This is a genomic window from Paraburkholderia aspalathi (genome assembly GCF_900116445.1).
GTDB classification, from domain to species: Bacteria; Pseudomonadota; Gammaproteobacteria; order Burkholderiales; family Burkholderiaceae; genus Paraburkholderia; species Paraburkholderia aspalathi.
On record NZ_FPBH01000024.1, the window covers coordinates 114,094 to 160,931 of the forward strand.

At 57.9% G+C, this 46,838-nt stretch carries 45 protein-coding genes and 3 pseudogenes (1 of these 48 running past the window's edge); 24 read left to right on the forward strand and 24 right to left on the reverse strand.

Features of this window, described 5'->3' with window-relative positions:
* Positions 1-228, forward strand: a pseudogene (phoU, locus tag BM438_RS30575) (phosphate signaling complex protein PhoU); it begins 421 nt to the left of the window's first position.
* Between the two features lie 50 nt (positions 229-278).
* Here the strand turns inward: phoU and BM438_RS30580 are convergent.
* The 4 genes from BM438_RS30580 to BM438_RS30600 all read right to left on the reverse strand — a co-directional run bounded on the left by BM438_RS30580 (position 279) and on the right by BM438_RS30600 (position 5,198).
* A complete protein-coding gene (locus BM438_RS30580; RefSeq protein WP_093642413.1) occupies positions 279-488 on the reverse strand; it encodes a hypothetical protein in 210 nt (69 codons plus the stop codon).
* Between the two features lie 1,617 nt (positions 489-2,105).
* A complete protein-coding gene (gene pstS, locus BM438_RS30590; protein WP_093642420.1) occupies positions 2,106-3,137 on the reverse strand; it encodes a phosphate ABC transporter substrate-binding protein PstS in 1,032 nt (343 codons plus the stop codon).
* 612 nt (positions 3,138-3,749) lie between these two features.
* A complete protein-coding gene (locus tag BM438_RS30595) occupies positions 3,750-4,493 on the reverse strand; it encodes a M15 family metallopeptidase (RefSeq protein WP_167378492.1) in 744 nt (247 codons plus the stop codon).
* Between the two features lie 375 nt (positions 4,494-4,868).
* On the reverse strand, positions 4,869-5,198 hold the full coding sequence (locus BM438_RS30600; RefSeq protein ID WP_093642424.1) for a DUF1840 domain-containing protein: 330 nt from the start codon (positions 5,196-5,198) through the stop codon (positions 4,869-4,871).
* A 467-nt stretch (positions 5,199-5,665) separates the two neighbouring features.
* Here BM438_RS30600 and BM438_RS30605 point away from each other — a divergent pair, with 467 nt between their 5' ends.
* Positions 5,666-6,415 (forward strand): DUF4336 domain-containing protein, encoded by a 750-nt coding sequence (locus tag BM438_RS30605; protein WP_093642427.1) that lies wholly within the window; start codon positions 5,666-5,668, stop codon positions 6,413-6,415.
* Positions 6,416-6,503: 88 nt separating this feature from the next.
* Here BM438_RS30605 and BM438_RS30610 read toward each other — a convergent pair whose 3' ends face one another.
* The 7 genes from BM438_RS30610 to BM438_RS30640 form a co-directional block, all read right to left on the reverse strand.
* Positions 6,504-7,274 carry an ABC transporter ATP-binding protein gene (locus tag BM438_RS30610; protein WP_093642430.1) on the reverse strand — a complete coding sequence of 257 codons (771 nt, stop codon included), beginning with the start codon at positions 7,272-7,274 and terminating at the stop codon, positions 6,504-6,506.
* Positions 7,271-8,020 (reverse strand): ABC transporter ATP-binding protein, encoded by a 750-nt coding sequence (locus BM438_RS30615; protein WP_093642433.1) that lies wholly within the window; start codon positions 8,018-8,020, stop codon positions 7,271-7,273. The genes BM438_RS30610 and BM438_RS30615 overlap by 4 nt, the downstream gene beginning before the upstream one ends.
* Positions 8,017-8,910 carry a branched-chain amino acid ABC transporter permease gene (locus tag BM438_RS30620; RefSeq protein WP_093642560.1) on the reverse strand — a complete coding sequence of 298 codons (894 nt, stop codon included), beginning with the start codon at positions 8,908-8,910 and terminating at the stop codon, positions 8,017-8,019. Before BM438_RS30620 ends, BM438_RS30615 begins: the two co-directional genes overlap by 4 nt.
* A gap of 56 nt (positions 8,911-8,966) precedes the next feature.
* Positions 8,967-9,836 (reverse strand): branched-chain amino acid ABC transporter permease, encoded by an 870-nt coding sequence (locus BM438_RS30625; RefSeq protein WP_093642436.1) that lies wholly within the window; start codon positions 9,834-9,836, stop codon positions 8,967-8,969.
* Positions 9,837-10,005: 169 nt separating this feature from the next.
* A complete protein-coding gene (locus BM438_RS30630; protein ID WP_093642439.1) occupies positions 10,006-11,262 on the reverse strand; it encodes an ABC transporter substrate-binding protein in 1,257 nt (418 codons plus the stop codon).
* Positions 11,263-11,652: 390 nt separating this feature from the next.
* Complete coding sequence (gene petA, locus BM438_RS30635; protein ID WP_093642442.1) at positions 11,653-12,273, reverse strand: ubiquinol-cytochrome c reductase iron-sulfur subunit; 621 nt, start codon at positions 12,271-12,273, stop codon at positions 11,653-11,655.
* A 273-nt stretch (positions 12,274-12,546) separates the two neighbouring features.
* Complete coding sequence (locus BM438_RS30640) at positions 12,547-12,858, reverse strand: hypothetical protein (RefSeq protein ID WP_093642445.1); 312 nt, start codon at positions 12,856-12,858, stop codon at positions 12,547-12,549.
* Between the two features lie 261 nt (positions 12,859-13,119).
* Between BM438_RS30640 and BM438_RS30645 the strand changes: the two genes are divergently transcribed.
* Positions 13,120-13,545, forward strand: coding sequence for a MarR family winged helix-turn-helix transcriptional regulator (locus BM438_RS30645; RefSeq protein ID WP_093642448.1), 426 nt, complete (start codon positions 13,120-13,122; stop codon positions 13,543-13,545).
* Positions 13,546-14,003: 458 nt separating this feature from the next.
* On the opposite strand, the gene BM438_RS30650 is transcribed toward BM438_RS30645, so the two are convergent.
* Both BM438_RS30650 and BM438_RS30655 read right to left on the reverse strand, forming a co-directional pair.
* Complete coding sequence (locus tag BM438_RS30650; RefSeq protein WP_093642451.1) at positions 14,004-14,435, reverse strand: peptidase associated/transthyretin-like domain-containing protein; 432 nt, start codon at positions 14,433-14,435, stop codon at positions 14,004-14,006.
* A 54-nt stretch (positions 14,436-14,489) separates the two neighbouring features.
* A complete protein-coding gene (locus BM438_RS30655) occupies positions 14,490-15,752 on the reverse strand; it encodes a trypsin-like peptidase domain-containing protein (protein WP_093642454.1) in 1,263 nt (420 codons plus the stop codon).
* Positions 15,753-16,384: 632 nt separating this feature from the next.
* Between BM438_RS30655 and BM438_RS30660 the strand changes: the two genes are divergently transcribed.
* The 3 genes from BM438_RS30660 to BM438_RS30670 all read left to right on the forward strand — a co-directional run bounded on the left by BM438_RS30660 (position 16,385) and on the right by BM438_RS30670 (position 20,286).
* Positions 16,385-17,983, forward strand: a complete 1,599-nt coding sequence (locus BM438_RS30660; RefSeq protein WP_093642457.1) for an APC family permease — start codon at positions 16,385-16,387, stop codon at positions 17,981-17,983.
* A 162-nt stretch (positions 17,984-18,145) separates the two neighbouring features.
* A complete protein-coding gene (locus BM438_RS30665; RefSeq protein ID WP_093642460.1) occupies positions 18,146-20,011 on the forward strand; it encodes a chloride channel protein in 1,866 nt (621 codons plus the stop codon).
* A 35-nt stretch (positions 20,012-20,046) separates the two neighbouring features.
* Complete coding sequence (locus BM438_RS30670) at positions 20,047-20,286, forward strand: hypothetical protein (RefSeq protein WP_093642463.1); 240 nt, start codon at positions 20,047-20,049, stop codon at positions 20,284-20,286.
* A 97-nt stretch (positions 20,287-20,383) separates the two neighbouring features.
* Here BM438_RS30670 and pal read toward each other — a convergent pair whose 3' ends face one another.
* Together pal and BM438_RS30680 are read right to left on the reverse strand one after the other, a co-directional pair.
* Complete coding sequence (gene pal / locus BM438_RS30675) at positions 20,384-20,887, reverse strand: peptidoglycan-associated lipoprotein Pal (protein ID WP_425270753.1); 504 nt, start codon at positions 20,885-20,887, stop codon at positions 20,384-20,386.
* Between the two features lie 321 nt (positions 20,888-21,208).
* Positions 21,209-21,589, reverse strand: a complete 381-nt coding sequence (locus tag BM438_RS30680) for a hypothetical protein (RefSeq protein WP_093642467.1) — start codon at positions 21,587-21,589, stop codon at positions 21,209-21,211.
* A 663-nt stretch (positions 21,590-22,252) separates the two neighbouring features.
* On the opposite strand from BM438_RS30680, the gene BM438_RS30685 reads away from it, so the two are divergent.
* Positions 22,253-22,588, forward strand: a complete 336-nt coding sequence (locus tag BM438_RS30685; protein ID WP_093642470.1) for an HdeA/HdeB family chaperone — start codon at positions 22,253-22,255, stop codon at positions 22,586-22,588.
* 738 nt (positions 22,589-23,326) lie between these two features.
* On the opposite strand, the gene BM438_RS30690 is transcribed toward BM438_RS30685, so the two are convergent.
* Positions 23,327-23,611, reverse strand: coding sequence for a hypothetical protein (locus tag BM438_RS30690; protein ID WP_143131788.1), 285 nt, complete (start codon positions 23,609-23,611; stop codon positions 23,327-23,329).
* A gap of 317 nt (positions 23,612-23,928) precedes the next feature.
* Here BM438_RS30690 and BM438_RS45020 point away from each other — a divergent pair, with 317 nt between their 5' ends.
* On the forward strand, positions 23,929-24,255 hold the full coding sequence (locus tag BM438_RS45020) for a hypothetical protein (protein WP_143131789.1): 327 nt from the start codon (positions 23,929-23,931) through the stop codon (positions 24,253-24,255).
* A 177-nt stretch (positions 24,256-24,432) separates the two neighbouring features.
* On the opposite strand, the gene BM438_RS30700 is transcribed toward BM438_RS45020, so the two are convergent.
* Positions 24,433-24,744 (reverse strand): high-potential iron-sulfur protein, encoded by a 312-nt coding sequence (locus tag BM438_RS30700; protein WP_093642479.1) that lies wholly within the window; start codon positions 24,742-24,744, stop codon positions 24,433-24,435.
* 667 nt (positions 24,745-25,411) lie between these two features.
* Between BM438_RS30700 and BM438_RS47075 the strand changes: the two are divergent.
* Both BM438_RS47075 and BM438_RS30715 read left to right on the forward strand, forming a co-directional pair.
* Positions 25,412-25,744 (forward strand): annotated as a pseudogene (locus BM438_RS47075) (DUF1840 domain-containing protein).
* Between the two features lie 518 nt (positions 25,745-26,262).
* The gene (locus BM438_RS30715; protein ID WP_143131790.1) at positions 26,263-26,697 is read left to right on the forward strand and encodes a hypothetical protein; all 435 of its coding nucleotides are present in this window, start codon (positions 26,263-26,265) and stop codon (positions 26,695-26,697) included.
* Between the two features lie 39 nt (positions 26,698-26,736).
* Here the strand turns inward: BM438_RS30715 and BM438_RS30720 are convergent, their stop codons facing one another.
* The 4 genes from BM438_RS30720 to BM438_RS30735 all read right to left on the reverse strand — a co-directional run bounded on the left by BM438_RS30720 (position 26,737) and on the right by BM438_RS30735 (position 31,359).
* Positions 26,737-27,171: a universal stress protein gene (locus tag BM438_RS30720; protein ID WP_093642488.1), complete on the reverse strand. Its 435-nt coding sequence runs from the start codon at positions 27,169-27,171 to the stop codon at positions 26,737-26,739.
* Positions 27,172-27,241: 70 nt separating this feature from the next.
* Positions 27,242-27,427, reverse strand: coding sequence for a hypothetical protein (locus BM438_RS30725; protein WP_093642491.1), 186 nt, complete (start codon positions 27,425-27,427; stop codon positions 27,242-27,244).
* A 1,774-nt stretch (positions 27,428-29,201) separates the two neighbouring features.
* Positions 29,202-30,860: a peptidoglycan D,D-transpeptidase FtsI family protein gene (locus BM438_RS30730; RefSeq protein WP_093642494.1), complete on the reverse strand. Its 1,659-nt coding sequence runs from the start codon at positions 30,858-30,860 to the stop codon at positions 29,202-29,204.
* Between the two features lie 157 nt (positions 30,861-31,017).
* Positions 31,018-31,359: a hypothetical protein gene (locus BM438_RS30735; protein ID WP_093642497.1), complete on the reverse strand. Its 342-nt coding sequence runs from the start codon at positions 31,357-31,359 to the stop codon at positions 31,018-31,020.
* 185 nt (positions 31,360-31,544) lie between these two features.
* Here BM438_RS30735 and BM438_RS30740 point away from each other — a divergent pair, with 185 nt between their 5' ends.
* The 3 genes from BM438_RS30740 (at position 31,545) to BM438_RS30750 (ending at position 34,297) form a co-directional block, all read left to right on the forward strand.
* Entirely contained in the window at positions 31,545-31,949 is a 405-nt protein-coding gene (locus tag BM438_RS30740) for a BspC domain-containing protein (RefSeq protein ID WP_093642500.1), read from the forward strand.
* A 942-nt stretch (positions 31,950-32,891) separates the two neighbouring features.
* On the forward strand, positions 32,892-33,389 hold the full coding sequence (locus tag BM438_RS30745; protein WP_244179493.1) for a hypothetical protein: 498 nt from the start codon (positions 32,892-32,894) through the stop codon (positions 33,387-33,389).
* A gap of 137 nt (positions 33,390-33,526) precedes the next feature.
* On the forward strand, positions 33,527-34,297 hold the full coding sequence (locus BM438_RS30750; protein WP_093642503.1) for a DUF3047 domain-containing protein: 771 nt from the start codon (positions 33,527-33,529) through the stop codon (positions 34,295-34,297).
* A gap of 258 nt (positions 34,298-34,555) precedes the next feature.
* On the opposite strand, the pseudogene BM438_RS30755 reads toward BM438_RS30750, so the two are convergent.
* Positions 34,556-35,147, reverse strand: a pseudogene (locus BM438_RS30755) (chloride channel protein); the annotation flags it as partial.
* A 15-nt stretch (positions 35,148-35,162) separates the two neighbouring features.
* Here BM438_RS30755 and BM438_RS30760 point away from each other — a divergent pair.
* Positions 35,163-35,618 (forward strand): sugar phosphate isomerase/epimerase family protein, encoded by a 456-nt coding sequence (locus tag BM438_RS30760; RefSeq protein WP_279630568.1) that lies wholly within the window; start codon positions 35,163-35,165, stop codon positions 35,616-35,618.
* 73 nt (positions 35,619-35,691) lie between these two features.
* Positions 35,692-35,886: a hypothetical protein gene (locus BM438_RS45905; RefSeq protein WP_208620725.1), complete on the forward strand. Its 195-nt coding sequence runs from the start codon at positions 35,692-35,694 to the stop codon at positions 35,884-35,886.
* 283 nt (positions 35,887-36,169) lie between these two features.
* On the opposite strand, the gene BM438_RS30770 is transcribed toward BM438_RS45905, so the two are convergent.
* Positions 36,170-36,607, reverse strand: coding sequence for a winged helix-turn-helix transcriptional regulator (locus BM438_RS30770; RefSeq protein ID WP_093642506.1), 438 nt, complete (start codon positions 36,605-36,607; stop codon positions 36,170-36,172).
* Between the two features lie 442 nt (positions 36,608-37,049).
* Here BM438_RS30770 and BM438_RS30775 point away from each other — a divergent pair, with 442 nt between their 5' ends.
* From BM438_RS30775 to BM438_RS30800, 6 genes are all read left to right on the forward strand, one after another.
* The gene (locus tag BM438_RS30775; RefSeq protein ID WP_093642508.1) at positions 37,050-37,922 is read left to right on the forward strand and encodes an NmrA family NAD(P)-binding protein; all 873 of its coding nucleotides are present in this window, start codon (positions 37,050-37,052) and stop codon (positions 37,920-37,922) included.
* 195 nt (positions 37,923-38,117) lie between these two features.
* The gene (locus BM438_RS30780) at positions 38,118-38,741 is read left to right on the forward strand and encodes an NAD(P)-dependent oxidoreductase (protein ID WP_093642511.1); all 624 of its coding nucleotides are present in this window, start codon (positions 38,118-38,120) and stop codon (positions 38,739-38,741) included.
* A 72-nt stretch (positions 38,742-38,813) separates the two neighbouring features.
* Positions 38,814-39,185: a DoxX family protein gene (locus BM438_RS30785; protein ID WP_093642514.1), complete on the forward strand. Its 372-nt coding sequence runs from the start codon at positions 38,814-38,816 to the stop codon at positions 39,183-39,185.
* A 235-nt stretch (positions 39,186-39,420) separates the two neighbouring features.
* Positions 39,421-40,647 (forward strand): MFS transporter, encoded by a 1,227-nt coding sequence (locus tag BM438_RS30790; RefSeq protein WP_093642517.1) that lies wholly within the window; start codon positions 39,421-39,423, stop codon positions 40,645-40,647.
* Positions 40,648-40,890: 243 nt separating this feature from the next.
* Positions 40,891-42,129 (forward strand): EAL and HDOD domain-containing protein, encoded by a 1,239-nt coding sequence (locus BM438_RS30795; protein ID WP_143131792.1) that lies wholly within the window; start codon positions 40,891-40,893, stop codon positions 42,127-42,129.
* 309 nt (positions 42,130-42,438) lie between these two features.
* Complete coding sequence (locus BM438_RS30800) at positions 42,439-43,929, forward strand: S41 family peptidase (protein WP_093642569.1); 1,491 nt, start codon at positions 42,439-42,441, stop codon at positions 43,927-43,929.
* Positions 43,930-44,044: 115 nt separating this feature from the next.
* On the opposite strand, the gene BM438_RS30805 is transcribed toward BM438_RS30800, so the two are convergent.
* The gene (locus BM438_RS30805) at positions 44,045-44,299 is read right to left on the reverse strand and encodes a hypothetical protein (protein ID WP_143131793.1); all 255 of its coding nucleotides are present in this window, start codon (positions 44,297-44,299) and stop codon (positions 44,045-44,047) included.
* 213 nt (positions 44,300-44,512) lie between these two features.
* Here BM438_RS30805 and BM438_RS30810 point away from each other — a divergent pair, with 213 nt between their 5' ends.
* The 3 genes from BM438_RS30810 to BM438_RS30815 all read left to right on the forward strand — a co-directional run.
* Positions 44,513-45,169, forward strand: coding sequence for a reverse transcriptase domain-containing protein (locus BM438_RS30810; protein WP_093642525.1), 657 nt, complete (start codon positions 44,513-44,515; stop codon positions 45,167-45,169).
* A 7-nt stretch (positions 45,170-45,176) separates the two neighbouring features.
* A complete protein-coding gene (locus BM438_RS45685; RefSeq protein ID WP_167378494.1) occupies positions 45,177-45,551 on the forward strand; it encodes a hypothetical protein in 375 nt (124 codons plus the stop codon).
* 590 nt (positions 45,552-46,141) lie between these two features.
* On the forward strand, positions 46,142-46,838 hold a 697-nt coding region (locus tag BM438_RS30815; RefSeq protein WP_279630569.1), incomplete at its 3' end, for an ESPR-type extended signal peptide-containing protein.

The following is a 46,838-nucleotide window of genomic DNA, read 5'->3' on the forward strand; positions in this document are numbered from 1 at the left end:
ATGAGTTTCGAGCCTTCATGCGCAAGCTTGTGACGTACATGCTGGAAGACCCTCGGACAATCTCGATTGGACTGGATTACCTGTTTATTGCGAAGTCCATCGAGCGAATTGGTGACCACTCGACCAATATCGCTGAGTTGGTTGTCTACGTGGTTAGCGGCACCGATATTCGCCATGTACCCCGGGGACCAGCTTGGACGCGACCCTGATTCGACGTGCGTGCCGTAGGTCGAGCAGTGCCTGAGTGCCCGCTCGTCCGGGTCTCGGTGCCCAGTTTGTCACATCCTCGCCGGCCCTAGGCGTCGTAGCATCTCGGTACCCTCCAATGTCAATCTGAATTCGGCGTTCTCGGATGTCGTGGACACGACTTCCACCAAGTGTTCCTGTTGAAGGGTCGCTACATCGGGGTCTGCGAGCGCCACCTGTCCAGGCGCGCTGAACAGCACAAACAACATCGCAATCTCATGGTGGCTAAGAAGCTTCTTCATGATGTGCCTCAATAACTGTTACGCACATGGAGTTCGGTCAACACGCGAATTGAGGAACCAGGAAGGTGGTTATGCCCCTTGTACGCTATGACGGAATATAGCGAGGCCGCGTGACAACGATTTGATAACGACGCCGACTGGCAGCGACCTATAGGTGGCGGTGGATAGTAGGCTTTCCATCATGAATGACTGGATGAGCGGTTTGGCGCTGTCGCAGACAGCGCCTGGTAGTGGGGAAAAAAGCGGACCCGGCGGAGCTCCGGGTCCCAAAGTCGGCCCTGAGTAATGGCGGAGGGTCGACCAGCCGTTCTGGACATCTGTTGATTGCAACTGCCTGTGACTGCACTGGACTCGTTTGCTTCTACCAGGAATATATCCGCGACCGGGTGGACGTCGATTGAGCGGTCATGCGAAGTATTGGGACCTATGTCGACGCGGTCGTCGATAAGGTTTGCGCAATGTACTCGACGGCGCTTAAGCCAGACTTAAATTTGGTGCAACGTCGAGTGGTCTGCTATGCGATGCGGATGAGCTTCCGCACCCTGACAAAGTCCCCGTTGAAGCAGTCGCTTGGGACTGTACACGGCAAAAGCCGAGCGGAAGCGAGGCTGTCAAGAGGGATTTCTACCGACCTGGAAGCGGCCGAGCCCATCAGAGCGCACCCGCGTGTAGCATCACTCCGCTGAAGACGAACGGCGCGGCACCAGGTTGTTAGAAAGCGGGACGGTCAACGCACGGCGTGTGTCCATGAGGCGTGACGTAGAAACTTCGACGCGTGCCGAAGCATCGATTGTTGGTCGCTTAGCCGAGTTCGTTGGCGAACCTGCCATCTAAGCCTTTGGCGACCACGTGGCCGTGAAAAGCGCTCCCGTAACTATTCCGACTGCGGTGAGCGCCAGATAGGCCATATGCAAGTGCTGATGCAATGCAAGTCCACGCGTGCCGTACGTCAGGATGCCCAGGCTGGTAAGACATGCGAGGGCTCTTACGGGAAACTCGGTTGTTGAACGCATTGTTTCGCTCCTCCAGCGGCACAGCAACTCCGCCGGCGCGGCGGAAGTTATGCCATTCATCTATGGTGTTGAAAACGCAGACGCCTCCCGCGACGCTACGCTCTGCCGCCTGTATCCGCGCGCTGCACGGAAGCACGCTGCGTCTGGCAGGCGTACGCGGAGCGCGACGTCATGCGCGCGCTTCGTAGAATACTAAAACAGCAATAGCGCGAATAGCTGCTGAAATCCCTCGGTGGCACAGAAGTCAGTACCCGTTCGGCGCAGAACCCTACGGCCAAATTTCTGTTGCAATGCATCAGTTTCTGAACTATCTGCTGCGCCACACGGCTTCTGGAATAAAGGAGTGGGTTTGCACTGCGATGCAGTGAAGGTTGACAGCGGAGATTTCCGTGGACCTGAGGTTCTCGTGGGGGTGGTACTTTCTAGCGCTCCTTGCTGTGATGGCGCTAAGTCTCGGGCTGACGACACTTCGAGCTGGGGATACTGACAAGGAAAAGCGCGGTGAGCACGATGACGAATGAGGTGCGAAGTTTCTTTGCAAAAAGTGCCCTCTAGGGTTTAGGCGTCGCGCGCTCCGCAAGGGAGCGCGCTTGAGGCCTCGAACTTATTCAGCGATTGGCTTGCCGGCAGTGTCTTTCACTTTCGTGCTCCACTGCGAGCGGATTTCGGTAACAACGGATTGCGGCAGGGAAATGTAATCCAGGTCCTGAGCAGCCTGGTCTCCGTTCTTGAATGCCCAGTCGAAGAACTTCAGCGTTTCCTTGCCTTGGTCAGGCTTTTCCTGCGCGGTGTGCAACAGTACAAAGGTAGCGCCGACAACCGGCCACGCATCCTTGCCCGGTTCATTCGTCAGGATTTGGTAGAACGACTTCGACCAGTTGGCGCCGGCAGCGGCTGCCTTGAACGTTTCCGTCTCTGGCTGAACCACAGCACCGGATGCATTTTTCATTGCGGTGTAGACCATATGGTTCTGCTTCACGTATGCCCACTCGACGTAGCCAAGGGCGCCCGGGAGGCGCTGGACGAAAGCGGCCACGCCGTCGTTACCCTTGCCGCCGGTACCCGTCGGCCAGCTGACGGTCGTGCCTTCGCCAACCTTGCTCTTCCACTCCGGATTGGCTTGCGACAGATAGTGCGTCCAGATGAAGCTCGTGCCAGAGCCGTCAGCGCGACGGACAACAGCGATATCTGTGTCGGGGAGCTTAACTCTGGGGTTCAAAGCGGCGATGGCCGGGTCATTCCACTTTTTGATTTTGCCCAGGTACATGTCGCCGAGCACTTCGCCAGACAGAGTCAACTCGCCCGGCTTTATGCCAGGAAGATTTACTACCGGCACCACGCCGCCCACCACGGTTGGGAACTGGAACAAGCCGTCTTTCGCCAGTTCGTCGTCCTTCAAGGGGGCGTCTGACCCGGCGAAGTCGACCGTCTTGGCGATGATTTGTTTGATACCGCCCGAGGAGCCGATGCCCTGATAGTTAACCTTGCCGCCATTTGCCTTCTGAAAGGCGTCTGCCCACTTGGCGTAGATAGGTGCGGCAAACGTGCTGCCCGCACCCGTGATGTCGGTGGCGTGGGCCGCGACGACGAAGAGCGCGCCGGTCAGGCCGGCAATCGCGGTTTGCATGAGTCTCATGTGTGCTCCAGCGTGTGGTTGTAGGAAAAGGTCGCCCGAAAATAGACCCGATTGATGTCAAGAATGTGACGGGGTGTCCGCGCTCGAATGCATGGGACGGCGATGCTCTGGTGAGCCCGGCGCAAGGTCTGGCTCGAAGTCTCGTAAATTGTTCTGCGACTGACGGCTGGGGTTGTCGCGGTGTGAAAGAGTTGCCTGTTTTTAAAGGTGCTTACACTGTGAGCCATAAGATTTTCAAATCTGAGGTCACGTTTGAATGTATCCGATGCGCGATGTAGGAAGCAAAGAACAGTGGCAGCAATCGGGCTGCCTGCTATCTAGTAGCCAAGGAGCAGGGTGAACCGCCCCGGATTTGGTGGAGGCTCCAACTCTCGAGAAAATGGAGCCATGAACAAGTCGAACAAATTTTCTGCTGAAGTCCGGGAACGTGCAGCGCGCATGGTGCAAGAGCATCGGGGCGAGTATCAGCCGAACGGCGCAAAAAATTAATCAGTGCCCCGGCTGCTTCATTTGCAACACTCCTACTGCTTACGCAGCTTCTAGTATGTTGCATCCACCGGTTGAATCCGCCGCCTACGACCTGCCGTTTTGCTACGTCTCGCGACTGTAGGTTCATGGACGATTGTTGTCGGATGAGCGTGCGAACCGGGATTGCTGACAGTCGGCTACAGCACCATACAAAGCGTGCGGATGTTCCGTGACAGCAGCCCAATAGCGGTCTCCATAGGACCAATGCCACCACTCGAACGGGTAGTTTACGAATCCAACGGAACCCAAAGCTTTAAAAAGTATCCGGCGATGTTTGGATGCTTCGGGCGAGAGTTGTTCAAAATGAGAAAGGCATGCGCCATTCGACGCTTTCTCGTCCTGGTCGTATGCGCATCCCAAGTCCAGCTCATATCCTCGCAGATCACAAAGCGTAAGATCGACCGCACCTCCGGTCGGATGTCCTGCAACGGAAGGTGGTGCAACAAACCGCGCAGCTAGCGCAACGGCGTCGCCTTCTGGCAGTTCGGGGTTAGCCTCCAGAATGCTCCGCAGATATTCACTAAACCACAATGCCTGCAGGTTCTGTGGGCGAAGTGATTCCTTAACAAGGAACGCATAGTTATCGGGAATTTTGAGGACCGCTTCGACGAGTTTGCGACCAACCGTCTCGCGTATAAAAAAGGAAAGCTCGTAAGCGAGGGCGTCGGCGTTCTCCTTTGAGCTATCGACAATAATTCGCGCGTTCAAACCGTCGAGCGGGATTAAACGCTCTCCGTTGTCGATCAATGGAATCTGGCAAATCTTCGGATCGGCTAGAGTCAACATGGAGATTTTTTTCAGAAATTTCAGTGCGGGTGTCGGCTGCATTACCCACGTCGAAGGCTTCGACATAAACAGGCGCACAAGGTTTCGCTGAATCGTCCACGCTCAGACCAGTGCCGTTTGCGTCAAACAACGCACGCGAAGGAACGCCACTTTGTCGACGATCGCCGGGGGGGCGATGTCGAACGTCTGAAATTCAGCGGCCCCGCTCCGATGTTGACCTCGATCGACCGTTACTCGGAGAAGGCGTACATGTATAGCCCGACGCATTGCTGACTGTCGAGATGCAGCGACATCATTGATCCAATGTGAAGCGTAGCAGGGAATCAGAACGTAGGCGTATGATGCAAACTTGCCTCGCACGCATCCTTCTGTCCGAGCAGATCGCACCTAGTGTCATGTCACCTCATAACAGTCTGGCTATAGACCCCAGATAATATCCGCATTCTGCCGCAGTGCCTCGCGCATCATATCAAGCAGCGGCCATGCCCGCCGCGCAAGTCCACCGCGATAGTCGTCCGCGTCATAGTTGCGCCCATTCGGCGAATGGTACAGTGATTCGAGCGCGGTTTCCGCATGAGCTTCTTCAGTAATCGCTGCTTCAAGGCGAGCGATTGCGTGAGGCAATTCGTCATGCTGAATTACGCCGCGTGCACCGACATGCTTGCCGATGAGGGTCAGCAGGTATTCAGCGAGGTTCCTGAGCATGACGACGTCCGGTGCGGCAGGTGATTGAAAAGTGACCAGCATGATGTAACCTCCTGTTTGTGGTCCGCAGCGCTTCGATGTGCACGAAATTCACTCTTGCGCCATACCAAAGTGTGCCCACGAAAGCTGGACGGAAGGCCATCAAATGCACGCGGTCGCTGTAGACCGTTTGCGGTCGTCCCGGATATCGCTTGCGCGACGGCTACATGGCGCCGGTGACGTATTACTGAGGGCCTTCCGGATGGCTGGCTACCGTGTGTCGGGGGCGGAACTTGGTGTTTCGACGGACGCACGCAGTCTTCCTGATTCATTGTGGCGTGCGCCTCAGGTGTCCCTGGTCCAGGTCCAGTCATAAGAAGGCCCATCTATATTTTATGTCACATAGTGATAGATTCAAGATGAACCTTCATCGCCCGCTGTGTGCCTGATGCGGGCGAGCTTGGCTTTCTGTCAAGATGCGGCGGTATGTCACCATATATCCGTCGAAAGATTGCGGTTCCCTATAAAAAATGATTGACGCTTCGCATTCGACCTATCCGCCGTTGAACACGCTCAAGCGTATCGCGGAGAATCTCTGGATCGTCGACGGTCCGATTATCCGGTTTGGCATGCCCTGGCCAAAGATGCCGTTTCCTACCAGAATGACCGTCATCCGTCTGGCAGGTTCGCGTCTCTTCATTCATTCACCGACACGCCTGACAGTCGAACTCAGGACCGAGATCGAGCGCATCGGCGAACCGCGATGGATTGTCGGACCAAACCGCCTTCACTATTGGTCAATACCGGAGTGGCGAGCTGCGTTCCCGGAGGCGTTTGTTTATCTGGCGCCGGGTATCAACGAACAGGCGAGCGATCACATCAGATTTCACGGCCTGCCGTTGGACGGTAGCCGCAATTACGAATGGGATACAGAACTGGCGACACTTCCGGTTGCCGGCAGCTATATGACCGAAGTTGAGTTTTTCCACTACTCGAGTCGAACACTGATTCTGACCGATCTCATCGAGAATTTCGAGCCACGGAAGCTTAAATCATTCGCGATGCGTACGTTGACGCGCCTTGGGAGTGTGCAGGATCCGGACGGGCAGATGCCGCGTGATATGCGGTTGACATTCATAGGGCGACGGCAGGAGCTCAGGGCGGCGATCGAGAAGATGATTCGGTGGAACCCTGAGAGAGTCATTCTTTCGCATGGCCGCTGGTATGAGAAAGACGGGGTGAACGAGTTACGGCGCTCATTCCGCTGGTTACTGGACTAGGTTTTCTTCCCGGATTGCGAGGCCGGGGGGACACGAATTGCTAGCAGTCGTCTATCCATTGATATTTTGCTTCTGAAACGTCGGCCGTCTACGGAGGAGGGCTACGCTTGCTCAACCCGTCGCGACTCGCGTTGCCCGCGTCCGGTACATCCCAATTCTCGACGCTTGCACCCGCTAGCGCGCGCACCCTTGCTTCATCGCTCCCGAAGTCGCTAGCCGGACCTGTGAAGACGACGCGCCCGTCATCGAGAACACACGCGGTATCGGCGATGTCGACGGCCGCCCTCACGTTCTGCTCGACGAGAAGCACGGACATACCTTCACGGCGCATTCCGGCGATGACTTCGAAGACCTCCCGGACAATAAGCGGCGCGAGCCCTTGAGACGGTTCGTCAAGCAACAGAAGTTTGGGATTGAGCATCAAGGCCCGCGCGATCGCGACCATCTCCTGCTCGCCTCCGGAGAGTTGCCTACCCTTGCTGGAACGACGCTCCTTTAAACGGGGAAACAGGGTGTAGACCCGTTCGATAGTCCAGGATCCATGGCGGCCGAGCGGCACCAGGAGGTTCTCTTCAACGGTCAGTCCTGGAAAGATGCGTCGGCCTTCCGGCACATATCCAACACCCAGTTCGGCAATTCGGTAGGGTGGCCATGCGGACGTGGCGTGATCGAAGATGCGAACGGAACCTTCCCGAGGTCGTGTCAATCCCATCAGACTACGCAGCGTCGTTGTCTTGCCAGCACCATTGCGGCCGAGGAGAGCGACGATCTCCCCCTCGCGTACCCGCAGCGACACCGCATGCAGGATGTGGCTCTTTCCGTAGTACGTCTGCAGACCTTCAGCGTCCAGCACGTTCATACTGCTTTTCCCAGGTAGGCCGCCTGAACTTCCCCATTCGCGGCAATCTCGACAGGCGTCCCTTCCGCGAGCACCCGTCCTTCGGCAAGCACCATAATGCGTTGGGCCAGCTGGAAAACGACCCGCATGTCATGCTCTATTAGCACCATTGCGAGTGCCTGATCCTTGTGCAAGTTATGTATCAGTTCTGTAATGTCGTAGGTTTCCTGGTCGCCCATTCCCGCGGTCGGCTCGTCAAGCAACAACAGTCGCGGTCTGAGTGCAAGCGACATGATGATCTCTGTGGTGCGCTGGTCACCCAGCGATAGTTCTCCTACGAGGCGGTTTGCCTTTGCGCCAAGTCCACCCATCGTGATCAGTTCGTCAACCCGGTCATGCATCTTCACCGCGGCAGCACGGGAGAGCCACGGACTCAGTCGGTAGCCAGACTGGATTTCGACGGGAATACGCACGTTGTCGTGGACCGAGAGCTCCGGAAATACTTCAGTGATCTGGAAAGTGCGCGCCATACCCAACGCCACTCGCCGATCGGGAGGGGCGCGGGTGATATCATTTCCGTCGAACAGGATACGTCCCGCCGTGGGGTGAAAGAATCCACTGATCAAATTGAAGAAAGTTGTTTTTCCTGCGCCGTTGGGTCCGATGACAGCTCTCAGTTCGCCTGTCTGCACGTTCATCGATACATCGTTGAGCGCCCGCAGGTTGCCAAAGTGACGCGAGACGCATTCGACCGCCAGTAAGGTCATGGGTTCGCCTTTTTCCGTATGATGCCGAGCACGCCGCGCGGAAAGAACAGGACAACCAGAACGAACAGCAGGCCGATAAACGACATCCAGTTTTCTGTCCGGCTGGAGATGTAATCCTGCACCACGACAAAGATGGCCGCGCCGATCAGCGGCCCCCATAATGAGCGCATCCCCCCCAGGACCGACATGATGACGAATTCGCCCGACTGGTCCCAGCGCAGGCCGTGGGGGTCGGCGAAGTTGTTCAGTAGAGCATAGAGTGTTCCTGCCAGGCTGACGAAAAAACAGGAGATGACGAACGACAGCCAGATATGTTTTTCTATCGGTATACCGAGGAAGCGTGCGCGCCGCTCATTTTCGCGGATGGCGAGCAGCGTGCGGCCGAAGGGTGAACGTAGTATCCCGGCCATGATGGCCACGGAGAGCGCGAAGCAAAACAGAACGAAGTAATAGAATACGATCCCGTTACTGAGGATATCGACGGTCCAGAATCCGAGATTGATCGGCATGCGGTGCCAGCCTGATAGGCCATCGTCGCCGCCCGTGACCGAATTCCATCTGAACGCGATGAAATAGAACACCTGCCCGAACGCGATCGTGGCCATCGCGAAGTACACCCCTCGAAGCCTGACGATCAGGGCGCCAATGATGGCCGCCGCGAGCGTGCCCACGGCGATTCCAACCAGGATCCCGATTGGCGTGCTGGGGACGAGGTACCGGATCGTCATCCCCGCGCCATAGGCTCCAAGCCCGAAATAAGCCGCGTGGCCGAACGATAGGACACCCGTGAAGCCGAGCAGGAAATTGAGTGACATGGCTGCCAGCGCCATCACGAGGAGCCGGGTCCCCAAGGCGGTATATCCGCCGATCCAGTTGATCCAGAAAGGCATGGCGAGCAGCGCCACCCAGATGACGAGGGTGCGGGCCCATTGATATTGCACGTCGCTCACTGTGTTCTCCCTTCTTCGCCCAAAAGCCCGCGCGGCCGTATCAGCAGCACCAGACCCATCATCACGTAGATCACAGCCTCGGTTGCTGACGGGAAGAAGACAGAGGTTACGCCCGACGCGACACCGATGAGGACGCCCCCGAGTAGCGTGCCGGGCAGACTGCCGAGACCGCCCACAATGATGGCAACGAAACTGGGCATGATGAGTGAGTCGCCGATGGTTGGCTCAAGGCCAAGCATGCCGGCCGCGAGCACGCCGGCGAGTCCCGCCAGAAAAATCCCGAGGCCAAAATTCAGACTGCGCAGCATTCGCACATTGACACCCAGCGCCGATACCATTTCCAGATCGGTGGTGCCGGCCCGGATACGCATACCGAGACGGGTTCGATTGAGAATCATGAAGAGGCCGCCTACGACTACAACGACCAGGACCACCATGAACAGCCGGTAACCTGTGAGGAAAAAGAATGTGTTGCTAAGTGGCGCATTGAGCAGGGCAGGTATCTGGTAGGGCAGCGTTTGCGGCCCCCAGATATAGCGCGTACCGTCCTGCAGCATGAAAGCCAGTCCGAACGTGAGGAGCAGGCTGTATAGCGGGTCGCGCCCATAGAGCCGCCTGATCAGCACGCGCTCGATCAGAAGACCGAATATTGCGGTTAGCAGTGGCGCGATCACGAGGGCGGCCCAGAATCCGGTGTACGGAATCAGCGTATATGCCAGATAGGCGCCGATCGCGAGAAACCCGCCATGAGCGAAATTGATGACACCGCTCAGGTTGAGGATCAGGGACAGACCGAGCGCCATCAGCGCGTAGAACGCGCCGATAATGATCCCGTTGAAAACGTTAAACAGGATGAGTTGTGTCATGCTTCCGCCGGGAGCATCTCCGGGCGGCTCACACGGCAAGGCCCTGGGAGCCGCATGTTGTCGTTCGGTCCTTCCTTCATTGCATGCCGTCCCTTTTGGCTGAGTGCGTGTTTTCCTGAACTCCCGGTCCGGCCTCGACGTCCCAGCTGTTTAAGCCCACGCGCCATACTCATGTCCACTTCAGATGACAACCCTTCTCGGAGACCGGTAGCGCTGCATTGATACCTTTGACTATTGCGTCGACATGGAAAAGATCGTCCGGCGTGGGTGGGTTGGCGACAGCATGTCCGACAAACAGGTCGGGCATTAACTGGTGATCCCCGGCGCGGTAGAAGGGGGTATCTGGCATCAAGCCGACTTCGGGCGGCAATTTGAAGCCTTCCAGTGCTTTTGCAAGCCGCACGGCATCCAGGGTTTTTTCCTGATTCGCGACAAGCGCGACCGTCCACACTGAAACGTATCCGAACCAGTGGCGCGCGGTCGGCACCCGGCCAGCTTTTTTCTTGACCGCCGCGACGAAATCCGCCACATGAGGCACGTTGGGCTGATTCCAGTACCATTCGAACACCCATGTGCCGGTGCGGGCTGCAGGCGGTAATCCTTCGAGCACCTCCAGTTCCTGCTGCGCGCCCGCGATATGGAAATGCTTGTCGAGACCGAACTGCACCGCCTGCTTCAGGGAATTGACCGCGTCCTGGCCCGCCGTTAGAAACAGAATGACATCCGGATTGGCGGCCTGGGCCTTGATGAGATATGAGGAATAATCGGTGGTGCCAAGAGGCGCGAGTGCAGCACCGGCTTCAGTGCCGCCAAATTTCTTCAGGCTGGCTTCGAACCCCTGCTGCAGCGTATGCCCGAACGCGTAGTCCGGCGTGATGAAAAACCATCTCTTTCCGTACTTGTCGAAGAGCACTTTGGAGACGGAATTGGTTTCCATCCGTGTCGTGTTGCATACCCGAAAGACATTCCAGTGGCAGTTTGTCCCGGTTACGGCATCGGTATGTCCGCCTGTTACGATATGCAGCGTCTTGAGTTCGTTCGATACCTGGCCGGTTGCAAGTGCCATCGCAGAATTGACGTTGCCAAGCAAGAAATTCACCTTGTCGCGTTCGATCAGCTTGCGGGCTTTCTGCACCGCAGTGCCGGTATCGGCACTGGTGGAATCCTCCACAAGCAGTTGCGCAGGCCGACCCAGAATCCCACCCTTCGAATTGATCTCTTCTATCGCGAGCTCGCAGCCGATCTGCTCGTTCTTGCCTAGCTCTGCATAGGTTCCCGTGAGCGGATCGTCGAGTCCGAATTTGACCGGTTCATCTCCGCGCGCCCTGATCACGAAAGGCGCCGCAACTTGCATGATGCCGACCGCAGCCGCCGCCTTGAGCACGATCCTGCGCTGCCGGTTGCCGCTAACTGAGCGATTGATCATTTTATGTTCCCTTTTCTGGCGTTAACCGCGGCCGTTCCCGTTCGCCTCTTCTATCAGAGGTTGGGGCGCTGTTGAGTCAGGGCCACGATCGCCGCTCGTCGGGTCCATTGTTCACAATGTGACATTTAATTTATTGATTAGTACAGCCATGTTCGTAGCTGATTGGTGATTGTTCGCCGCGAAGTTTGGCCTTCTGCGTTAATATCAAAATAAGACGCGAACATTCCCGGAAATCGTTCACGCGGGCGTGAAGCGCGCAGGGGCCTCTGCCGAAGGCCGGACACTATGCACGACATCGCCCGTGCTCCATATTGCAGCCCTACGGAGACGCCTTTCATGGCAGACATCGAGGCAAGCTTGCTGCACATTTCTGCTGGATGTGATGCTCAGTTATGCCTCTCCGTGCTCATCCTTCCCAATCAGTACGCTCGTGGGCGAATCAAACATATAGCGCGGCACATCCAGGTTCTGCGGTGCCGGTTTGTCTTTGAATACACGGCCTGCAAGATCGTAGGTGGAGCCGTGACAGGGGCACAGGAACCCTCCTGGCCAGTTGTCCGGGAGATTGGCCTGCGGACCGGCCTGAAACCGCGGTCTGGGCGTACAGCCAAGGTGGGTGCAGACACCCACCACGATGAGAATGCCCTTGCGATCTGCCCGCGACCGGTATTCGTTCCTGCAGTAAGCCGGTAGCGGCATCGAAAACGGTCGCTTCGTGTCGGGATCAGCAACCATCGCATTCGCCTCTACCACCTCAGCCAGCATCTCCGTTGTCCTATTGACTACAAACACCGGAACGCCGCGCCATGCGACGGTCATCATGCCGCCCGGCTCCAGTTTGCCGATGTCCGCTGTAACCGGTGCACCAGCCGCCCTGGCCTTTTCGGACGGAGCGAATGAATCAATAAACGGTACAAGGGTGGCAACGCCTGCAATGCTTCCAGCAACCGATGTCGCTATCAACCACCTGCGGCGACCGTCGTCCATGCGATCCTGTGCAATTTGCGCCATCTCGTACTCCATGCATTCGCGCGCCCTTGTTTGTTTGAGTCCGAATCTGCGAACGGGTTCTTTGCTATCACGGGAATGGCCCTGAAGTCTGGTCGTGGGACCTAGCGGGAGGACGCGGCAGGGAGACGTGTGGGGGAGCTGTGTTCATGCAAACGACCGGATCGACACCGCACGGCGTATTGAAGGTATTGAGCAAGAGTGCGAATTCGCGTGATGCCGGAAAGGGGTAGACCAGGGATGACAACGCAGCCGGTTTCTCGGTCGCGTCCGTGGCTATTTGCCATCATCGTGTTGCGGCCATTCGAAGCTGTCGCCACGCAGACGTGTACGTCGTTCGTCACGGCGCCCGTCGGCGTTCGGGAGCGCAGGGTAAAAGGACCATACGCGGGTCGGCGATGACGGCACGTAGGTAACATGGGCAAGCGCTCCGCGTTGCACTGTCAACCCTTTTGCCAGAATGGTTGAGCCCGCATCCAGATGATTTACCATCGCAACGTCGACGCCGTCTTCCGGACAGGCGTGCACGGCACTGCCTGCAATCGATGTAGCCAGGATTGTGAGCCAGGCGATCAGACAGTGTTTCATCCCTTTTGCTCCGTACCGGGGCCGTCCCACACGGCGTTTTCGACTCTGTGAAAACCGACATGTCCGGTGTCGGAGTGCAAAGCCTCATCCGGAACCTGTGTTCCGGAGCGGTCAGGCGCCGCTGCGGAGCCGTCCCCGTGTATTGCGATGCAGTAAATCGCCCACCGGAAAGTTCGTTGCGATCTGCACGATCTCCATTTATATTAGGTCATGAAGTGACATACTTCCAATACTGAAGGTAACTCCCAGGGAACGCAGGCTATGGGCACCAGAAATCGCTCAAAGGATGCCGGGTTAACCAAGCGGGAACTTGAGGAACTGTCTGAGTTCCGCTATCGGTTGCGGCGCTTCCTGCATTTTTCCGAGACGATCGTCCATGCGGAGGGAATCACGCCTCTGCAGTACATGCTGCTGCTACATGTGAAGGGCTTTCCTGACCGGGACTGGGCCACTGTCGGCGAACTGGCCGAGCGTCTGCAGGCGTCGCCGCACGGAACCGTTGCGCTCGTGTCCCGTTGCGAGGCTGTGGGGCTCGTCAAACGAAAGCCCAGTGCACAGGACCGTCGCCAGGTGGAAGTGCACCTGCTTGCCAAGGGCGAGCGCTGTCTCACTAAGCTCGCGGTCTTGCACAAGTCTGAGATCCAGTCATTTGGCTGGGCATTCCGGAATAGCGCGGACTCTGCATGAACATTCTGGCGTACCCCGGCGCGGGATGAGGCAACGAAGGCACCCTCCGCGCCCGCCCGCGGACAGGGCAGCGATCCTCTGGTGCGCCCACTGGCCACCAGAGGATCGCATCAGAACAGTCTCAAAACGACGCCGAAGATTCCGAGCGTGACCGCCAGCACCGTGATCGTGACTGGCCACGTCAGCACCAGAACCAGCAGTCTCCTCGCTTTGGCCGATTGTGCGGGTAACGGCCCGACCGCACTGGACGGCTGTTCTGATGTGCCTGGGCACCGGTCAGCGCGACCACCGCACTGATCGGATCGCCACTGGTTCGATGGAGTGATCTCGGGTTCAGTCATGGTCGCGAGGATGGTAGTTGCACATGTGACCGCGCTTTCACCACCCAGTTGGCTGCGGATGGCTCGCACGGGTCTCTACCCGCAATGACTGCCGCGTGACAAAAATGGTCACGTGGACTACATGGGCCACAGGAAAATCTCGTGAGCATGCATCTCGTCGGTAACGTTCACTTGCCGATGTTCGGTCTTTCCGTTGTAGGTGGCACTCACGTTGTACCGTCCATGCGGCAACGACACGAGCATGAAAGGCCCGTCCGACTGCGTGCTCAGCAGGTCCTTGCCATGCGAATCGGAGATTTGCACCGGCACGTCTGCCAGATAGTCATTTCCGGCGTTCGTGTGACCAACGAATTCGAGTGAGAGCGGGTAATTGTTCATCACGCTCTTGATCGCCGAAGACTGGTCGCTTCCGATGCCGCCGGACAGGTAGGTAATGGCACCCTGCTCGTGCGCTGGTGGCAGACCTGGCGGGGCGGCCAGTACAAACTGGCTGCCACAGACGGCCAGAGCGGCCACTGATGTGCGTAGCAAGATCGAGCCTGACTTCATCTCAACCTCCATCGAATACGTTGAGACTGATGAGGCGTCCGGGCACGGACGCGCTCACCCCAAATCGAGCGGTACAAACATCTGCTGACCGTCGCGCAGCACCAGCAACGCAATCGTATTCCGGGCGCCGCTTATTCTCTGGCGGAACTGGGCCGGGTCTGACACCGGTTCATGGTTGACTTGCAGAACAATATCGCCAGGGAGGATGCCAGCCACAGCAGCCGGTCCCGCACTCTGTTCGACGCGGACCCCGCTGGATACCTCGGCACGGTGTTGTTCATCTGATGTCAAGCGCCGCACCATCAGGCCCAACTTGCCCGGCGTCGCGGCGCCAGAACCGACCGAAGCCAGCATGGTGCCGCGCATCGCGCCGAGCACGACAACGGTTTCATGAGGGCCGTGATCACGCCAGTACTGAAGGTGCACAGACGTGCCCGGACGCAGATCCGCCACGTCGACTGGTAGTTGGGATGAGTCGTTGATGTCGGTGCCGTTAAGTTGCAGGATGATGTCGCCACTTCGCAGGCCGGATCGAGCCGCGGGACCTCTACGGTCCAGCGAGCTGATGAGTGCCCCGACTGGTTTTTTCAGACCAAAAGACTGCGCGAGCGGCCAGGTGACGTCCTGAATCGTCACGCCAAGATGCCCGTGTTCTGCTCGCCCGTGAAGTAGCAATTGCTGTTCGATCCGCATGGCCGCATCGATCGGAATGGCAAAAGAAATTCCCTCGAACGCACCCTCAGCCGGTCGCGCGATCAGGGTAATGCCGATTGTCTCGCCATTCAGATTGAAGAGGGGAGCGCCTTCGTCACCCGTGGTGGCTGTCATATCGGTCTGGATCAGCGGAATGTACGTCTCTTGCGGAAGAAGGCGCGCGGTGTTGCTGACAATGCCGGCGGTGGCCGTATTCTGGAACCCGTATGGCGCGCCAATTGCGACGACCCATTGCCCGGACTTCATGTCGGACGGTTTGCCGATCGTTACTATTGGCAGGCCGTTCGCATCAATCTTCAGCAGTGCGATGCCACTCGGCCGATCGACGCCGACAACCGTTGCCTTGAATTCACGGCGGTCAGTCAGCTTGACCTTGACCTCGCTGGCGTCGGCGACGAGACGGGCATCAGTCAGGATATAGCCGTCCGGCCGTATGATGAAACCCGAGCCGACATTGCGCGGCGGAGTGTTCGCGTCAGGGAGCGGATTGGGCGAGAATTGCCTGAAATACTGCAGGAAGGGATCGTGCTCACTCGCTGCCGGCGGCCACAAGGACTGCGCATTGGCGATCTGTTCTTTCGGGATTGAACTGATATTGACCACAGCGGGCCCGTTCTGCTGAACGAGCGCTGAGAACCTGTTGACGAAGGCGGGAGCGGCTGCGCCTTCGCGGGGACCGAAGCGAGCGCGAAGTCAGGTGCCGGCGACGGCCTGGACAATCCGGCAGAACAGCCGGCCGATGAGACCGTCATCGCGCACGCTGTCACCAGTATCGGTATCCACTGTGCGTATGGCATGAGATCTCCCGTGAATGCAGAGCTTGCCGGCGTGACGCGCAAACGGTACGTCCGGGCGCCAGACCGGTACTTCACCATGTGACATATCCAACATAGGTTGGAAGACTTAAAGGAGTCTTAAATGAGCGATTGGATGGACAGGAGAAAGTGACGCCGTTTGGTCGCACCCGTGCAGCGTGCATGTGTGCCGGAGTACCGGACATCTTTCGCCGACAGGAGCAATCACGCACGCCCCCAGTCAATGGCGATAATCACGGTGTACTTTATCTACGCGTTGTCCCTAATCTGCTGGTGGGATTTTTTTGGTCTGTGGCCCCGTCAAAGCTGCCATGGAGGGACGCCGCGCGTGCATCCGCAGAGAGGGTAAGGGCGATGCTACGTGAGGTAGCCCGGAGAGTCTGAACGGCGTTTTGGCGCGTGAACGCACGGGAGTTCGTCATGAGCACAACCTCACTAACCCTATCGGGGAAATTGCGTCGCGATGCGGGCATCGTGGGCGTCCTGTTTGCCAGTACTACCAGCATGGTTGGGTCGGGTTGGCTATTCGGTTCGTATCGCGCTGCGAAAATCGCCGGTCCTTTGAGCATTGGAAGTTGGGTGCTAGGCGCAATCATCATCATGCTGATCGCGCTTTGCTTTGCCGAGCTGGCCGCGCTGTTTCCGCGCAGTGGCGCGCTGGTGCACATGAGCCACGCAAGTCACGGCGAGGGTCTGGGTCGCATCTGGTGCTGGCTGCTCTTTCTGGCGTATGTGCCGGTGCCGGCGGTCGAAACAGAAGCCATCGTCACCTACGCCAACAATTACCTGCCGTACTTCATCCGGCCCGGCAACGAAGGGTTGCTGACCACGACGGGCTTCATTACCTGTGCGGCACTGTTAGGTGTTACGGCGCTGTTGAACCTGATGGTTGTCAGATGGCTGCTGAACGTCAATTCGACCATCACATGGTGGAAAATTCTCGTGCCCGTGCTGACGATCATCGGGTTGATGGGAGCCAGCCCACACTGGGACGTGATGAGCGCGGCGCCTGGCACTTACAGGATGTCTGGCATGTTCACGGCGCTCCCGGCGGCGGGGATCGTGTTCAGCTATCTGGGCTTTCGCACGGCGATCGACCTTGGCGGCGAGACAGCCAATCCGCACCGGAACATTCCGCTCGCGGTGATCGGTTCGGTAGTGCTGGCGGCGGCGCTCTACATCATGCTCCAGGTGGCTTTTATCTGGGCGCTCGCTCCGGCCGACCTCGCGCATGGTTGGGCCAACCTGAGTTTCAAGGGTGAGATGGGACCGTTCGCCGGCCTCGCGGCAACGCTCGGGCTTGGCTGGATGGCGACATTGTTGTACATCGATGCGTATCTGTCGCCAGGTGGCACGGGCCTGATGTACGTGACCGGTGGCTCGCGTGTCCTTTTTGCCGCGGGCGAGATGAAAGCGGGACCGCGCGTGCTGACGAAGCTCAATGGCAACAAGGTGCCGTGGGTTGCGGTCCTCGTGATGTGGGTGGTCGGTGCGATCTTCCTGCTGCCATTTCCTGCCTGGCAACAAATGGTCAGCTACATCACGTCGGTGACCGTACTCACCTATGGGCTCGGCCCGATCGCGCTACTTGTGCTGCGCCGCAACCTGCCTGACCTGAAGCGGCCGTTTCGCATGGCCGGCGCGTCGATTATCGCGCCACTGGCGTTCATCTGCAGCAATCTCGTGATCTTCTGGACCGGGTTCAGGACCAACTCGTTCCTTTTTTCGCTGGTCGCGACCGGTTTCGTGGCCTACGCTGTCTACTACCACCTCATCGCTCGCAAGCCGGCCGATCAGTTCGGCTGGCGGCAGATCGCGTGGCTGCTGCCGTGGTTTGGCGGCATCTGGGTACTGTCGTGGCTCGGTGACATTGGCGGCGGACGCGACGTGATCGGCTTTGGCTGGGACATCCTCCTGGTGTCGGTCTGGAGCGTGGTTGTCATGCTGCTCGCGATGTGGTGCGCGCTGGGACATGCGGAAACTGCCATGATGATGCAGCGCATGGACGGTACAAGTTGAGGAAGCAGACATTTGAAATGTGAGGTGCGCCCGGCGCATGTTGTTGATCGACGCACGGTGCGATCCCGGGTGACGCCTCGAAGCTGGTTGAGCCGGAAAAACTGGTCGGGAAGTAAGAAGGGTGAAGTAGCCGACCAGTAACACCTCAGAGGAAAACAAACAATGACGGGTGATTCGCACCGGCCTGATACGGCAGCAGACCAGACGCGCCATGTAAAGGTTGCTCCGCTCCAGCCGCGCGCGGTCGCCCACCTGGATGATGATTCCGTGGTCCCGATTGCGCTGTACTGGCTGTGCTTTCTCGCATTCGTCGTGGGAATCGTCACGGGATTAGGGGCCGTTGTGTTCCGGGGTTTGATCGGATTTGTGCACAACGCGTTTTTTCTCGGTCATTTTTCGTTTCTGTACGACGCCAGCCACTTTACGCCGGCGGCGCCGTGGGGCGTGTGGGTGATTCTCGTGCCAGTCGTGGGAGGTGTCGCGGTTACCTGGATCGTGAGTACCTTCGCGCCGGAAGCCAAGGGGCACGGTGTACCGGAGGTCATGGATGCGATCTATTACAAACGCGGCGTGATCCGGCCGGTGGTGGCGGTTGTGAAGTCAATTGCATCGGCGCTGGCGATCGGTTCCGGTGCCGCAGTGGGGCGCGAGGGGCCGATTATCCAGATCGGCTCGGCCCTCGGATCGACCCTCGGTCAGCTCGTACGGATGACTGCCGGACAACGCATCACACTGGTGGCCGCAGGGGCTGGTGCAGGCATCGCGGCGACCTTCAACACTCCGATTGGTGGCGTGCTCTTCGCTACTGAACTGATGATGCCGGAGATTAGTGTCAACACATTCTTACCCGTAGCGATCGCAACCGGCACCGCGACCTTTATTGGTCGGCTCTTCTTTGGCGCGGCGCCCGCCTTCTTTGTCCCCGCGCAGCTGGGTGCGATTCCAAACCAGCCGGGCAGTGCGTTTACGCTGATTCTGTATGCGCTGCTCGGCGTCGTGGCGGGTTCGGCAGCCGCCCTGCTGATCCGTGCGCTGCATTGGGCCGAAGATGCGTTCGACCGGATACCGGGGCGTTACCAGCGCCACGCAGTCGGGATGCTGATTGTCGGGTTGACCATGTATCTGCTGTTTCGCTATGCGGGGCATTATTACGTCGAAGGTGTCGGCTATTCGACTATTCAGGCCACGCTCTATGGTCAATTGCAGGGTGGGGCATTCCTGCTGATGCTGGCGTTTTGCAAGACATTGGCAACGTCGGTCAGTCTCGGGTCGGGCTCATCGGGCGGGGTGTTCTCGCCGTCGCTCTTCATTGGTGCGACGCTCGGCGCGGCATTTTCGTCATTGGTTGCCATGACACTGCCTGGGGCTCCGGTCAGCGCGCCGGCGTTTGCGATGGTCGGCATGGGCGCGATGGTAGGGGGCGGCACGGGCGCCGCGATGACTGCTGTCGCGATGATCTTTGAGATGACGCGGGACTATGACATCGTGTTGCCGATGATCATCGCGGTGGCGTTCAGTCTTGGTGCGCGCCGGTTATTGTCGCCCGAAAGCATCTATACGCTCAAGCTCGTGCGGCGCGGTCATCAGATTCCAAATGCGCTTCACGCGAACATGTTTCTCGTCCAGAGCGCGGCTCAGGTGATGGAGACAGACGTTTTCGTGCTCGATGCGCAGGTACCTTTTCGCGACCTGCTTCCTCACTCGGAAGGACCGGCCTTCCGGCACGTTGTGGTCACGAAGCAGCATGAGATCTACGGCGTACTGCGCATCAACACTGGCTTGCGCCGCGCGGTCAGCCAGAGCGACTCAGAGATTACGCTTGGGGCACTGGCGCAGCGTAATTTTATTGTCGTGAAGGAGAACGATGTGGCGTTTGGTGTAATCACCCGGCTCCGCAAGCAGCGTGCGGTGATGGCAGTTGTCGTGGGGCGACATGAGGGACGAGGTCCGGCGCGCGTGCTCGGCGTGATTGCGAAAGAGCACATTGCGGATGCTGTGGCGAGTAGCATCACGATATTTCCGGGGTAGGCCGTCAGGCGCACTCCCCGGTAGTGGAGCGTCAAGTGAGACTGGGACATGGGCTGGATGCTGCCTGCAAACGCATCGGCAAAGTGCTTCACCTCGATGCCCTGAAAGGCTCGTCCACCAGGAGGGAGGCGGATCCTGAATGGGTGATCGTTTACCGGACGGCGCAGGGATTCTGCAGCGTCTATCGCGGGGTGGCTATCGATTTTGGCGAGATGCTCGACGTCCAGATCTGGGCTGAAGAGATGGACGTACAGACTTATTTCATCGGCCTCTGAACCGATCCCGCACACAAGTGTGCAGGGCGGAAGCATTCGCCGCCCCTTTCTGACGAGCAGGTTCGGGAAATAAGGGTCTATCTCCTCTGTTGAACCCTCAACGATAGACCAGGTCCGCTCGCCGATTCTGTGCCCACGATGCCTCGTCGTGGCCCAGAGCAATTGGTTTTTCTTTACCGAAACTAACGGCTTCCAGCTGGGAGTCGGGTACGCCAAGAGTCTCAAGGTCATGGAGCACAGCCTGTGAGCGCCTTTCGCCGAGCGCGAGGTTGTATTCACTCGTCCCGCGTTCGTCCGTGTTGCCCTGAATCAGCACATGACGGTTGGGGTGGCTTCTGAGGTATCGCGCATGGGCGTCAAGGAGCGGTTGATAGTCGCTCTTGACCGTATAGCTGTCGAAATCGAAGTAGACGCTACGCTTCGCGAGTGGTCCGTTTGGATTGTTGAGCTCGTCGACGACCACGGGTGCCACACTGGTTGGCTGGCTTGTCGCCGCGTTATTCTGGGCTGCGCCGCTCTGATTCAGCTTGGGCCCTGAATGACATCCCCCAAGCATTTCCACCAGCAGTGCCGCGATACAAAGTCCAGTTCTGGTCATGATGTGTCTCCTCTGATCGGAGGTGAAACCCCGTCCCCTTGGGAAATGCCGCAAGCGATCCAACGTGCGCGAGTGGCGACGTTCGGCACGGCAATGTTCAATTGATATAGAAGGCCTCTGGTCAGATTTCAAGTTTCTTTTGAAAAACGTCATGGAGACAGCGGTTGTTACTCGACGTGTTTCGATGGGCGGATATTCTTCGTTTCCAGCATCTCGGGATTCCCAGCATGAGCCTCTTAGATTGTCGTTCGAACGCCGCATTCGGTTCATCATGGCAGTTGCCGCAGCGACCGATGCTGCAGTCTCTACGTGGTAACACGTCAATTAACAGGTGCGTCTGCTGCAAACGGCCACGTCAGTATCTCCTGGTCGAATTTGAGGTTCGGTGAGGAGCCAGTCGTCGATAGCAGGTTGGTTGGCGCTATCTTTCAGCAGTTCGTCGTTGAGCGCATTACGCATCCCGAATTCCTCGGAGTCAGACGCGCTCCGGCGCGTGCCTTTCGACGACTCGAATCCAGGTGTTCTGGAGAGTCCTATCTGTATCGGCCCGTTTTGATCGACCACGTCTGCATCAGCGTCAATTCCCCGGAAAATTGCCATCAGGTCGATCACGATGATGGCGAGCGCAGCGACTAAAAGGATCACGCAGCACCATGGCGCGATGCTGGAAGGGGGGTACTTTTCAAACGTAGTGATGGGTCTCATCACGACTCCGGGTGCCCGAATGGCTTATGACATTGACTGCCTGCCAAACAGGTTAGGGTTGCTGGGCATAGCCTTCGACCTGCGCGATCCGTACGTGCCTTATTTTCGACATGACCTTGGCCATGCAGGTTCGCCGTCATTGAAAGATTTGGGGTGGATGAACGCCGCGCAATCCCGCCGGATTTGTCGACCAACAGAAGGGCTCTCGGCGTAGCCAGACGTCCGCCGCGAACGTCCCGGATTGCCAGAAGCGAAAGGAATGTGAAGTATTCGTTTCAATGAGCACGACCCCGAACAAACACCAGGACGTACCCCCTTATTAAGTCTCGCTTAAGGACGGTTGCTTACAGTGGGTCGTGGCTTTCGCATCGGGTTGACTGACGCGAACCTCCAGGCGTCCCTTGTCCTTTGGATAGGGACGACTTTGCGGGATCCGGTGTCCTCAGCCGGATCCGTTTTTTATTCTGGGGCCGGGCGGCCTGGCGTGTCGGCGATAGGACCGACCTGCATTTCTCACGGACCGCACCGGGAGCGATTATCTCGGGTATCAACGCGAGGGCGTTTCGGGACAGGTTGGAATTAATCTCCGCAATTGGCCGACGACCTTGCGCACACCCAGTCGAACTGCGCTGACTCCGGTCAGTGCGATGAAGGGGGAGTGTGATGAAGAAGATCATGATTGGGACGCTCGTTGTGGGCTTGGGTCTGTCACAGATCGGGTTCGCACAACCAGCGCTGAAAGTGCAGCCGGAAAAAATGAAATGTGAAGATTTCCTGTCGCTGGCTGACAATTACAAGCCCGCGTTGCTGTACTGGACGGCCGGCGTTGACCGGATGAACGTGAAAACGAATGACGTACTCGTGGTCGATGCAGCAGACCCGGTTGGGTTGGTTGTTGACGAATGCAGGAAGGACCCAAGGATCTCTTTCATGGGCAAGGTCCGGCAACTAACCAGGTCGGGGCGGCTCAATGTTCTGGAGCATGGCGATCACCGCTAGACCACTCTTAGACGTGACTGTGCGTTCACGGCTTGCGCTGCGAAACCTCACAAACGCGTGACCATCCCCGCGCTGATTGGCAGCCGTGTGTCCAGGATATTCGCGCGACCTCGATATGAGGCGCTGTCGGAACGCTACAGGCCTGAACAGCACCCCTGATCAGGCAGGCAGTCGGCTACTCGGGATAAGGATACGCATGGAAGGGATGCCTGCTGCGGGTCTGGCAGGTTCATTCCAGGCCCAGCGACTTCGTCCGATGTGGCTCTGTACCAACCGGTACTTGGTCTGTCAGACATTCCCTGCGAGGATTGCGTCCCAACGCCACCGAGAGTGACATATTCGGGACCAATAGTGGCTCAGGTCTGCGCCGGGCGCGTACCGCTTCGTGGCGGTGGGCCTGACTGTTTTCTCCTCCTGCCGAAACAACTTCCAGGTGTAGTCCTTGACGTGCGACAACGGAGATCCGAAACGTCCTGCTTTGAGACGCTCGGATGAGGCACACACCTTGTACATTGGGAGGTAAACTCCCGATTGGTTTGCAGGCCCCGACCTTTACGTTCTGTTTCCACTGCATGCGGGTTGCGGCTACCATTGACGTGGGTAGTGAGGTGTTGTCCAGTTGCTCCGCAACCTGACGTTCATTTTTATTAACGATCAGTCAAAGAACTTTAGCGGTTCCTCGCCTCGTTCCGGCTTATCCGGCGTAGTAAAAAGCCGCATGAAAGTTGCGACGGCTGATTACAAACCGTTCGTGTTAATTCCCTCGGGATGCGTGCCGTCTATTATCGATTTTCCCTCAGCGAAACCAGCTTGTTCCGCGGCTTCGGCGGTCAGCAGGTCGGCGACAGGATGAACAAAACTCACCCTCTGTGACGACCCATAGCGAACGTCGGCCATTGGGCGGGCGATGTACCCGGTATAGCCGAACGGTATGTTCGGCGGGTGGGGCGAGTACTCAGGAACGGCGAGGACACGGATCGTATAGCCGTTGTACTCGTCAAATTGCTCTTCTCCTTCAGCCATATCGGTCTCCGTCTCCATGGGCGTGGAATTTAGGTGCACCGTTCAATTCGAGATTCCGTCGCACCAGTGAATAGCCCATGCCTTCGCGCAAGAAATCGCATCGGCTACCTCAACGAACCGACCAATGTCACCCGATTCATGCGTTTCGACCCGGTCTTCGTCGCTCCCGGGCCTGCGAGTGATTCGGGCCCGCGCGATGTAACCTCCACCGTCATCAACGCTTCGCGCCCGGCAGTCGATGTGAAACCCCTTGTAATCGAACAGCATAGTCGATCCCCCGATATCGTTTTGTTAGCGCGCTTGCCGCGCAGGATAATATGAAGTATCTCCATACTGCTTCGACAGATAGTTGCGGAATTGTTTCCTCATCCGCGCGCATGGCAAATCAGGAGACGGATCTGTCTGGTCTCCTCGCGAATTTCCTGATCTCGGCGGCCGACACAGTCGATTATTTGTCAGGTTTACAAGACATCGGCGCTGCCTGCGGAGGAGCCGTGGGTACACTTATCGACATCGCTTGTCAGCGCGTACTGGCGTGTTCAGAACGGTCAGGCTCCTCCATTTTGTTTCATCGCAATGAGACCAGTTATGAACCGTTCACGGGTGCATCGGCATGCCCCTTTCATGTGAAGCAGGCGAACTGAGATATCGTCAACACGAGGTTCGTTGAATGGGGTGATACCGTGATTCTTGATGTTCCGCGGGACGGTATGTCCGGCGACCTGTTCCCGCCGTAGGCACCTGAAGCGCTTAATCGGCGCTTCCGCGGCCTCATGGACTATGTCGCCCCCAGAACATATTGTTGTGACGAAAAAACCGACTCAGGTTTTTTTCACGTAAGCGCTGCACCATCCCCTTGAATCGACCAGCTTGCCACCGTAGATTGGACACGGCCCAGTCGAGGCGCCCGGCTTGCCCTGATAGAGCTGACAATTGACACACGCCTGGCCAGCGACGTATTTGGGATATTTCGCTTTGTCCACTCTCGTCGCATCTCTTTTATAACCTAGCGCCTCAGCGGTTGGGTCGGTCTCGGAGACCGCCGTGGCGTCAGCGCGCGACTCGTCGGAAAGGAGCGTTGCTGAAGCCAGTGAGGCAGCAGTTATCATGAAACAGCGACGGGATATGTGCATAAAAACGCTACTTCTCGTGATTCACGACCCATTACCACCTGACACGTCGCGCCGCTGAAAACCTGCACCGTCTCTGAAGGTACGTAATCCCGCGTATCGTTATTGCGGTTGGGTATCATGACCAATCGATGGTCTCATTCGGGGTTAGAGGCCGTCACTAGTAACGCGCAGTTTTCGATTCTGCATTCCGTACTCTGACGTCGATGTAACGGGTAAGGGGGTCGCAACAGATCCGAGATTCCTCGCGATGATCCGCCACTGTGTATCGGGGGCGCCACCTCCAGGTTCGGCCAAACGAGAAACTACCTTCAGTTTATGTCATCTCATGATGAATTCAAGACAGCCGTCCTGAATGGGCTCGCAGCGAGCCCTATTGGACATATTGATCACATTGTGATAAGAAATAAAAGCGAGCCGTATCATGACTGGTTACACGGGATCGGTCCAGGTGAAATCGCAAGGATGAATTGCTCGGCCTGCGTACGTCCATGGCGATGTTGTGCTCCGCTCCGAATGCAAACCCTGTCATCGTCACAGAAGATGATAATGATAGCCCGTGCCGCGTTGCGTCGCAGTGCGAATGACGCGTTGCGCGAATTCTCCGGGGGGTGGGTCCGAATGGCTTTCCCGTGCGGTGGTGCAATACTGATCGAAGCAAGGAGCCACTATGCCGATCAGGTTTCAATCGCCCGCGACGCTCGACATCGTGATGCTCAGGACCTCGCCCGGTATCTGGTCAGTCTTGTGGGAAAGCGGTTTGATACGCGCGGGGTCATCCTCCATGACGAGGTGCCTCGCGTAATCAGCCGTCTCGAAGTGGCGATTTCGGACGAAAAGAGGCGGAGATCGTGCTCGAATCGCTGCAACACGCTCGCGAACGCGTTCGGAATCTGGCAGTGGACTTTCGCAACGGGCCTGGCCATTTCTCGACATGATGCGTGAAGCCAGCAAACATCATGCCGGACGGGTCCGGCAATGGCTACAGAGGGACGCGAGATGAAACGATGGATTAGATGGCGCGTGGTCGCAGCGGCTCTCGCTGCATGCGGCATCTGCGCATCAGCGCGGGCAGGCGGATACTCTAGCCTCCGACCGCAGCGTGTTGGGTCGGGGTCGTGTCAAAACGTGAATGGCAGTGAGCCCGTCGGGACATGGAGGGTGACGCCAGCCAACGCAGTGGCCGCCTGTTATCGCGCCGATATCCCGGTGACGGTTGTCGGTGCGTACGGTCACACGACGCTCGATATGCTACTGAGCGGACCATTCATTCTGGTGAGGTGGCCGAAGGGCTGCTGTCCCGAAAACGGGCGATGGCACACGGGAGACACGAGTCAAAGCCATACTGGCGAAAATCAGCATGTCATTTTTCTCTGGCCGGTACTGTAAGACAACCCGTCGATGGAAGGAGGAACCTGAAGGAAGCGTCGCCCGACCCGCCGACGCTCTTGCATCGGTGGTCAGGGCCGCGGAAGGTGGAGGGGGCGTGCCGGACCGATGCCGCTAGCAGCGTCAGGGTCCGTGACGAGTGCGGTTCCACCAGTGTTTGCCAGCCGCATATCGAAGAACCCGTTCACGGGTATGGTTTTGGGGATCCTGGGCGATGACGAAAAGAACGACCATCGCAAGCACTGCAGCCGAAATCCCGATCTGTACGAGAAGATCTATGATCATCTTAGCCTCCACGGTTGTACGCTCAATGAAGAGCTTCTAGCCGCCCGCGAACAGATCAGGATTCCTTTACCCAATGACGACTGTCTCGCGTCCGGGATGCAAAACCGGTCCGGCTATGTAGCACAGACGCCCGCGAACGTCGTGTCGATATTGCGCTTCGCCATCGCGGTGGCTATTTTCGGGGCATTTCCGCACCAAAGGAAAACCCGGCGTTTCGGGTCAAACAGACATTTTCGATGTAGCCCGGTGTTGTACTGCCGTCCGATGATAGTCACCGGTTGATAGGTCGCTCGAATGCCGATTCGACTCCATGCGAGACTGTCAGTTGGCAACCTTGAACAGGACACCGCAAGATACCCGGTCGAGCAGCGATGCGTGGTTTTCTCCGGTCCACCAACGCGCAAAAAGCCCATGCGGATGATGTCCAATGACGATCAGGTCAACTTTCAATGATTCCGCAAGGCGCGAAATCTGGTCAACCGCGCTTCCGACCGAATAATGTCCCGTTGCGGTTACGCCCCATGCCCGCAGCCAGTCAATACCCTCGCGCAGTGTCTCCCGTGCCACCTGTTCATCGACCTCGAATTTCATCGACGACAGAACGTCGAACCCGCTAGACCAGTCTGTGCAGTCGAAAATAGAGAGCAGATGGGTTTCCGCTTGCAACTGCTGCGCAAGAGCCGCACCGCAGCGCAGCGCGATCCGACCCTCCGGTGTGGCGTCATAACAGAGCAGGATCCGGTTGAACGGGGCCATGGTGGATTCCTTTGCCAACTTTCGCAGGATCGTCCGTTCGAGCGATTGAATCGGTCCGCCACGAAATTGTTCAGGTGAACATAGGCACGGCCTCGATCAGCACGAAACCCAGTAACGCGCCGACTGCCGCACCCAACAGCTTGGGGTGCCATTTTTGCAACTGCAACATGCTAAGCAGATCGCCAACCAGGATAGTGCCGAGGAGCGCAAACGCAATCAGCAGGTAGCTGATTTCAAAGTCGTTGTTGATGACCATTACGCCTCCTTTGCGTTACGTGAGACTGTGTCGCCAAAATCCTGATAAAAGTCGATTGCAATGCGACGAGGCCGCTTTCGCGTGTTCAGATTTCCTCGTATGGGTTACACCTTCGACGCCCTCTGCCGTGCTGATGCGAGCATTTGAATCAATTATATGTCACATCATGACATGTATGGTCAAACTTTCCTACGGCCTGCGTGTCACGGATCGGCGCAAAGGCGCCGGACGGCATGCGTGCTTCAGGAACGGATGATTGCGTGCGCATTGAACTCTCCCAACTTCCTGGGGCAACGTGGGGGCTCAATATTCGCCTGCATCCAATGTGCCCGGCGGCCGACCGCTGTCCATAGCAGAAGATGGAAGTGTCTTGCCATCACAGACACCGGCATCTTCTACACGTCCGGGATCAGTCGTTGTGCTGATCAGATGCGCGGGTTTGCCGCGAGTCAGTTCGACGATCGGGGGGATTCGCTCCGAACAGCGCCGAGAGGCTCATGGCGATCACACCAAGAACGATCAGACCGAAAAAGAAGAGACCCAGTGGAAATTGACGCCCATCGTCGTTTCCTGATGAGGCAGGATCGGCGCTCGTCTTATCCTGGATGTTGGTTACGGTAGCCGCAGGCCTCCTTCGGGAATTGTTCCCACGTCCGAGCACCACCCTGGTGGCAACAGCTAGAAAGTCATTCTGCGTTGCACCTGCCTCTACTGAAGTAAATAGGGAACGTATGTCACATAGTGATATTTTGTCACTGTCCGTCGATGGGGCCGATGTCTACAGCGCGAGGTTATATCCCCTGAAATAGAAGGTTTTCGTTCGATGTAACTTTATCCCGAGCATCTCTGCGCTGCCATATCGGCGAAACTACGCCTTCCCGTCCCGGATCTGTCTCTATTCCGGTCTACACGCTCTGCTATCCGGGCAACCCGCATTCGTCACGATATGTCGCTCGTTCCTCAACGGCAATGATTCGGATCGTCTGGCTGATTTGCCTGATTCGGCATGAATTGCGGGAGCGGGGCGGTTCAGATGCATGATGCAATCTGGTTGTCTTTTCAGTGGATCACGTCGGTCAACGCGAAGGGCTAAACTTTAAAAGTACCTAAACAATATAGGGCTGGGCGTCACTAGCACTGTAACCACGAACCCCAAGGCGGTTAAGCGAGGGAAGAACCTGCCCCCGCGGTCGCCCGACGGAATCGGAGAAGCGATTCAATTGCTGGTATATCGCCGAAACGGACGGCAGATCCCCAGGATGGGTTCCGCGTTTTCTTTGCGGACGCCACTGACGGACTAGAAGTCTGGCATCAACGCGCGATCAACGAGGTGAACACGAGGCCGCGATGCGCCTTGTGCTCCAGACTGAATCCGATTGCAGTGGATGTATCTTGACCGTATTTTTGGGAATATGACGGCCTACCGGTAACCGCAGGCTCGACCCATTACCAAAACACCGTCTGCCACGATCAGTCTTGTCGACAAACAAACTGATTACGCGGACAGGATTGGTATCCGATTAAGTAATCGTCGATACGCTCAGGAGGAGGGGGGGTCCCGTTCGACGGTCGCCTCGAACAAAGCGCTTCATCTGTTCACCCGTGACGTGGAATCACGATGACAGGCGTTCAACGCTTGGCGCGGTCGGGGGCGGGGGCGGAGCCATCGGACGAATCCGGCATATTTTGGCAGGCGCGCCGAGGTTGAAGAGTCGCCAGTTCCGAAGTTGCCAGTTGAATCTGCAAATTCAGGCGCGCTTTTCGCGGGCACATTTCATGTGACGGGCTTCGACTCAACATGATCAAAGGGCCGTTCCGGATTATCAGGTGTTACACCCAGCAGGCTCATGGTTTTTGCGGCGATATCGGAAAACACCGGTCCCGCCACCGCCCCGCCGAAATGCGAACCGTGTTGTGGGCGGTCGATCGAGACCGCGATGACAACGCGCGGTTGTGTTGCCGGCACAATGCCGACGAACGAGGCCCGATATTGACTGCGATCGTATCCATGAGCCGTCCATCGGTAGGCCGTACCGGTTTTGCCAGCCGCAGTGTAACCAGGCACTGCGGCCTGAGGCGCCGTCCCGTCCTCTGAAACAACCGATTCAAGCATGTCCAGCACTTGAGCAGCGACATGCGGCGAGTAAACGCGCTTGCCAAGAAGGCTGCCATCGCGTCGCACAGCGATGGTAGCGGGCACGAAGACTCCCTTATTGCCGAATACGGTGTACATCTGTGCAAGTTGCAACAGCGACGCGGACAGACCGTAGCCGTAAGACATTGTGGCCTGTTCGACACGCCGCCAGTGTTGATACGGCCGCAGCGTTCCGCCGGCAGCGCCCGGCAGTCCTGCGCGCGGCGGATGGCCGAGACCAACCGCGTGGAAATTGCTCCACATATCGCGTGGTTGCATGAGCAGTGCGATTTTGCTCGTGCCTACGTTGCTCGACTTCTGCACGACACCGCTCACGGTCAGTGTGCCGAAGTTCTTGTCGTCGTGAATCGTGACGCCGTCGAGCCGCAGCCGGCCCCCGTTGGTTGGCACAACGGAGCGCGGTGAAACGTAGTTGCGCTGGAGCGCCAGTGAGATCGTGATGGGCTTCATTACCGAACCAGGTTCGAATACATCGGTCACCGCGTGATTGCGTATTGCTTCACCGGTTCTCTTTCCAAGGAGGTTTGGATCGAAACTCGGCCAGTTGGCCATGGCGAGAATCTCACCCGTATGAACATCCAGCACGATTGCCGATCCTGATTGGGTGTCGGTTCGCTGGACGGCATCATGTAACGCACGAAACGTTGCGTATTGAATGGGCTGGTCGATGGAGAGGTTCACGTCTTTGCCGGCGACCGGCCGCACCAGGGCCAACGTCTCGATGACCTGACCGTGAGCATTGCGCAGCACGCGCCGGCTGCCGTCGATCCCCGTCAACCACCGATTGTCGATTTTTTCGATACCTTCCAACCCTTTGCCGTCGATACCCGTGAAGCCTGTGACATGTGCCGCAATATTGCCTTCCGGGTAGTACCGGCGATAACCTGGTTGGGCGTAGACCCCCGGCACGTCAAGTCCCAACGCGCGTTGCGCGACGCTCAACGGCACCTGGCGTTTAAGGTACGCGAATGATCGGCGAGAAGCGGCGATCGCATTGATACGCGCTGCGTCGAGATTCAATGCGCTTGCCAACGCTTTAGCTTGAGTGTCGGAAAGCGGCTTGGCACCCAGCGCGTCCATCCATAACGTGCGGGTGGGCAGGCTGAGCGCCAGCGGTCTCCCGTTACGATCGAGGATGCGCCCGCGCGAAGCATGAATGGCGAATTCACGAACCTGCCTCGCCTCACCCTGCTTCTGATAAAACTCATCGTTGATACCTTGCACCCATGCCGCCCGCGCCGCAAGCACGAGAAAGCCCAGAGTGAACACCGCGCCCATCGCGCGGGAGCGCCATCGGGGCATGGTGCGAGATCTGATTGGGCGGGAGGAAAACTGCAAGGGCGCTGAACGCTGGCGCGTTGGGTTATTTTCGGAGAGGCGGCTTGCGTCACGTTCGCGAGAACCGACGTGAGCCATTTCTACATAAAGTAGCCGATCATGGGTGGCGAAGGCAACTCTTTATGAAGGCGACATAGATGCGATCCGCCGAGCGCGCTTCGAAAAACTGCACTGTTGTCTGTCGGACGCCGCGCGTGATCTTGACGCCAATCGGCACGCCCCGAAACCAGGTTCTGCCCTGCAAACGCACCGTTGCTCCAACGCGTGTGCGATGCAGATGACGCGTGCTGCGCTCCCATCTGTCCGCAATACATTCGACCACCGACGAAAGACTATTCTCCGAGACGCCGGAATATTGCGGTGCGCTGGAGAACACCGGATCAGGTCGGGAGCACGACGCGACAGCGAGGCAGATACCCGCCGCGAACAGGAGTCTCATGCTGGCTGCTCGCACGGCGTTTCCATCTTCTAGAAGTGCCGGTGAGCAGCCAGGTCGCATCGACCCGGACGGACCTTCACGCCGGAATAGGTGGAAAATGCGGGCCGATTGTTCGACAAGCGCGTGTATACTCATATGCCGTTGTGCTGTCCTGAAGTTACCCGCATCCGCGGGCACCCATTTGCATGAAGCTTACCACCGCCATTTTTCTCCTCCTCACTTTCAGTTGGATCTGCCTGCGTGCAAATGCGCAGCCGCAAGCGGACATCCCAGAAGACTATGCTTATCTGCGGCGCATGCATGTGCCCGATGTAGTTGTCAATTGCGTAGCCGCTTTCGATCGCTGGGTTCGCACCACCCCACGATACGATTTATTTGTTATTTCGGAGCGCCGCGCTCTGACTGCAGAAGTACTATCCGGTAAGGCCATTGCGGGCGATACGACAACGTTGCCGATCGACACCATCGTCAAAACACCGGCCTTCGCCAAGGTCCGTGGCAAATATGTCTGGGTCCCCGTCAAGGCGACGTGCAAAATTTGGCACGGGCATGTCGTGGGCCTGAGCGCTCAGCCGACCACCGTCCAATAATGGTCGAGCCGCAGCCAACGCGGTTCATTCCACCGGGTGGTCAGTAGACCAGACTAGCAGCCTATTGTTTCGATTTTGACGGTATTCGCAGGGACCTTCAAAACGCGCAGGAAAGATGATATCCAGCTACGGGACATAACCGGTTCGTTGCCTGATCTGAGTCCGTGGCGACGGTCACCACGACCTGCTTAAACATCAAGACGTCGTCCAGGTGACATGGTGATCCCGATGCTGCGGCGTCTCGCAGGGTTCAATACCCTTGGTGCCAGTGTCGCCCATTGTGGCCCGGGCCGATCCCGATTGCCGGCGCCGCGTAATAGCCGGCGGCGAATACAGATGCGTCTTCGAATACCGGGTCGGAAGCAGGGGGCAGGACGGCGATGCAGCCTGCCAGGCCAACCATGCGCGCGAAAACGCCCAGAAGTCTGATCACGATGTTCCCGCTCTCACTAGTCGTCTATTTAAGATGAAGGTGGTTTCCTGGTTCGCAACCCCGTTGCAGGGGATCTGGTCGGCCGGTTACCGTTAGACAACCTGGCGCCACCACACTCGTGATGAGCTTACATGCAGTGACGGACAGACGAAAGGTGGGGAACCCGTATATCTTCGTTGGACACCGTGGCGAGGCCCGTGAGTATTGCAATCTGAACTATGTAACCGGACCCATCATCGTTCCCTGTTTGCGCTTCCGGGCGGTGAGCTTGATGCGCCAGCAGGGAGTCGGTACTGGCTTGTACGCCCGAGCCGCGTGCGTTTCATTCGGCTGAAAACGACACGCGGCTTTCTTCCGCCTTCGCCTTCGGTCTGGCAGCGCTCTCGACTAAAACACTGTCGCTGTACACTATGACGTCCCGGGCCGCCTTTGAACAAACAGGCTTCTAGGCGGCTGCCATGCAGAATCACGCGTGTACTGACAAGGTTCGGATGTTTCAGAGAAACCCCATGCGCCGCTCACGATTGCTGGTCACACCAGCTGTGCTCGGTGGCTTCGCGCTGGGAATTTATTCGGTATCGCTTTACGCAACGCCGCCATCGCCGCTAGACCCTCGTGTGACGCAGTCGACCATTGAAAGTACCATCTGCCACCGCGATTACCTCACAAAAGTGGCGCCGTCTGTCGATGAGCGACTATTTCGTAAGGGCGAGCTTCTCGCACAGCGCGCTATCACTCCGGAATCGGCGCCCCTCTATGCGCTCGACTTTCGCGTACCAGTGCTGCTCGGTGGATCGCCGGACGCACCAGAGAATTTCGACCTGATCCCGTGGGACGGTCCTGGCGGGGAGCGCCGCAAGCGACGCTTCACCGTTTTTCTGAACCGCTGCGTATGCGCAGGCGAAATCCCCTTGGCTCGAGCCCGGGCCGCATTGTCGGGAGACTGGCCACGCACGTATCCGAATTTATGGATGTTGCGATGCAGAAATGTGTCCGATGCAAGGTGATACAGGACGCGTTTTGCGTGCTCTTTCGGGGAAAAGCGAGTAAGGAAATCCTGATTTACTCCAGTGGGCTTAGTTTCACGGCCCGCAGCATCTAGCGACTACAATGGGTGCTAGTCAAAAGACGAATGCGACCAGCCATGTATCTTCCGTCGATCCATCGAGCACGGAAACGAACAGCCCGACCAGTCTGGATAGTCGTGTGCCTCGCGCTCCTTCTGTTGCCGCCAGCCCTCCTAGCCCAGGACGAAAAGCCGGGTATCTCATTTTCCGCGATTGAGCCCGGCGCACCACTGCCATCAGGCTGGAAGAACGTGCCGGTCGTGCACGGCAAGCCCATGACGCAATACACGCTCGTTCACGAAGGTCAGACCGCCGTCCTGCAGGCGGACGCGAATCACTCTGCGTCTGCGCTGATGCACAAGGGCAACATCGACCTCGCCCGCACACCTGTGGTGGCATGGCGCTGGAAAGCAGAAAGACCGATCGAGGGCGCCGACAACCGCGTCGGATCGAAGGAAGACGCGCCAGCGCGACTTGTGTTCTTGTTTGACGGCGACAAAAGCAAGCTATCGTTTTTCGACCGGGCCAAGATGGACCTGGCGAAGCACCTGGGTGGCGAAGAACTGCCCTATGCCACGCTGATGTATATCTGGTCGACCACAGTCGCGCCAGGGACCGTCATTGCCAACCCTCACACGAACCGCGTACAGATGATCGCGGTCTCCGGTCTGTCCGGCGATGCGGGTCAGTGGCAAAACCTACGCCGCAATATCGTGCAAGACTACGAGCGGGTCTTTCACGAGCCGCCAGGACGAATCTCCGGCTACGGGCTGCTGACCGATACCGACAATACTGGGACCACGACACGCGCCTGGTACGGCGACGTCGAGTTCCTGCCCGGGCCCTGATAACGCAAAGCCGTCGAACTAACTGAGCACATCGGTACGATGCGAGTGGCTGTCCTTGAGTCCTTTCGTCGAAGGCTGATAGTCGCAACAATTCTCTCTGCGGCAACGACAGTTTTGTGACGGCATAGGTCGGCGGGTACAACCGGCCGTCAAGAGCGGGTCAGTTCTCTGAATCCAATGGCCTGAATGCACCGCGTGAGCGACGTTTGTTACGCGCTCACGCGGCCGCTATTAGTCTGGAACAACAGGCTCTTGGAATCATTTGCGATGCGAGCCATCAGCGACGGCAATCCCTGGTGCGTCGCTCGGGCTGCGATAACGCTCCGACAACGCTTCGTACAATGCAGGCGCAAACAGCTTCGACACCTGACTGGATATCAGCGCGGTGGCCATCAGCGAGATGACGAGTGCGTGGCCGTTGATCATCTCAATGACAATGACGAACGCGGTGATTGGACTCTGTGTTACTGCTGCCAGATAACCGACCATGCCGAGGGCGATCAGCATCGGAAGTTGCATCTGGCCGAATATCAGGTGCAATGCGTTGCCGATTCCCGCGCCAATGGCAAGAGACGGTGCAAACAGGCCACCCGGCGCTCCCGGCAGATACGATCCGACCATCGACGCCATCTTGAGCAGCGGATAAGTGGCGCCGAGCCGCGCGCGTCCTTCCAGCATCGCACGCGCTTCGGGCATAGCCGCTGCCGAACGTATGCCCACCCGACGTGACGCCGATCACGGCAACGATCAGGCCGCAGGCAGCGCCGAATGCGACCGGTCGGCGTCCTCGCCAGGTCGTGACTGAAGCAGGCATCCAGCGGCGGGTATTCAGCAGCAGCCAGCAGAACATGCGGGAATCGCCGCGTTGATGGACGAAGCCAGGAAGGTTGGCGTACGACTCGCGGTCGAACCGCTTCATCCCATGTACGCGGCTGAGCGCTCAGTGATCAACACTGTCGGACAGGCCCTGCACCTGTGCCGGCAACTCGACCCGAAAAATGAGTCTCTTGGCATTGCGGTCGATGTCTACCACTGCTGGTGGGACCCTCAGCTCGCAGAGTCGGTTTCCGCGGCCGGGACTGAAGCACGGATCGTCGCATATCACGTGTCTGACTGGCTGACGTCGGCCACGGACATGCCTCTCGATCGCGGAATGATGGGTGACGGCGTGATCGATTTGAAAGAGACCAGACGCCTCATTGAAACAGCGGGATACAACGGCATGACCGAGGTGGAAATCTTCTCCAAAGACGGCTGGTGGAAGGCACCGCCGGACGAGGTTCTGAAATGTTGCGCCGACCGGCTGCAAGGCGTCTGCTGAATGTCAGCGCTGCTGTTGGTGCTCACAATTGCCGGGCGGAATTTGCGAACTTCAACAGCAGCCGTCGTGCTTTTTGGCAAACGTTGAGATCCTAGCCCCGAAACCGCCTTCATTCGCTGCGCTGGTCCGGCAATTCTTTACCGAGTTGTCGTTGCGCGACGTCGAGCGCGCACTGGCGGTGCCGATGATGCGTTTCGAGCAGCCGATGCTGAACTACCTCGCGCGTGCGGAGATAGTGGTCGTGCTCGGCCAGGCGGGCGAGAGCTAGTCCTCGCGGAGCGATCACATGCTACTGACGATGCTCTACAACACGGGGATGAGTGGCTCCGAGATCATCGGAATACGGGTCGTCGATCTGTTCCTCGACGATGCAGCGTGCGTGCACCTACGCGGCAAAGGGCGCAAGCTGCGATCGGGTTTTTCGATTAGTAGATTGTTGCTCTTTCAGCGGACGCGACGAGCACGAAACGAGTAAATGCGTGGTACGGCTTTCCGTGCCATCTGCAAAGCCAAGGCAGATGAACTACCCGCTTCAGGCTTTCGCCACCACCTCACGCCGGGCTGAGCATCTCGTGCGGGATATCAGGGGGTGCGCCGTCAAAGCGGGCGCGCGCGGCATGGATCTCGGAATGACGACGATCGGCCCACTCGATGAGGGCCGCCATCGGGTCCAACAGAGATTGTCCTAGTGGCGCCAGTCGATATTCGACGCCCGGCGGCCTGGTGGGAAAAACATGGCGGGTGATGAGTCCGTCGCGCTCCAGATCGCGGAGTGTCTGGGTAAGCATGCGCTTGGAAATGTCAGGGACGGCTCGGTGAAGCTCGCTGAAGCGCTGCGATTGCGTCGCCAGCTCCATGATCATCAGCATGCTCCATTTGTCGCCGATGCGGTCGAGCACGTCGCGAACCGCGCAGTGTGCGGACCCGGCGTCGCCTAACTGACGTTGATATCGGCTGAATCTCTCGATCGCATTCTGGGCGGTGCTCATTCGGGTTCCCTTTACATCTTCAGGTAACAAAAAACTGCCTCCTTACGGCGCGAGGCATAGGTCTCTATGATAGACCTACTCTCAGACGAAAACCGTTCGTCAAGAAGCTCCCAAGTCAGACCCTGTTTCTGTCCGCTTTTTATAGCCAAGCTCCGGCGGACACGTGGGGCGCCGTGTGGTGAAGTTGCCGGTGCAAGCAGGAGATTCCTGTGTCACCGCATCCAGCCGCAGTCCGCAGACACTGAGCCGCTTCGTCGCGACGGTTAAAGCAGATTTTAAGGATCCAACCACCCTCGCCGCGGCTTTCGCCGTAGTCGAGCGCTTGCTGACCCTCTCCATCGATGGGTTGGGTGACATCACTTTTTTCAACAACAGCGTATCAGGACGAATCTCCAGATCGCGAGTTGACGTTTGCAGACAACACTAATTTCAGGAGAAGTACATGTATTTGGTAATGGGAATTACTGGAAAAGTTGGCAGTGCGACGGCAACGCATTTGCTGGCGCACGGTAGGAAAGTACGCGCAATCATCCGCAATCGCGACAAGGCGGCGAATTGGGCGGATCAGGGCGTGGAACTGGTCGACGGTGACTGGAATGATGCGGCCGCCGTAAAGCGGGCGCTCGACGGGGTCGAAGGTGCATTTGTCATGCTGCCCGCTAACTGGGCACCCTCGGCTGATTTCAAAGAAGCAAAGAGCGTGATCGCGAGCTATGTCCAGGCGCTGACCAAAGCAGCGCCGCTGCGATTGGTTGCGCTCTCGTCGATGGGTGCGAACAGAACCAGCGGGCTGGGAATGATCACGGCCTTGTCGCTCATGGAGCAAGAATTTCGCCACCTGACATTGCCGACCGCCTATGTGCGCGCCGGCGGATTTTTTGAAAACTTCCTTTACGGCTTCCACGTCGCCCAGGGCGGCACGCTACCCGTCTACTACAACCCGACGAATCGGAAATCGACCATGGTCGCGACCAACGATATCGGCGCTGAGGTCGCAACGCTTCTGAGCGGGCCGGCGTGGTCGGGGCATCGGGTCATCGAACTTGGTTCAATGGTGAGCGCGGATGAAGTCGCAGCCCAGCTGGGCGAAGTCATGCAGCGTGACGTCAAGGCCTTTGCCGTCCCGCGGGCTGGGTGGGCAGCGGCGTTCGAACAGTTCGGCGTCCCGAAGGGCCAGACCGCACCGGCCGAAGAGATGTTCGAGGCCGTCAACGTGGGCTGGATGGACCTCGGTGTGGAGAGTACGGAGCACGTCGCCAGCGCAACGTCGGCCCGCGATGTCTTTGCGGCGGCTCAAAAGGCCGCCACGGCATAGATGGTGTCAGCGATGGGATGCGACTTCCGGGACCTGCTCCGGAAATCCGCGTGTCCTTCGGAATGAGTGCGTCGTGGCCAGCAGTCCTGAGTAACGCAACCGGCACCCGATGTACATCGGGCCCCGGCAGTGAGTTTGAAATGGCACGGTCGATGTCAACTGCGCCGCTGGCATTAAGAAAGATCGAGGTTAAATATGAAGATTCTTGTTTTAGGTGCAACGGGCGGAACGGGACGGCTGATCATCAGCGACGCCGTGGCGAAAGGCCATTCCGTTGTGGCGTTAGTTCGCTCGACGGCAGCCGCGAATCTGCCGGGAGCAGAATTGATCGAGGGCGATGCCCGCGATGAGATCACCCTCGCGCGCGCCCTGGACGGCTGTGATGCAGTCGTTAGCGCGTTGGGCACCGGCATGGGCTTCCGCAAGGTCAGTCTGCTGACTGAAGCGACACGCGCGCTGGTTCCGGCGATGACGCGCAGCGGCGTGCGCCGCTTGGTCTGCATCTCTGCGCTGGGGGTCGGGGACAGCCGCGGCCACGGCGGCTTCGTGTTCGACCGGATATTCCAGCCCTTGCTGCTCAGCCAAGCCTACAAGGACAAGGACCGTCAGGAAGCCGCGATCCGCGCCAGTTCACTCGATTGGGTCATCGTTCGGCCCGGCATGCTCACCGATGACCCGGCTCAAGGCAGCGTCAGGGCCGTCAGCGACCTCGCAGGCATCAACGGCGGCAAGATAGCCCGCGCCGATGTCGCTCGGTTCGTTGTCGATCAAATGACGACCGACACCTGGTTGAGGCGGGCACCAGTCGTCCTGTGGTGAATCGGCCCGGCAGCGACTGCCCGACGGCCAGCATGCTGGTCCACGGCACCCTCATCAGACAAGGACGTGCAAATGTCAAAGATTTCTTGGCGTCAGGTATTACCTTTGGTTCTTGCCGCATTTTTCGTCGTGGGATCGCTCAGCAACATCGTCGCCCCGCGATCCATCTTCGAGGAATACCTGAAGTGGGGATATCCGCACTGGTTCCATTTCGTGACCGGTTCGCTGGAACTGATGACAGCCGTTCTGCTGGCGCGGGCACAGACGCGGCTGGCGGGGGCGATGCTCGGCTGCGCCGTGATGTTGGCTGCCTTGGCGACCGTCATATTCCACGGCGAATACGGGCATGGGGTGGCGCCACTCATCTTGGCGACATTCTCGATCGTTGTCGGCTGGATCGCATGGCGCGACCAGCCCGCTGCCGGTTCTATGGCACGGGCCTAACTTTTACGCGGCCCTCAAGAACTTATGAGCCTGCCGGAGATGCTATTACTAACTGTTGTCGGGACATTCGGCATCGACGTCTGTATCGCCCACAACAACGGTAAGGGCTGCCATTGCACCGCGACCTGTAATAAAGCAGATAAAAGGAAAGCCCTCAAACGGATTACAACGTGCAAACGAAAAACTCAACGACTGGCGAGGTGACAGGTCGGTCGTCTACTAACCCACATACGCCATGAGCCTGCTCGCGCTGTTTTTGTTTCAGGGGATTGCCGGATTCACTGGGCAACTACTCAATTTCGCGTTGATCTGGCAGATCCTGAACTGGTATCACTCGCCATTCCTGATGAGCGTGTGCTCAGGAGTTGGGATTGTGATCAACCTGGTATTGACGCCGTGGATCGGTCAGTTAGTCGATCGTTCGCACCGCCTGAAGGTGGCGGCCGGTGGTGATCTGCTTTCCGTTGTCGTCTCGTGCGGCTTGTTTCTCTGCCTCCCGGCATTGCATGGCCAACGCTCTGGCGTCGTTGTAATCATTATCGCTTACGCGCTTCGCGCGTTGGCAACTCAGATCCAGTCAACGGCCTTTATGGCTGCACTTGCGGACATGAGCGATGATGTGACACGGGGGCGAATTTTTGCGCGATGGCAGACCGTTGTCTCGGTTGCTGGGCTTGTCGCTGTGCCCATGTCCGCCGCACTCATGAGCGTGCTGCGTCTGGATCGCTTTGTCCTGATCGACCTGGCGGCCGTATCGGTCGCCGTAGTCAATGCATGGCGCGTGGCCCTCCGCACACCGATGCATGCCGTTGAACCGACAGCAGCCGAGTCGCGGAGTACAGCTTTCCAGGATCTCAAAGCAACGTGGAAGTATCTGCGCGAAGACGCGGCTCTGACCACCTTCCTTCTCGCGCTCCCATTCATCAATTTCGTCTGCGCGCCAATCAGCACGCTTCTCCCTCCATTGATCAAACTTGACTGGCATCTAGATGTAAAGAGTTTGGCGATTGCGGAAACCCTTTTGACGATTGGAATTCTGGCGGCCTCGATGCTGCAGTCAGTGTGGACACCGAAAGTGAGGCGTGAGTACCTGATCGTCGCTGGACTTTTCGCGCTCACGGCTTCAATCGGGATGATCGGTGGATGGAGCGGGGCAACGCCGTTTCTCTTATACAGCGGAATGCTGGCTTGCGGTCTGTCCGTGATGTTCGTCCGCATTCCACTGCGGACGGCTATTGCCACCAGTACACCTGAATCGATGCGCGGACGAGTCGATTCCGTGATGCTGGTGCTCGGTAGCGTGGCGGCCCCCATAGGCCTGCTGGCATTCGGCGCGATGGTGGAATTGACTAGCAGTCGCTCTGCAGTGTGGGTAGGAACGGTCCTCCTGGGCGCGATGATTCTGGTACTTGCGATCCGCGTCGGTGGGATGAGGCGTCGCTCAAACGTCCTTCAGTCGTAACATTTTCTCCGAAGCCCTTTGCCACAAGAATGGCTGCGGTGTGGAAGGTCGGCTGACCAATATAAGTGGAGTTGAGCCCAGCGTGAGTTGAATGACGGTGGAGTCGGATGCAGTCGGCCGTCCGTCGCTGTGCGGCCACAACCGGCCTTTCGACGGACACGCTGAATCGTCGACAATCTCGCGCTGAGGTTCGATCCTCGGTGCGCCGTTGTCTCTGTTGTAAAGTTCCAACCAGAGGTAGTCGTGAGCAGCGATTCAATCGAGGCCATTGCGCCTGGCGATGCGGACGTGTTTGTGGCACGGCAACCTGTGATGGATCGGGCTGGTCGCATGGTCGGCTACGAACTTCTTTTCAGGGATGGACGCACCAGTGGAGCTCGGATTGGGGATGAACTGCGCTGTACGACGGCGGTGATAGAACGTGCTGTGGGCTCGATCGGTATTGAACGGCTTGCAGGGACCAAGGCCTGCTTCCTGAACTGCCCACATGACTTTCTGTTTTCGGGCTACCCGTATGTGCTACCGGCATCACGTTTCGTTCTGGAGATTCTGGAGTCTGTTGAGCTGACTTCGAGCCTCTCGCGTCGGTGCAGCGAGTTGCAAGGGGCAGGCTTCCAGATAGCGCTGGACGACGTCACGAGCATGACTGACGAGATCCAATGGTTTCTTCCTTACGTCGACATCGTCAAGATCGACTGGCCGTTTGTGGAGCGTGCGAAGTTGCCGGAACTCATCAGTCAGTTCAAACGCGCAGGAAAGGTCGTGCTTGCCGAGAAGATCGAGAGTGCAGAGGATGCGGAGCTTGCCTGGCAACTGGGCTGTGATCTGCTGCAGGGCTATTATTTCGCTAGACCGCAGACCCTTTCCGACAAGCGCGCGATGCCTCCGGTCAGGGCAATTCTTCGCGTGTTCGACCTCGTCGGCAGCGGTGCTGCGTTGGATCGTGTTGCGCGGGCGCTCGGAGAGACGCCACTGCTGGTTGCCCAACTGTTACGGCTTGCAAACTGCAGCGAGCAGCCGAACGGCAAATCGGAGCGCATTTCATCGCTCAGACAGGCACTCTCGATAGCCGGAAGTCACAGACTTCTGCATTGGTGCGGACTGCTGCTTTACGTCGACCGGGACAGGCTTCCATTCGAGGATGATCCGGTTGTGCTGCTTGCGCAGCGACGGGCACATTTCATGGAAGAAGCGATCGACGCGATGCCGGACGGATCATATTTGCTGGCGGCTGCAGCCTATTTGACGGGCATGCTGTCGCTACTGCACGTCGCGTATCACATGGAACTGCGCAGCTTCGTCGACGAACTACCCGTCTTTGATTCCATCCGGGTGGCCATCCTTAACGGCGGCGGCATACTCGGCGAACTGCTTTCGGTCGCAGCGCTGCTTGAACAGGGCGATGTGGGCGCGGCGGGGGTGAGACTTCGACAACCGGGGGTATCTCCAGCAAGGGGTCGGAAGATCGTTGAGTGCTACTGACGTGATTTCCCGTATCGTGAGCGGATTGGCCGAAAACTTTGGGATCCTTAAAAATCATGGCGGACGCGTTGGCAGGTATAGGTTATAGCCCGAGGTATCAGTGGGATCCGGAGAGCGTTCTGATATCGCATCGCGGTCAAGCGTTCAGGAGCTAAAGCACGACGCGCAATCCGGTCCGATCCGCTCGATGAACCTGGCGATGTGGCGCCCATCGCAGTTACACGAAGCGCGGCGCTCGCATGCAATCTGCATCAAGCTGTGATCGGCCAGGAGCTGTTGTTCGACATTAACCTCTATCTTGGTGAAATCATGCGGCAATCACGTTTTTTCCCCGTTCTTCTGACAACATTCGGAATTGTGGCTATGCTGCCAAGATTGACGTCAGCCGCTCAGTCTCCGGCCACGCCGCTTCCCCTTGACCAGCTAAGGCTTTTCGCTGAAGTGTTTGGGCAGATCAAGCGGGAATACGTCAAACTCGTTGACGACGACACGCTCCTGACCGCTGCTATCAAGGGAATGGTTTCGAGCCTCGACCCGCATTCGGTATATGTCGATAAAACCGAATTTCAGGAATCTCAGGAGCAGATCACTGGTCGCTTCGCCGGAGTTGGGCTTGAGATCGGATCGGAAGACCGCTTCATAAAGATCATCGATCCGATCGAGGACACCCCCGCTTTTCGTGCCGGTATCCATTCAGGCGATCTGATCACGAGCATCGACAACAAGTCGGTCAACGGTATGACAATCAACGACGCCTCAGCGAGGTTGCGTGGCAACCCTGGCACAAAAGTCACACTGACGCTTTTTCGCAAGAGTCAAAACCGCTCTTTTCCAGTGACGCTTTCGCGTGCACTAATCAAAGTGCAAAGCGTTAAGGCGACTGTGCCGGCACCGGGATACGCCTACGTACGAATAACCAGCTTTCAGGAGCGCACCACTCCAGACTTGGCGACCAAGCTCCGCGCGATTGCCTCGCAGCAGCCGAATTTGAAGGGCCTCATTCTCGATTTGCGCAACAACGGCGGTGGCCTCGTCGAGAGCGCGGTTGGTGTGGCTGGTGCATTTCTTCCACCGAATTCGATTGTTGTGACGACTAACGGCCAGGCAGGATATTCGAAGCGCGCTTATCGCGCTACTTACCCGGACTATCGGCTGCCGTCCTTTGAGCGCGACCCGCTTCAGAACGAGTCGCCCATTTTTAAAAAGGTGCCGTTGATCGTGCTGACGAACGCGTACACGGCTTCGGCTTCTGAGATCGTTGCGGGCGCATTGCAAGACGCGTCGCGCGCCACGATCCTCGGCAAAACAACTTTCGGCAAAGGTTCGGTGCAGACCTTGGTACCAATGACGCGGGATTCGGCGTTGCGTCTAACGACGGCCTACTACTTCACCCCGAATGGTCGCTCGATCCAGGATATCGGCATCCGCCCTGACATTCAAATCGATCAATATTCCGACGGTGATCCAGACGACGCGCTTGCAACCCGAGAAGCGGACGTTCCGAATCATCTCGCAAATATTCAGGACCCAAACGAGAGGGAAGAACTGGAAGCGCGCGAGAAGGATCGTATTAGAAATTTGCACTTATACGAAGAGCACACCGACGCAGAGACCCCAGAGCAGCGCCGTAAGAACCGCGAGAGAACGTCGATCGAATTCGGTTCGAGCGCCGATTTTATGTTGCAACAGGCATTGAACAAGTTGCAAGGCAAAGCTGTGCTGGAGTCGCGAGCCCTACCTAACGGGCGTCTAGCTCAAAGCGACACGCCGCGGTTGCAGTCGGAGCCTGAAGCGCACTAATTCATTTTTCTTCGCGATACTCGGGCGCATCCCCCGGCGTCAGGTTACCTGTCGTGTATCCGGTTCTTATAGATCCGGTCCGGGGGCGGTGAAATCAGGGTGAATGAAAACCTACTCACCAGAAATAAAACAAGCGCTGGTGCGTCGCATGGTCCCATAGGTGGCTTGCCGCCTCCTGGCTGGCATGCACTGCGTTTTCGATCAGACGAATGTGTTCGAGTGGCATTCTGCTATCGCCGTTTAATAGGGGACGTTTGACGAACAGGGCGACAAAGTACGTCAAGCCGTTGACGATGTCCGAAAGGCCCGAAATCGCCTTTTTCGACGCGGCCTCAAAGAATCGAGCATTACCGGGGGGAGAGCGCGCCATGATTTGCCCTTGCTCACAACGCGGCCGACCCACCCGAATGCAGTAAGGATGCCGCAACATCTGTTTTGGGCGCGCCTTTTACCGACACAGCGGGCCTGAGACTTCTGTAGCGTCGACCGTCCAGCTTTCAGGATGGGAGCGCTACGCCTTTGATGAGTGCAGGTGGCTCGACAAACGTCGGCATCTTGATGCCCTTGTCATAGAGGTAGATACCTGCACTATGCTTTTGATCTCTGGGCCAATCGGTGGCGACGGCGTGAAGCCAAAGGAAACGTGATCATCGTGCGTTACGCGGATGATATCGTCGTCGGCTTCGAGCATGAAGCTGACGCGCGGCGCTTCTGGGATGCGATGCAGGCGAGGTTGGAAGAGTTCGCGCTTGCGCTACATCCGGACAAGACGAGGCTGCTGGAGTTTGGCCGCAATGCAGCGGGCAGACGAAAGCGCTACGGCCTTGGCCGGCCGGAGACCTTCAGCTTTCTGGGGTGCATCTTTATCTGCGGGCGGTCACGTCGCGGTGCTTTCCAGCTTCAACGGAAGACTCGTGGCGACCGCATGCGGGAGAAACTCAGGCAGGTCAAGGAGGCGCTTCGGCGGCGCATGCATGACCCGATTCCAATGCAGGGGCAATGGCTCAGGCAGGTGGTACGCGGGTACTTCGCGCATCACGCGGTGCCTACCAACTCGCGGGCGCTGGCTGCATTTCGATCCCACGTCACCGATCTCTGGCGGCGCACGCTCCGGCGACGCAGCCAGAAGGACGCCTTGACGTGGGATCGAATGGCGCAGATCGCCAATGCCTGGCTCCCGCGACCTCGCATTCTTCATCCGTGGCCAAGCGATCGGTTTGCCGTCAAACACCCGAGGTAGGAGCCCGGTGCCCGAATTGGGCACGCCGGGATCTGTGCGGGGGGTGCTCAGTAATGAGCATCCCTACCGCGATCTGGACTGCGCTCCCGGGGGCAACAGTTTAGCCATTGAATTGTTGGAACACACGCCGCCAAACGCATTCCTACGTCATTGGCGTTTTCAGGCATTGCTGTATGTAAGTGACTTAAAAAATCGAGAAAAAATTACGGATCCCGCCGCAGAATGCAAGGCAATTTTGCCGACTTTATTGACCGAAACGTTGCGATCAGAATTTATTGCGAAAAACCGCAATACCCGGAAATCGGCAGAGGCTTTTTGTAGACAAATGAAAAGACCTATGAGAAAGTTCCCGCGAGCAGACATCTTTCTTTTTGTTACATAACTCAAATAGAGAGAGCCACCGCATTAGATGCGAATAGCTCGGCGGCCTTCGTCTCACATAGTGCCCAATGCGTCGAGAGAAAGAAAAAATGGTCCGTGTAGCGGGCAAGGGCAGGTTGCCATGCCACGGCCGAGGAAGCGTTTTGCAGCAGGCTACTGAGGGGCGGTAACGATGAGTAACCCAGTCGGAACAGAGTCGGGCACCGGCTCGACAAAGAAAACACAACGGTATGGCCGGCAATTGGCGCTCCACCATATGATGGCCTTTCTTCTGCATCTACCGTTCGGACCTTCCTAATCCAGACATTCGTCAAACGTCTCAGCGGCCGGTGCCCCAAAAACTGGCTCTCTGACCGACTCTCATTTATTAGTTAGGTATGCGAATCGTATCGCAGGTGTGGGCATCCGCTCGCACTCCGGATTCACGATTCGCCGAGACTGAGAGCAGTTTTAGGCCGATGCAACGCTGAAGCGCCTCGTGCCGCAACGAGACGGTTTAAAAGTTATAAATAGGCATCCTGAATAAACGGGATGCATGCACACGCTCGCACTTATGAACTTCTCATTTCAATTATCTGGTGAGGCAACGACATGAACAAGGCATATCGGACCATCTGGAACAAGGCGCTGGGCGCCTTCGTAGCCGCGTCGGAGTTGGACGCATCGCGCGGCAAGGGGAAGTCGGGGGCGGCTGCTTCTATGTGCGACGCACGCAGCGGCGAGCAGGGTGCTGCCGCGTCGCCCGGTTCGGGACCGCGTGTCGTCACCGTGCTGTTGTTAATGGGTTTCGGGGGATGGGGCGCGCAGGCGCAGGCTCAGGCCAACTGCTCGGCGGCGCCCTACAACTTCTATAGTGGCAGTGCCACATGCGTGGGCCAACAGTCTACCGCCTCTAGCGGCGGAGCCACCGCGGTAGGTTATGGGGCCACCAGTACGGGAATTAATGCACTGTCTTTTGGTTTTCAGGCCATTGCCAATGGTATCAACGCCATTTACATGGGTGCGCGTACAGCTGCCGGTACTGGAGCGACCGCGCAGGCGGCGATCGGCATCGGGACGGACGTCACCGCCAGCGGCTCGGCGGCCATCGGAATTGGCCTTGACGCTGTCTCGAGCGGCAATCGGTCGACTGCTGTCGGCCCATTGGCGGAGGCGACGGGGACCAACGGCGTCGCGATGGGTGCCAGTTCGAGCGCTGCCGCGTCAGGCGCCGTCGCATTGGGCGGCGGCGCCACCGGTTCGCAAACCAACGGTATAGCCGTTGGTGCGGGAGCCAGTGCCACCGGTG

Excerpts from the sequence above, each read along its gene's own strand:
- BM438_RS30770 (WP_093642506.1), bottom strand. The coding sequence starts at position 36,607 with ATGAGCACCGCCCAGAATGCGATCGAGAGATTCAGCCGATATCAACGT.
- BM438_RS30700 (WP_093642479.1), bottom strand. The coding sequence starts at position 24,744 with ATGCACATATCCCGTCGCTGTTTCATGATAACTGCTGCCTCACTGGCT.
- BM438_RS30800 (WP_093642569.1), top strand. The coding sequence starts at position 42,439 with ATGCGGCAATCACGTTTTTTCCCCGTTCTTCTGACAACATTCGGAATT.
- BM438_RS30595 (WP_167378492.1), bottom strand. The coding sequence starts at position 4,493 with ATGCAGCCGACACCCGCACTGAAATTTCTGAAAAAAATCTCCATGTTG.
- BM438_RS30640 (WP_093642445.1), bottom strand. The coding sequence starts at position 12,858 with ATGAAACACTGTCTGATCGCCTGGCTCACAATCCTGGCTACATCGATT.
- BM438_RS30605 (WP_093642427.1), top strand. The coding sequence starts at position 5,666 with ATGATTGACGCTTCGCATTCGACCTATCCGCCGTTGAACACGCTCAAG.
- BM438_RS30745 (WP_244179493.1), top strand. The coding sequence starts at position 32,892 with ATGCGCCGCTCACGATTGCTGGTCACACCAGCTGTGCTCGGTGGCTTC.
- BM438_RS30775 (WP_093642508.1), top strand. The coding sequence starts at position 37,050 with ATGTATTTGGTAATGGGAATTACTGGAAAAGTTGGCAGTGCGACGGCA.
- BM438_RS30805 (WP_143131793.1), bottom strand. The coding sequence starts at position 44,299 with ATGGCGCGCTCTCCCCCCGGTAATGCTCGATTCTTTGAGGCCGCGTCG.
- BM438_RS30580 (WP_093642413.1), bottom strand. The coding sequence starts at position 488 with ATGAAGAAGCTTCTTAGCCACCATGAGATTGCGATGTTGTTTGTGCTG.
- BM438_RS30680 (WP_093642467.1), bottom strand. The coding sequence starts at position 21,589 with ATGAGACCCATCACTACGTTTGAAAAGTACCCCCCTTCCAGCATCGCG.
- BM438_RS30690 (WP_143131788.1), bottom strand. The coding sequence starts at position 23,611 with ATGGCTGAAGGAGAAGAGCAATTTGACGAGTACAACGGCTATACGATC.
- BM438_RS30740 (WP_093642500.1), top strand. The coding sequence starts at position 31,545 with ATGAAGCTTACCACCGCCATTTTTCTCCTCCTCACTTTCAGTTGGATC.
- BM438_RS30650 (WP_093642451.1), bottom strand. The coding sequence starts at position 14,435 with ATGAAGTCAGGCTCGATCTTGCTACGCACATCAGTGGCCGCTCTGGCC.
- BM438_RS45020 (WP_143131789.1), top strand. The coding sequence starts at position 23,929 with ATGAAGTATCTCCATACTGCTTCGACAGATAGTTGCGGAATTGTTTCC.
- pstS (WP_093642420.1), bottom strand. The coding sequence starts at position 3,137 with ATGAGACTCATGCAAACCGCGATTGCCGGCCTGACCGGCGCGCTCTTC.
- BM438_RS30625 (WP_093642436.1), bottom strand. The coding sequence starts at position 9,836 with ATGACACAACTCATCCTGTTTAACGTTTTCAACGGGATCATTATCGGC.
- BM438_RS30790 (WP_093642517.1), top strand. The coding sequence starts at position 39,421 with ATGAGCCTGCTCGCGCTGTTTTTGTTTCAGGGGATTGCCGGATTCACT.
- BM438_RS30620 (WP_093642560.1), bottom strand. The coding sequence starts at position 8,910 with ATGCCTTTCTGGATCAACTGGATCGGCGGATATACCGCCTTGGGGACC.
- BM438_RS30785 (WP_093642514.1), top strand. The coding sequence starts at position 38,814 with ATGTCAAAGATTTCTTGGCGTCAGGTATTACCTTTGGTTCTTGCCGCA.
- BM438_RS30750 (WP_093642503.1), top strand. The coding sequence starts at position 33,527 with ATGTATCTTCCGTCGATCCATCGAGCACGGAAACGAACAGCCCGACCA.
- BM438_RS30610 (WP_093642430.1), bottom strand. The coding sequence starts at position 7,274 with ATGAACGTGCTGGACGCTGAAGGTCTGCAGACGTACTACGGAAAGAGC.
- BM438_RS30780 (WP_093642511.1), top strand. The coding sequence starts at position 38,118 with ATGAAGATTCTTGTTTTAGGTGCAACGGGCGGAACGGGACGGCTGATC.
- BM438_RS30660 (WP_093642457.1), top strand. The coding sequence starts at position 16,385 with ATGAGCACAACCTCACTAACCCTATCGGGGAAATTGCGTCGCGATGCG.
- BM438_RS30645 (WP_093642448.1), top strand. The coding sequence starts at position 13,120 with ATGGGCACCAGAAATCGCTCAAAGGATGCCGGGTTAACCAAGCGGGAA.
- BM438_RS30720 (WP_093642488.1), bottom strand. The coding sequence starts at position 27,171 with ATGGCCCCGTTCAACCGGATCCTGCTCTGTTATGACGCCACACCGGAG.
- BM438_RS30665 (WP_093642460.1), top strand. The coding sequence starts at position 18,146 with ATGACGGGTGATTCGCACCGGCCTGATACGGCAGCAGACCAGACGCGC.
- BM438_RS30600 (WP_093642424.1), bottom strand. The coding sequence starts at position 5,198 with ATGCTGGTCACTTTTCAATCACCTGCCGCACCGGACGTCGTCATGCTC.
- BM438_RS30730 (WP_093642494.1), bottom strand. The coding sequence starts at position 30,860 with ATGGGCGCGGTGTTCACTCTGGGCTTTCTCGTGCTTGCGGCGCGGGCG.
- petA (WP_093642442.1), bottom strand. The coding sequence starts at position 12,273 with ATGGCGCAAATTGCACAGGATCGCATGGACGACGGTCGCCGCAGGTGG.
- BM438_RS30735 (WP_093642497.1), bottom strand. The coding sequence starts at position 31,359 with ATGAGACTCCTGTTCGCGGCGGGTATCTGCCTCGCTGTCGCGTCGTGC.
- BM438_RS30630 (WP_093642439.1), bottom strand. The coding sequence starts at position 11,262 with ATGATCAATCGCTCAGTTAGCGGCAACCGGCAGCGCAGGATCGTGCTC.
- BM438_RS30725 (WP_093642491.1), bottom strand. The coding sequence starts at position 27,427 with ATGGTCATCAACAACGACTTTGAAATCAGCTACCTGCTGATTGCGTTT.
- BM438_RS30685 (WP_093642470.1), top strand. The coding sequence starts at position 22,253 with ATGAAGAAGATCATGATTGGGACGCTCGTTGTGGGCTTGGGTCTGTCA.
- BM438_RS30615 (WP_093642433.1), bottom strand. The coding sequence starts at position 8,020 with ATGACCTTACTGGCGGTCGAATGCGTCTCGCGTCACTTTGGCAACCTG.